Here is a 54,742-nt window from a genome sequence, read left to right as displayed (position 1 = left end):
TTTTACATGAGCGACGTTAATTTCACTTAAGTCGACAATTTTATCTTTAAGAATTGTCACTTCTTCTTCCATTGCTCCGATAATACCTATCATTTCTTTTTACACCTCTTTTATAAAGTCCTAGCATTGGTATTTTATCACATTTTAAAAGTCATCACGATAGAGATAAATCATTTCTCAAATAGGAGGTCGGGACAAAAGTGTTTAGGATTTGAGCAGAACCGAACGATGAGCAAAATTGTTTCTCAAATTTTGTCGAATTGTGAGTGTTACTGCCGAAAATCCTGCTTTTGGGACGCCGTTAATCGGTTTCCCAGAGCATAAAATATAAAGTTCCCAGTCTCTTCATTTTCACAAAAAAATACTCCACACCATAAAGATGTGAAGTATGTATATTATTAACCTTTCCAAAGGCTAGCTAAATCTTGTAGTGAAAAAATTCCTGTGATAATTGTTACGATAACTGCAACAATACCAAATACAAGCATCCAAGTAGGATGTTTGTAATCACCAACGATTGATTTCTTACGACTTGCGATTAAAATGGCACCTAAAGTAATTGGTAAAATCCAACCGTTAATTGCGCCTGCAATAATTAATAAGCTCACGGGCTTGCCAATAAATAAGAAAATCAATGTTGAAATGACGATAAATACAATTACAATTAAATTATTTTTATTGAATAAAGACTTATGAAGCGTCTTTAAAAATGTTGCACTTGTGTAAGCTGAACCAATCACTGAAGACATTGCGGCAGCAAAAATAACTACACCGAAAATATTCTTACCAATTGGTCCTATTGCATGTTCAAATACTGATGCTGGTGGATTATCTGAACTTAATGTCACACCAGTCACGACTACACCTAACACTGCTAAGAAAAGTAAAGTTCTCATAATACCAGTTGTCAAAATACCAGCAATAGCAGAACGATTGACGAATGGTAAAAATTCTTTCCCTTTCATGCCTGAATCGAGTAGTCTGTGTGCACCTGCAAATGTAATATAACCACCTACAGTTCCACCTACTAAAGTAATAATTGGTAAAATTAATTTAATAGGATGTTCTGGAGCAAAAGTATGAACTAATGCATCACCATACGGAGGGTTAGAAACAACCATAACATACGCAACGACTAAAATCATCACGACCCCTAAAATCATAGATACAACGTCCATAATCTTTTGACCACTTTTACTTATAAAAATTAAAATTGAGAAAATAGCAGTAATCGCTGCGCCCCATTTGATATCCAAGCCAAACATTGCGTTTAGACCTAGACCTGCACCTGCAATATTACCTATATTAAATGCTAATCCACCAAATGCAATTAAAATGGAAATAATGGTTCCAAGACCTGGAACAACTTTATTTGAAACTTCCTGTCCGCGTAACCCAGTAACTACAAGTACGCGCCAAATATTAATTTGAGCCCCTATATCAATTAATATTGAAATTAAAATTGCAAATGCGAAACTCGCATAAAATTCTGCAGTAAATACGGCTGTTTGGGTAAGGAAAGCAGGGCCGATTGCTGAAGTGGCCATTAAAAATACTGAACCGTATAATAAACGTCTATGACTTTTATTAAATTTGAATTCTTTTTTTGTCTGATTCGTGTCTTGCTTAGTACTTTGTTTTAAATTTTCTCCCATCGCTGGTACCCCCTATAAGGATTGAATATCAATGCCTTCTTTCGTTAATTTTTTTCTAATTTGAGTTACAAACTCTAGTGCGTGTTCGCCATCACCGTGTACACAAATGGTATCTGCTTTTAAGTCTATTTCTTTGCCATTTTTACTAATGACTTTGTTTTCGGTTACCATTTTTAATACTTGTTGTAGTGCTTCATCTGTATTGCTAATCGTTGCATCTGACTCTTTTCGGCTTACAAGTTGTCCGTCATCTTCGTAACGTCTATCTGCGAAAACTTCTGAAGCCACTTTTAAACCAACTGCTTCAGCTTCAGTAATTAATAACGTATTAGATAAACCTACAAATACAAGTTCTGAATCAAAATCGTAGACCGCTTGTGCAATGGCATGTGCGATTTTAGAATCTCTTGCACCCATTTGATAAAGTGCGCCATGAGGTTTCACGTGATTTATTTTCACACCATGAACCTTGCAAAAGCCATTTAGAGCGCCTAATTGGTAAATAACTAAATTATAGATTTCTTTTGGAGCAATATCCATTGTTCGGCGTCCAAATCCTTGTAAATCTGGTAATCCTGGGTGTGCGCCTATACCAATATTATTTTCCTTTGCGAGTTGAATCGTTTCGTTCATTACATTTTCATCACCAGCGTGAAATCCACAAGCAATATTTGCTGATGTAATTAAAGGAATAATATCCTTATCTCCGCCAAATGAATAATTACCAAAAGCTTCACCTAAATCACAATTCAAATCAATTTGCATTATAGTTCCACCCCTTTAATAATTTGGTGTTTCTCTAAAAATTTAATATCTACATCTCTTGCATCGCCCTCAGCATACAATGGATAACTTAATACTGCATATAAGAAATCCGCTGTAGTTGTAAATCCTTCGATAACCATCTCATCTAGAGCCACTTTTAATTTATTAATTGCTGTTTGTCTATTTGAGTCTTTTACAATGACTTTAGCAACTAAAGAATCATAATACGGTGAGACCTGATATCCAGAATATAATAAAGAATCAACTCGAATATTAAAACCTTGTGGTAAATGTAATTTTTTTACTTTACCAGGCGTAGGTTGAAATTTCTTTTCAGGATTTTCCGCATTAATACGTGCTTCAATAACGTGACCATTAAAGACAATGTCTTCTTGTTGGAATGGTAATTCATCATGTTGCAATAAGTAAAGTTGAGCTTGTAATAAATCTCTATCAGCACGCATTTCAGTAACGGTATGTTCAACTTGTATACGCGCGTTCATTTCTATGAAATAGTGTGCGTCTTCCGTAACTAGAAATTCAATGGTTCCTGCGCTTCGATAATTTGATGCTCTAGCTACTTTAACAGCATCGTTACATATTTGTGCTCTTCTTTCTTCAGATAGAGCAGAACATGGTGATTCTTCAATAAGTTTTTGATTTTTACGTTGAACTGAACAATCACGTTCACCTAAATGGACATAATTATCTTTTCCATCACCAATGACTTGAACTTCAACGTGTTTCGCAACTGGTATAAAAGCTTCTACATAGACACGATCATCGTTAAAATATTTTTGTCCTTCACTTTTAGCTTCTTTTAAAGATTTCTCCAACTGTTCCGGTTCTTTAACGATTCGAATACCTTTACCGCCGCCCCCACTAGCAGCTTTAAGAACGACGGGATAACCTATATCTTCAGCGAGTTCTTTAATTTCTTCAACATTTTGAACTTCATCAGTTGAACCAGGAATGACTGGGACACCAGCTGCATCTACGGTTTGACGTGCTGTGATTTTATCTCCCATCAATTCCATCGTTTTCTTGTTCGGTCCGATAAAGTGGATGTCATTATCTTCAACAGCTTCTGCAAACGTAGTTGATTCAGATAAGAAACCATAACCAGGATGAATCGCATTCGCACCAGTCACTTCTGCAGCGGAAATAATGCGATCAATATTTAAATAACTATCTAGAGGGTTAGCTTCGCCGATACATATGGCTTGATCTGCTAAACTTACGTGTAGACTATCTTCATCGCCTTTCGCATAGATAGCAACAGTTTCAATCTTCATTTCTCTGCACGCTCGGATAATCCTTACGGCAATTTCCCCTCTGTTTGCAATCAAACAACGATACATAAGTTCATACCCCCTTACTTCACTTTAACTAGTACTTGATCATATTCGACATTTGTACCATGTTCAACTACGATTTCAGAAACCTCTCCACTTACATCACTTGTTACTTCGTTCATTACTTTCATTGCTTCGATGTAACCAATCACATCACCTTCATTAACTTGGTCGCCCACTTTAATTTGAGGATCAGTTAATTCTTTACTGTCTTGTAAAAAGAATGTACCTACCATTGTAGATTTGATTTCTTTAGCATCTGATGATGATTGACTTTCAGCTTGTGAGGGTGATGTTTGTGCGTTTGTATTTTCACCAGATTGTACACTAGATGTTTGAGGTACAGCTTGTGTAGCAGTACCTTCAGTAAAATCAAGTTCGATTTCGTTTTCAAAATCTTTATATTTAAATTTTTTAACATCATTTGATTTTACTAGATTTATAATTTCTTCAATTCTATCTAAATTCATTTTTAATTATCCTCCTTGATAAGTGATGCTAATTTTTTAGAAGTAGCTCTCACATTATCTAAATTAAATAGTGGTTGTTCTGTAACATTTTTAATTAATTCTTCAAAAGTCTGCTCGAATTCTTGTAATTGTTGTGTTGCTTCTTCTACTGATATCCATTCAAAGTGGATTGTTTCACCAGGTTTAAGTTGCGCTAACTTTTTCAAATCGAGCTGTGTCACAGTAGCAATTTTAGTGTATCCGCCTACAGTTTGTTTATCATTTAAGAGAATGATAGGATTACCGTCATTAGGAACTTGAATACTTCCCAAAGCAACAGGTTCAGAAATGATATCAGCTGTCTCCTTAGGAGCGACAGATGGCCCATTTAATCTGTATCCCATACGATCAGATTGGTCAGAAATTTTAAATTCTGATTCAACAAATGTCGTTACTGCTTCTTCTGAAAATGAATTAAACTGTGGGCCTTTAATCACATGAATGACATTATCTTCTGGTAAGGCTTGATAATCTACAGCTTTACCTAAATTTTCTTTAAAATATTCATTGGATTGAGTAGGAATAACATCATCTTTTTTAAGCGCACGACCTTGAAAACCACCTAGTCCACTTCTCGTATGTGTAGAGTAACTATCAGCAATTTTCTCTATGTTTAATGGATTACCAAAAACAAGATAGCCTCTTGCGCCCTCACTAATCTGGCCGATTTCCAACACATCATTTTGTTTTACCTCATAAACGGCTTGAGTGTCTATAGGTTTGTCATTTAATTTTGCGTTTGATGTGCCACCAATAATAGTAAACGTGTTATCACTTAAAAAGTGTATTTTAGGTCCTATTACTGTATATTCAATTGCTGGACCTTCGTTGCCAATAAGTGTTTGTGCGACTTTCAAACTGTATTGGTCTAGTGCACCAGCTCCTGAAAAACCTAAATCCTGATAACCTATTCGTCCTTCGTCTTGAATTGTTGTAAATAAGCCAGGTTGTAATATTTTAATACTCATCTTGATATGTCACCCACTTATCTATATCAAAATTTCCATTACGGATGTCGTCAGAAAGTTGATCGTATTCTTCTTGATCGATTTCATAAAACTGAATGTAATCACCGGCCTCATACATGGTCATGGGTTCTCGATTTAAATCAAAAACTTTTAATGGTGTCCGTCCAATGATTTGCCATCCACCAGGAGAGTCCATAGGATAAAGACCTGTTTGATTGTTGGCAATGCCTACTGATCCAGCTTCAATTTTAAGTCTTGGTTCTGAACGTCTAGGTGTATGCAATTTCTTATCTAGTCCTCCTAGATATGGAAAGCCAGGCATAAAGCCTAGCATGTATATGAGATACGGTTGCTGAGTATGTATTTGTACAACTTCTTTCTCAGATAATTGATTATGTTCTGCAACTTCTTCTAAATCAGGACCATAATCATTTCCATAAAGTACAGGTATTTTAATAATACGTTGATGACTTTGATGTCCATCATCTTTATTTTGTAAACGGTTAAGTTCTAAATTTTCTAACAATTCATTTCCTTTGATTTTTGTATTATCAAAATAAATAAGAATTGCTCGATAAGATGGAATAATTTCAGTTATTTCAGGATGTGATTGTTCTTTTATGTATTCGACTGTTGCTCGAACTTGCTCATATGTTTGTTCACTTATTTCATTATTGAAATATATCATTACAGTTTGTTCGTTGATTAATTGTGTTTCCAACTTTAAAATCCCTCCCCTTTGTAATTTTTAAGGATTTATTTGCTGTAACTATTTAATTGTATCATTGCATTAGAAGATTTGCTTAATAATTAATTCAAATAGTTTGTAATAACCAATAATAATTTGAATTAAAGCATTTTTACTTTGCCAAAATATTGCATCTTCATATCAAAAAAATTACTAATTTTTATTTAATCATACATATTATTTTTTGTCATCGCATATATGCTTAATGACAAAAGTATTTTATCCTATCATTTTTTAAATAAACTTCTTTACATTTACGAAAGTACCTTTTAAGATAAAATTCCATCAATAATACTATAAAAAATGAGCGAAGACATGAAAGTTCATTCTTAAGAATCGATATCATGTCCCCGCTCTAATAATAAGGGTAATTGATATTGAAATAAGTTAATCTCAATACAATTTGTATTAAATTTTCTTATCTATATACTGTTCATTATTTAATATCAACGATTTTAACGTTGATTTCTCCACCATTTGGTAGTGGCACGCGTACTTCATCATTTAAACCTTTACCGATAAGCGCATTTGCCATTGGAGATTCATTAGAAATTTTACCTTTAAAGGCATCTGCTTCAGCAGAACCTACAATTTGGTAACTTTCTTCTTCATCGCCTGGGAGCTCGATGAAAGTAACCGTTTTACCAATTTGAACAACATTGTTATCACCGTTATCTTCAATGATAAGGGCATTTCTAATCATGTGCTCAATACGTTGGATATCTTGTTCGATGAAACCTTGTTCGTCTTTAGCTGCATCATACTCAGAGTTCTCTGATAAGTCGCCGAAAGAACGAGCAACTTTAATTTTTTCTACTACTTCAGGTCTTTTAACTGTCTTTAATTCTTCTAATTCTTGTTCAAGTTGTTCATAACCCTCTTGAGTCATTGGATATTGTTTTTGGTTTTCCATAATGTCATCTTCCTTTACTATTAAGTTACTATTTTTTGCTAACGAGTGATTGAATTTTTGTAGTCATAATATCGATTGCGACCTTATTACTTCCACCTTCAGGAATAATAATATCTGCATGTTTCTTCGTTGGTTCGATAAATTGTTCATGCATAGGTCTGACCACATTTAAATATTGATTAATGACAGATTCCATAGATCGACCTCGCTCTTTCGTATCACGAGTTAATCTACGTAAAATTCTTAAATCTGCATCTGTATCAACATAAATTTTTACATCCATCATATCTCGTAAAGTTTTGTTTTCTAAAGCAAAGATACCTTCTACGATAATAACATCTTTTGGTTCAAATGCAATCGTTTCCTTACTTCGTGTATGATTTGCATAATCATAAGTAGGTACTTCTACTGCTATACCATTTCGTAAATCTTTAAGATTCTGAATAAGTAAATCATTATCGAATGCAAATGGATGATCATAGTTCGTCTCAAGTCTTTCTTCAAAAGTTAAATGAGACTGGTCTTTATAATAGTAATCTTGGGCTAAAAGTGCAACACTATGCCCTTCTAATTCCTTCATGATTTCATTTGTGACCGTTGTTTTGCCGGAACCAGAACCGCCAGCAATACCTATAATAGTAGTTTGATTCATACTAGCCGATTTCCTTTCTCATCATGTTATTTGCATAAATAGGTTGATCGACTTTAATTTGAACAATTTGTAATGGGTGTCTAGCAGCATCTAAACTATTACCTTCCTCATCATAAATTGCTTCAACAACTTGTTTAAAACTTTCAATTTCTGGACCGAAAAATTCTATTTCTTGGCCTGGTTTAAAGTGATTTCGTTGTTGAATTGTCGCTAGTTGAGTTTGTTCGTCATAATCAAGTACAAGTCCACAGAAGTCGTATGCTGATTTCTTAGATTGTGCTTCACCAAACATTTGCTCTTCATATCCTGGCGTACCTTGGAAGAATGCTGGAGCGGTATCACGGTTCGCACATTTTTCTAGTTCTTTGAGCCACTCTGGTTTAATTTTGAAGTTTTGTGGATCTTCCGCATATGCATCTATAACTTTACGATACACTGAAACGACTGTTGCAATGTAATGGATAGATTTCATTCGACCTTCGATTTTTAAAGAATCGATGCCAAGTTCCATCATTTGTGGGATAGATTCTATTAATTTTAAATCTTTAGGACTCATAGCAAATGGAATCACGTCGCCATCTTCATAATACAAATCAAGTTCACCGTCATCATCCACTTGTAGCAAATCATAATCCCAACGACAACTTTGACAACAACCGCCACGGTTTGAATCACGCGCTGTCATATGGTTACTTAATGTGCAACGACCTGAATATGCTATACACATTGCTCCATGAATGAAAGCTTCTATCTCAATATCAACTTTCTCTTTCATCTCTTTCATTTCCATTGCGCCTGTTTCTCGGGCTAATACGACACGGTCTAGCCCTTCTTCTTTCCAAAATTCAACTGCCTTGTAGTTTGAAAGTGATTGTTGTGTTGATAGATGAATTTCTAAACGGGGTGCGACTTCTTTACATGTTTCAATAATAAGTGGATCAGCAACAATAATTCCAGTTGCGCCAGTAGCATCTAATTCACGTAGATAATCTTCTAAACCGTCAATATTCTCATCATGTGCAATTATATTGGTAGTCACGTAAATTTAGCACCATAACGGTTCGCAAAAGCCACACCTTCTGCAATTTCTTCCATAGTGAAATTATCTGCATTTGAGCGTAAACCGTACTCTTGACCACCTAGAAATACTGCGTCAGCACCATAGTGTACAGCAATTTTAAGTTTCTCTAAGTTACCAGCTGGTGCGAGTAATTCCGGCTTTTTCATTTTGGTTTTTGAACTTGATTGAACTTCTTCTAAAGTTTTCATTTGTAATGATAAGCCTCCCTAATATACCGTTTGCTTATATAAGAAACCTTCGTCAAATGGGCGATGTTCAGGTTGAATCTCCTCAATAGGATCAACTAACATGAATTTTTCATCGTCATAAGCTTCTGGATCTTCGTTATATAAATCAATAGCTTCTCTATATTGTTCTGTAACCACATTGATATACGCTTCACTTTGTAAAACACCATCAATTTTAAACGCATCAATACCTGCTTCAAAGAATGGTTCTAATTCTTCAATTAAGCATATATCATTTGGAGACATAATGTGCGTACCATTATAATCCTCGAATACAGGATATTTATTGTCGCGTTCTTCATCATATAGTAGTAAATCATTCTGCGATTCATTACGTTGAATTTTCATCTGTCTATCTTGAAAAGTATAATAATTACCTAAAAGCATGCGTTTAGATTGGAACATACATGTCATTCCATGCACTTGTACTTCTATTTCAACATTGGCATTTTCTTTAATATTGATGATTTCATCTAAACTCAATTCTCTAGCGAGTACCGCTCTTGATGCGCCCTTCTTACCCCAATAATTACATTGGAAATAGTTAGTCACAAGTGTTTCAGCATCCCAATGAAGAGGGATCGGATGAGCTTGCTTTTTAACAAACATCACGACAGCAGGGTCTCCAAATATAATTCGATCTACACCTATGTCATGTAAAAATTGTATGTAGTCTTCTAAAGCATCCAAATGATAATTATGGAAAAGCCCATTAACAGCAGCGTAAACTTTCTTATTGTGATGATGTGCGAGTTGAACCGCTTCTTTCATCATCTCTCGATTAAATTCTCCCGGAAGTCTTAAACCAAATTTTTGTTCACCAATAACAAATGCGTCTGCACCTTTCTCTATTAGTGTTTCCATATGAGTTATTGACTTAGGAGTAACTAATAATTCAACCATAGTCATTCTCCTTTAATTGATATTGCCAAACCATCGTCCATATTTAAAAAGTTCGTCGTATATCCTGGTTGATCCATTAACCATTGATTATATTGTTGTACCTTTTTGACCATTTGTCGTACATTTCTTGACCGTACGATATCAATATTTGAAACAAATCCATGATATAACACATTGTCTGTTACTACGAGCCCACCTTTTTTTAATAAAGGCGTGTATAACTCGAAAAATTTTTTTGATTGTGCTTTTGCAGCATCAATAAATATCATATCATATAGTCTATCACTAACACTGTCATACATTTCGAGTGCATCACCTTCAATCAATCTAATTTGTTCTTCATAATGATATTCTTGAAAATGATGTCTCGCTTGTGCCAGCATATCTTCGTTGCGTTCAATGGTAGTGACCTCTATATCACTAGCCACTGAAGCAAATTGCATAGAACTATAACCGATAGCTGTACCGATTTCTAAAATTTGTTTAGTATGATTCATACGAATTAATTGTTTAATCATATCTAAAGTGAGTTTGTCTACAATCGGAACTTGATTGTCTTCAGCGTAAGATCTTAAATTCTCAATATTTGTATCTAATCTTTGATGTAATTGAGTTAAATAATCTTGGTTTAAATCCATTTAAAATAACTTCCTTTACAGTGATGACTACAATGATTTGTAGACATAAAATAAATCAGTCGAACATTGATTATATCTTAATCAATAAGTATGACTGATTTCTAGAATGGTGCTTCTATATCTTTCATATTAGAAGTAAATAATCGTTTCATAGAAATTAACTTTACATATTTTACCATAAATTGCTCATAAATATAAGAGATAAATAAGTATTAAGGGAGTAAGACAAAAATATCATTCAGCTAGAATTATTTTCGTTGACCTATCGATTCAAGGATGACGTATTGAATATAAAAATAGCAGTAAGAGAATTTCAAATTGAAACCATCTTACTGCTATCATTTTCAGGGGATAATCTCCCCAGCTGTGCTACCATTTAAATCAATTATTCATTGATTTCTGTATTCACTACCTCTTCGATCATATCCCATTCCTCATCTGTTTCGATCGGTACTAATTTACCGCCATCTCCAGATTCGTCAGGTTCGTTAATCATTGGTACAAGTTCAATCATATCGTCTTCGTCTGATTGTGCACCTTCTTCAGCTAATACAACATATTCTTTTTTGAATTCAGGATGATAAAATTCTAACATTTTACGATATAAAACTTCATTGCCATCTTCATCGAATAAAGTTAATAATTCTTCCTCGTTGTTAATGTTTAAATCAGAATCATGATTGTGTTCATGGTTATGGTTATGTTCAGTCATTTTTTATATCTCCTTTATTGGATAGAGTCTAAATAGCCTTGTAATATAAACACAGCTGCCATTTTATCTATTACTTTTTTACGTTTTTGTCTAGAAACATCCGCTTCTAAAAGCGATCGTTCAGCAGCCATTGTGCTTAATCGTTCATCCCACATAATTATTTCTATGGATGGTAAGGCTTCTTGAAGCTTCTCCTTGTATTGTAACGAAGCCTCACCACGAAATCCAATAGAATTATTCATATTCTTTGGTAAACCGATGACGACGGTGCCTACTTGGTTATCTTGAATAATTTCTACTAACTTTTCTATACCTAATTCATTTTGTTCTTCGTTGATTCGGAGTGTGTCTAAACCTTGGGCAGTCCATCCCATTAGGTCACTTATAGCAATGCCAACAGTTTTGCTTCCCACGTCTAAGCCAATAATTTTATGTTTTAACATATTTATTGGTCAGACTCTTTTAAATAATAAGAGACAAGCTCTTCCATAATGACATCTCTATCAATATGGCGAATTTGGTTTCTTGCTTCATTTTGGCGTGGAATGTAAGCCGGATCGCCAGAAAGCAAATAACCTACTATTTGATTCACGGCATTATATCCTCTTTCTTCCAATGTACGGTGTACATTTTTAAGTACTGCTTTGACATCTTCTTTCGGAATTTCTTCATAGTCAAATTTCATTGTTTTATCAAAATTTTCCATACGTGACACTCCTTTTTATGCGTATTATCATTCATTATAATTCTACAATATTATGAAATTAAGTTATAGATTTTTAATATAATCTTTAATAAAGCGTAATGCTTCTGTTATCTTCTCAGGTTGAGTGCCGCCACCTTGAGCCATATCAGGGCGGCCGCCACCTTTTCCTCCTACTATTGGTGCCATATTTTTAATTAAGTCGCCAGCTTTAACTTGATCAGTTAATGACTTAGGCACAGTTGCGATGATTGACACTTTACCATCAACATTACTTGCTAATACGATAATCGCATCTTGTAATTTAGATTTGAAATCATCCATCGTTGAGCGAATTGCTTTTGCATTAGGAACGTCTACTTCAGTTGCTAACACTTTTAAATCATTGATAGTTTCTACTTGGTCCTCGATATTACCCATTTTAAGAGAAGTAATTTCTTTATTACGTTGTTCTAGTTGTTTTAGTAAGTTCTTCTCTTCTTCTTGTAACTGAGTAATCTTGCCAACAACTTGATCATCTGATTTAACTTTAACATTATTTTTAATTGTATTGAATTTAGATTGTATGTCTTCAAGGTATAAGAATGCTGATTTGCCAGTAAGTGCTTCAATACGTCTTACGCCTGCGCCAGTACCAGACTCACTTACTATTTTGAAAAGGCCTATTTCAGAGGTATTGTTTACATGTATACCTCCACATAATTCAATTGAAAATGGTGCCATGTTAACTACACGTACGATGTCGCCATATTTTTCTCCAAATAAAGCCATTGCACCCATTGATTTCGCTTCATCAATGCCCATTTCTTGTATGCGCACATCTATGCCTCTCCAAATTTCTTCATTCACTCTTCGTTCAACTTGATCAATTTCTTCTTGAGACATTGGACCAAAGTGTGAAAAGTCAAAACGTAATCGGTCAGCTTCTACTAATGAACCTGCTTGGTTGACATGATCTCCTAATACTTCTTTCAATGCTTGATGTAATAAGTGTGTGGCACTATGGTTCTTCTGAATAGCGCGACGTTCATCTTTATTGACACTTGCATCTACTTCTGCGCCAACTGTAGCTTGTCCAAATTGTACTGTACCTTTGTGAAGATTTTGTCCATTAGGTGCTTTAGTCACTTCAGTAACTGCAATTTCAAAATTCTCATTTCCAACCGTACCTTCATCAGCAACTTGACCACCGCTTACCGCATAGAACGGCGTTTCTTTTAAAATAAAATAAACTGTTTCACCCGCTTCAGCTGATTCAACTTCTTCACCATTGTAATTGAGATGTGTGATAGTTGATTGATAATCAGTTGTTTCGTATCCGACGAATGTACTGTCATCTGTAATGTTTTTAAGCACTTCACTTTGAATTTGCATTGATTGAGAATTTTGACGTGCTTGTCTTGCACGATCTCTTTGTTGTTGCATTTCATTTTCAAATGTAGCCATATCAACAGTTAATCCTTCTTGAGTGGCTAATTCTTCAGTTAATTCAACTGGGAAGCCATACGTATCATATAATTTGAAAGCATCTTCACCTTTAATCTCATGATTATCTTTCTTAGCTTTCTCGATGAATTGATTTAAAATCGCTAAGCCTTCTTCAAGCGTTTCATGGAATCGTTCTTCCTCAGATTTAATTACGCGTTTAATGAAATCCGCTTTTTCTTTTACATTTGGATAATATGGTTCCATAATCTCAGCTACAATATCTACGAGTTTATACATGAATGGTTCATTAATACCTAATGACTGGCTAAATCTTACGGCACGACGTAATAAACGACGTAATACGTAACCTCGACCTTCATTTGCAGGTAATGCACCATCTGCAATCGCAAAGGCAATCGTTCTAATATGATCAGCGATTACTTTAAATGCAACATCTTGTTCATCGACTTCTAAGTATTTTTTACCTGAAATGTTTTCTACTTCGTTAATGATCGGCATAAATAGGTCAGTTTCGTAATTTGTTCTTACATTTTGTGAGATTGAAGCCATACGTTCTAATCCCATGCCGGTATCAATATTTTTATTTGGAAGTGGTGTATACGTATGATCTTTATTATGGTTAAATTCACTAAATACTAAATTCCATACTTCTAAATATCTTTCGTTTTCTCCGCCTGGATACATCTCTTCTTCTGGATCGTTTTGACCATAAGCTTCGCCACGATCATAGAAGATTTCAGTATTCGGTCCTGAAGGTCCTTCACCTATATCCCAGAAGTTCCCTTCAATTCGAATAATACGACTTTCTTCTAATCCGATATCTTCATTCCAAATTTTATATGCACCTGTATCTTCAGGATGAATCGTTACATATAATTTTTCAGGTTCCATACCCATCCATTTATCACTAGTTAAGAATTCCCATGCAAATTCTATCGCTTCTTGTTTAAAGTAATCTCCAATTGAGAAGTTCCCTAACATTTCAAAGAAAGTATGGTGACGTGCTGTGAAACCTACATTTTCAATGTCATTCGTACGAATTGCTTTTTGAGAATTGACGATTCTTGGTTTTCTTGGAGTTTCACGTCCATCAAAGTATTTCTTTAAGGTTGCCACACCTGAATTAATCCATAGTAATGAATCATCATCAATAGGTACTAATGGTGCAGAAGGTTCGACCATGTGACCTTTTTCAACGAAGAAATCTAAATATTTTTGTCTAATTTCACTTGCTTTTAAATTTTTCATTTAAAAAACACTCCCTTTTGGAATTTAGTATTTTGAAAAATAAAAGTATCAATTCAAAACGTAAATGTAGTACATCAATGAAAATAAAAACGTTCATCCACAAAGGGACGAACGTTCTCGCGGTACCACCCTAGTTATAAGGAATTTCGACAACATCAATCACTTAATAAAATGATGTGTATAATCGAATTACTTATCACTTATAGTTACGTATTCAAACTAACATAAAGTAGCGTTCAGTAACTTAGATTGCACTTCTCACCAACCAGTGCATCTCTATCAATCTCAAAGTCACTTACTCATCTCTATGTGAACTTAAGTATATTTTATTTATTTTCGTTAAGAATGTCAACGCTCTGCAAAGTCGTAAGGTGTCATTTCTCCCATATTTATCATAGGGTCTATTTTAAATATCGTCGATTCACTTAATATTATATCTTTTTGAGATTCATCTATGATCGCTTGTTCTTGTTCGTCCAACGTTTCATTGTTGATGGTTTTATTTTCAGTAGTTAAAATGTCAGCTGATTCATTATCAACTTGATGATTACCAAAATAAGAGGTAAGCAAGCCATTTAATTGTGTTAAACGTTCTTGGCCTTTCGTGTTCAAGCCAATTTCAAATGCTTGGGGATCACCCAGTAACACAAGTGATTGCTTGGCACGCGTCAAACCTGTGTATAGAATTGGACGCTGTAACATTCGGAAATATTGTTTAACAATAGGCATAATAACAATTGGGAATTCAGAACCTTGCGATTTATGAATAGATGTACAATATGCGTGCGTTAATTCTAGCAAATCTTGTCGTGTGAACGTAATTTCGTTTCCTTCAAAATCCACGACTAAGACATCTTTATTTAGAGCATTCTCTTTTGCCCAGAAAATGCCTACAATTACACCTATATCTCCGTTGAAAATATTATCGTTCGGTCGATTCACTAATTGAAGTACTTTATCGCCTTTTCTAAAAACAACATCACCAAATTCAATTTCACGACTATCATCCTTTTTAGGATTTAAAATCGATTGTAATACTTGGTTAAGGCGTTTAATACCAGCATTCCCTTTATACATTGGCGCAAGGACTTGGATATCACTCATATTATAACCTTTACTCACTGCACTCTGAACGACTTTATCTACGACATCAGGTATCTGGTCAGAGGTGCAATTAATAAAACTACGGTCGTGAAACCGTTGGGTAATATCAATGGGCTCACCCATCTTCATACGATGGGCTAAATCAATAATACTTGAGCCATCTTGTTGACGGTATACCTCTGTTAAATTGACACGGGGGATTGTTTTAGAATCAATAAGATCTTTGAATACTTGCCCAGGACCAACTGAAGGAAGCTGATCTTCATCTCCAACAAATATGATTTGTGCATCTAATGGAACTGCGCTTAAAAATTGATGGAAAAGCCACGTATCAACCATAGACATTTCATCTATAATGATTAATCGTGCATTAATTTCATTGTCTAAAATATCTTCAGGTTGTGTCTCTTGATTCCATCCAATAAGTCTATGAATCGTCATCGCTTCAAGACCTGTCGATTCTTGAAGTCGTTTGGACGCACGTCCGGTTGGAGCAGCTAATACCACAGGGTAATCGTCTTCATTATAATCGTCATAATCTAAGGATAAACCATGAATTTCTGCATAGAGTTCAACAATCCCTTTGATAACAGTCGTTTTACCGGTACCTGGACCACCCGTTAGAAGCATTACTTTCGAATTCATTGCTGTTTCAAGTGCTTCTTTTTGTGATGCGGCATAATTGACTTTATTGTACGATTCTATTTCTCCAATATGCATTTGGAGATCAGATTGTTCGATTTCTTTTAATTTTGTTGTGTTTGTCTTAATTCGATATAAATTTTGGACACTTTTCAGTTCGGAATAATATAAGCTTGGTATGGATACTTGTTGATCACTCAGAATTAATTTTTTCTCTTCAGAAAGTTGCAATATCATTTCTTCAAGTGTTTCTCTAGCTATAGTTACATCAGTACTATCGTTTAACATCTCTTGTGTCGTATCAATGACATATGAATTAGGAAGATAAGTGTGCCCCTGTTTGATACATTCTTCTTCAAGTATATATAACAAACCCGCTTTCAAACGTTCAGGTGAATTTGCAGCAATACCAATATTACGTGCAAGTTGGTCAGCTTTATTAAACCCGATTCCTTTAATATCATAAACGAGTTGATAAGGATTTTCGTCCAAAATTTTAAGCGTATCACTCATATAGAATTGATAGATTGCCATCGACAGTTTTGGGCCAAAACCTAAATCATGTAATCGAATCATAATTTTCTCAGATTCTTGATTTGCACTAATTTGTTCAGCAATTTGCTGTTGCTTTTTCTTAGGCAAACTCGGCACCTTTTGCAAAATTTCAGGATGATTTAATATATCATTAATTGCGTTCTCTCCTAGTGCATTAACGATATTCTGTGCCGTTTTTTTACCTATGCCTTTAAATAAATCACTAGATAAATAACTCACAATGGCATCTTTTGTTTGAGGCAATTCCTTTTCAAAGGTTTCAGCTTTTAATTGTTTACCATACCGTGGATGCTCTACAACTTGCCCTTTAAAGGTGTACACGTCTCCTTCAACTACATTTGGAAGAAACCCTACAACTGTTGGCATACTATCAAATGATTCATTTGTTTCAATAGTGTCTACTTTAAGAACTGTATAGAAGTTATCATTATTTTGAAATAATATAGCATCTACTGTGCCTTTGATCATTGAATAATCAAATAGTGTAGGGTCAGACATGTTACTCCTCCTCTTTCATTGTTTTAAAGGTTTTTAATGCGTGTTGACTTAATAAATGTTGGTCATCAATGGCAACGGCTTGTTCAAAATAAGCAATTGCTTCATCTATATCTTCATTCTTCATATAACTTGCTAAGCCAAGATTATAAATGGCGTCAACATGTTTAGCATCGATATTTAACACGTGTTTCAATTGGTTAATTGCTTGGTCGAACATTTCAAGATGACATAAAGTTAAGCCAAATTGGAATTGAATTTCCGCGTCATTATTTTCATCTTTCTCTGCTGCTGTCATTAAGAAAGGTAACGCCTCTTTAAAGGCTTCTAATTGATTAAATGACATACCAATCATGTAATTACAATCTACTACTGTCGTTACGTTATTCTTCAGTGCTGTTTGATATAATTTAATCGCTTCTTTATAGCGTCCTTCATTGTAATACACATTAGCTAGGTTATAATAGACAGCTCCATTTGACGGATCAATCGTTATTGCCTTTTGGAAGAATCGTTCTGCTTTTTCTATTTCTCCTGCGTCTGATAAGACAATTCCTGCATTAATATAATTTTCAACCGCATCAGGATTTTCTTCGATATTTTCAAATAATGCTTTTAAAGCATCCTCAAGCTGTCCATTCTTTATGTATTGATAAATTGTATTCTGCTCATGCATTCTCCGTACCTCATTTCTAAATGATTATAACATGTTTTAAAATGAAAAACCGTTAACCCAAAGATAAAAATCTTGTGAATTAACGGTATTCATACTTTAAACTACATAACTTAATTGACCTTCATTCTTATATACATCATCGATAGTTGCGCCACCTAAACAAACTTCTCCATTATAAAATACGACTGCTTGTCCTGGTGTGATTGCACGTACAGGTTGATCAAATGTAACGCGTATTGAATTTTCATTTTCACGTTGCACAAACACTTTCGTGTCCTTTTGACGATAACGGAATTTCGCAGTACATTCGAATCCTTGTTCTAAATTAATTTCGTCTTCATTAACAAATGAATAATCTGATGCTACAAGATAATCACTATATAACGCATCATGATGGAATCCTTGTTCAACATAAAGCACATTGTCATCTAAGTTTTTACCAACAACAAACCACGGATCGCCGTCACCGCCAATACCTAGTCCATGACGTTGTCCAATGGTATAGTACATTAAACCACTATGTTGCCCCATCTTTTTACCATCTAGCGTTACCATATCTCCTGATTGCGCAGGTAAATATTGAGATAAGAATTCTTTAAAGTTTCTTTCTCCTATGAAACAAATACCCGTAGAATCTTTCTTTTTAGCTGTTGCTAAATCTTGTTCTTCAGCAATTCGACGTACTTCACTTTTTTCAATATCACCAATTGGGAACATAACTTTGGATAGTTGTTCTTGAGACAATTGATTCAAGAAATAAGTTTGATCTTTATTATTATCTACGCCTCGCAACATTTCAACATGTCCATCTTCGTGACGACGAATGCGTGCATAATGGCCTGTTGCTACATAATCAGCGCCTAATTTCAATGCATGTTCTAGGAATGCTTTGAATTTAATTTCTTTATTACACATCACATCTGGATTTGGTGTTCGACCTTTTTTATATTCATCTAAGAAATATGTGAAGACTTTATCCCAATATTCTTCTTCAAAATTAACAGCATAATAAGGTATGCCAATTTGGTTACATACAGCGATGACATCGTTGTAATCTTCAGTTGCAGTACATACACCATTTTCGTCTGTGTCGTCCCAATTCTTCATGAAAATTCCAATAACATCGTAACCTTGTTCTTTTAAAAGATAGGCCGTTACTGAGCTATCAACGCCACCTGACATACCGACAACTACTCGTATATCTTCATTAGACACTATGATTCCTCCTTAAATTTATGATAAATTTTATGAATTTCAGCTACTATATATTTAATTTGTTGTTCAGTCATTTCTTCATTAAAGCTAAATCTCACAGAATGTTTCGCACGTTCTTCATCTTCGAACATTGCAGCAAGTACATGTGATGGTGTTGTTGACCCAGCTGTACATGCAGAACCAGAAGAGACATAAACATTTGCTAAATCTAGTAATGTTAACATTGTTTCCACATCTATAAATGGGAAATAGAGATTTAAAATATGCCCTGTTGAATCTGTCATTGAACCATTCAATTCGAATGGAATGGCACGTTCTTGTAAACTCACTAAGAATAATTCCTTTAGATTCATCAAATGAACATTGTTCGCATCTCGATTCTCCACGGCTAATTCTAAAGCTTTAGTAAGGCCTACAATTTGAGGTACATTTTCTGTACCTGCGCGACGTTTAGTCTCTTGTTCTCCGCCTAACTGATTAAATTCTATTGGCGTGTTTTCTTTAACTAGTAAGATACCGGCACCTTTAGGTCCACCAAATTTATGACCTGTGATACTCATAGTGTCTATTTTAAAGTCATGAAAGTCTATATCTAAATGTCCGATTGCTTGCACTGCGTCAACATGGATTAACGCATTAGAATCGGCAATAATATCTTCAATATCATACATATTTTGTACTGTTCCAATTTCATTATTTACAAACATAATAGACACTAAAATCGTTTTATCAGTAATCGTATCGCGTAATTGATCTAAATCAACAGCCCCTGTATCATCAACATCTAAATACGTTACGTCATAACCTTCACGTTCAAGTTGTTCAAATACATGTAACACAGAATGATGTTCAATTTTAGAAGTAATGATATGATTTCCTAACTGTTCATTGGCTTTAACTAATCCTTTGATTGCAGTATTATTTGATTCCGTTGCGCCACTTGTAAAAATCACTTCACTCGGTTTAGCACCTACTAATTGCGCGACTTTACGACGCGACTGGTCTAGATATTTTCTAGCATCTCTACCTATTAAGTGAATAGAAGATGGATTACCATAATGATTCTTATAAATTTCCATCATTGCATCAACGACTTCAGGTTTCACTGGTGTGGTCGCGGCATAATCTGCATAAACTTCCATGTATAGACACTCCTCGTCAATTTATCAATGTTCCTATAATAGCACCAATCATTGCTTTTTTCTACCATTCTGTTTTTGTAAGTATGGTTATAATTTAGAATTATTTTAACATTTATTTAGGTATCTTTTCGATGTATGATTCTTTGCTAAATTCATTTTTGAAAATAATCATTATCTATGCATGAGCATATAAATATTGTGATTAAGATCTGACTGTTATACTTCAATTATTAAAATGACATGAAAGGAAGCTAAAAAATGAAAGATATTAAATTATCAGCTTTAAATCTTGTACCAATTAGAGAAGGTCAAAATGATCAAGATGCAATCAATGATATGGTTAATTTAGCGCAAGGTTTAGATGATTTAGGGTATGAACGCTATTGGATTGCTGAACATCATAATGCACCAAACTTAGTTAGCTCCGCTACAGCGTTACTGATTCAACATACTTTAGAACATACTAAAAATATTAAAGTTGGTTCTGGAGGAATTATGCTTCCTAACCATGCCCCACTAATTGTAGCTGAACAATTTGGTACGATGGAGACAATGTTCCCTCGTCGTGTCGATTTAGGATTAGGACGTGCGCCTGGTACGGATATGATGACTGCAAGCGCATTGAGACGAGATCAACATCATGGTGTATATCAATTTCCAGAAGAAGTAGAACAATTAGAGAAATATTTCGGACCTGGCAACCAACAAGCGTATGTACGAGCGTATCCAGCAGTTGGTAAGAACGTTCCTCTTTATATATTAGGTTCATCAACAGATTCTGCTCATCTAGCTGCGCGAAAAGGTTTACCTTATGTATTTGCTGGACACTTCGCCCCTCAACAAATGAAAGAAGCCATTCAAATCTACAAAGAATTATTTGAACCGTCTGATGTTTTAAGTGAGCCTTATGTGATTGTTTGTTTAAACGTCATCGTTTCAGATACAGATGAACATGCAGAATACTTAGCAAGTACAATGGCACAAATTATGGTAAGTATTACTCGAGGAAGAATGCAAGCGGTCCAACCACCTACTGATGATTTAAAAGGATTACTTACGCCGAGAGAATATGAGTTAGCTCAACAACGTTTTGCTGGTTCACTCATAGGTTCAGAAACATCTGTGAAAGAACAGCTTGAAAACTTTATTAGTGAATATGGAGAAATAGATGAATTGATGGCTATTAGTTATATATATGACCAAGATAAGCAATTAGAATCATATCAACGTTTGCAAAATGCTTTAAAATCATAATTATGTATATAAAAAAGGAAGGGCGTTTGCCCTTCCTTTTTGTATTAATGATTAAGTGACTTATTTGTCGTCTTTATCTTCTTTGTCGTCGTTGTCTCCGCCACCAGTATATTCATTAATTTTATCTTTAGCTTTGTTCACTTGCTCGTTATCGCTATCCTTAAATTTTTCTGCTGCTTCTTTTGCTTTATCCATGAAACTCATAAATAATAGCTCCTTTCGAATTTTGAAAAATTATTTTTTTAAATTATCAATGAAGTCATTGGCTTTATCTTTGGCATTTTCAACGAATTCTTTCGCTTTGCCAGAAGTTTTATCCTCTTGACCTTCACTTTCAAGTTCTTCGTTGTTGGTAGCATTTCCGATTGTCTCTTTGATGTTACCTTTAGCTTGTTCAAATTTACTTTCATCTGCCATATTAACTACCTCCTCGATGTATTATTTGTAATACCACTTGAAAAAGAAGATAAACATATGAAAATAAATTTTTTAAAATTAAAGGATATCGTAATAAAATTAATATCAATACACTGAAACGAAACTGATGAAACCTTTAGATATAGAACATATATCCATCTAAATCTTCATCAGTTTCTTTATAGTCAGCAAGATATTTTAAAGTTGTGTTATCTAAAACATCTCTTACAGCATCTCTCATTCTTAACCATAATTGTTTCTGTGCAGGTGGCTCAGATTCAATACTTTCTACAAATGTGATTGGACCTTCAAGTAAGCGAATAATGTCGCCTGCTGTGATTTCTTCAGCTGGTACTCTAAGTTGATAACCACCTTTAGCACCACGCACACTTCGAATTAATCCAGCATTTCTTAAAGGGCCGACTAATTGTTCAAGATATAAATCACTTAATTTATTTTCTTCAGCAATAGACTTCAAAGATACACAATCTTGACCTTCTCTTTTCGCAAGAGAAATCATAAGTGTTAGTCCATATCTCCCTTTTGTTGATATTTTCATTGTATAACCTCACTTAATTCGAATTATATATATTCCCATTCTATCATTTTTTGCGTTAAGATAATATTAGAAAGGTGTGACAAATGTGAGTACAGAACCTTTAGCGTCTCGAATGAGACCTATGAATATAGATGAAATTATTTCTCAACAGCATCTTGTTGGGCCAAAAGGCATTATTAGAAGGATGGTTGATACTAAACGATTATCATCAATGATATTTTATGGACCACCTGGAATTGGAAAAACGAGTATAGCCAAAGCGATATCTGGAAGTACTCAATTCAAATTTAGACAACTTAATGCTGTTACAAATACAAAAAAAGACATGCAAATGGTTGTCGAAGAAGCAAAAATGTCAGGACAGGTCATTCTACTCCTTGATGAAATTCATCGTTTAGATAAAGCTAAACAAGATTTTCTTTTACCTCACTTAGAAAATGGCAAAATTGTATTGATTGGTGCGACAACCTCTAATCCTTATCATGCAATTAATCCAGCTATACGTTCTCGGGCACAAATTTTTGAACTCTATCCATTAGATGATCATGACGTGAGAATTGCACTTGATCGTGCGATTGATGATAGTGACCGTGGACTCAAAAGCTATCATCCAGTTGTAGATGAAGATGCTATGGAATACTTTTCAACTCAAAGCCAAGGCGATGTTAGAAGTGCTTTGAATGCATTAGAACTAGCTGTACTTAGTGCTGATGAAGAAAATAATCAACGACATATCACTTTAGATGATGCTAAAGATTGTTTACAAAAAGGCGCATTCGTTAGCGATAAAGATGGAGATATGCACTATGATGTGATGAGTGCCTTTCAAAAATCTATTAGAGGAAGCGATGTTAATGCAGCTTTACACTATTTAGCACGATTAATTGAAGCTGGCGACTTACCTACAATTGTAAGACGTTTATTAGTGATTAGTTATGAAGATGTAGGACTCGCATCACCTAGTGCAGGACAACGTACCTTAGCAGCAATTCAATCTGCAGAACGATTAGGTTTCCCGGAGGCACGAATTCCTCTAAGTCAAGCTGTCATCGAGCTTTGTCTATCACCTAAATCAAATTCAGGCATTACTGCGATTGATAGCGCTCTGAGTGATATACGAAAAGGTTTAGTCGGTCAAATACCAGACTATTTGAAAGATGGTCATTATTCTGGTGCTAAAGAATTGGGAAGAGCCATTGGTTATAAGTATCCTCATAATTATGAAAATGGCCACGTCGTGCAACAATATTTACCGGATAAGCTAAAAAATAGAATTTATTATGAACCTAAAACCACGTCAAAAAGTGAACAGCAATTTAAAGCTGTTTATGAAAATTTATTGAACAAAAAATAAGAGTTAGCTTTATTTCACATAAAAGATATTCTGATTTAAGTGATTGTATCTGTTTAACAGTACTTATTTCGGAATATCTGTTTTGAAAGTTAAAGCTAACTCATTTTATATTTATTGCCCTTTATCTTTAATACGTCTCACAGGAATATCTTTAAGAATGTCATTAATGACATAACTCGCACAGATAAGCCCTACAACACTTGGCACAAACGCATTAGAAGATGGTGGTATTTGTCCTTTTCTATTGATTGCATTTTTATCCCCGACTGTTTCTTTAACGTCTTCACGTATAACGATAGGACTCTCATCTGAAAAGACAACCTTAACACCTTTACGAATACCTTGTCGTTTTAAACGATTTCTAATCACTTTAGCCATTGGATCTGTGTGTGTCTTAGAGATATCAGCAATTTCAAAACGCGTCGGATCTGTTTTATTAGCGGCACCCATACTTGAAATCATATTAATACCACGTTCTAGGCATTCTTTCATTAAATGTACTTTATAAATAATTGTATCACTTGCATCAATAAAGTAATCAATATCGTAATTATTAAAGATTTCTTCGTACGTTTCTTCTGTATAAAACATATGTAATGGTGTGACTTTACATTCTGGATTGATCAATTTGATACGTTCTTCCATCAACGTCACTTTACTTTGACCAATCGTTGTAGTTAATGCATGAATTTGTCTGTTTACATTTGTGATATCTACATCATCTTTATCGATGAGTATAATATGACCAATATTAGTTCTTGCAAGTGCTTCAGCGGCAAAAGACCCCACGCCGCCTACTCCTAAGACAGCTACTGTTTTATTTCTTAATAAGTCCAAACCTTCTTGACCAATTGCCAATTCATTTCTGGAAAATTGATGTTTCATTGTTTACTCCTTTATAAAACTTAACTTTATTATGAGCTCATTTTATTATGTATATGGTTCATTGTAAAAATTCACATAAAAATACGCAAGACCGAAGTCTTGCGTACCGATAGAGTCCGTAGGTGCCGTAGTTGTAAAAAGCTTGATCATTCGGCCTGCTATATACAGGTGGGTGCCCTGTTTCTCGTTTTGCAAGTCCTCCTATAGAGGCGTGTGCGCTGCGAGAAAACCTATTGGGCTCCCTGATCAAAGAGTGTTAGGCCCAAATAAAAAGCAAACTTACGAACACCACAGATGACTATCTTATGAAAATATCATACCACAAAATCGTGGATAAAGATATTTTTTAAACTTATACTATCTGACATTTCTTAGCGAAATGTTTTTGGTGGGGCCCCTTGTCCCGACTTCCATGGCCGGAAACTTTTCTTTCGAAAAGTTCTATGTCGGGGCCCTAGTGTCTGATTCTTAGTGATAGTTCTTGGAGTTGTTTGTCTGAGACTTGGCCTGGTGCGTCTGTGAGTAGGCATGTTGCTGATGCTGTTTTAGGGAATGCGATTGTGTCTCTTAGGTTTGTTCTGTTTGTGAGTAGCATCACAAGTCTATCTAATCCTAGTGCAATACCGCCATGTGGTGGTGCACCATATTTAAATGCATCAAGTAAGAAACCGAATTGTTCTTGTGCTTGTTCAGCTGAAAAGCCTAAGACTTCAAACATTTTTTGTTGTAATTCACCATCGTGAATTCTGATTGAACCGCCTCCAAGCTCATAACCGTTTAATACAATATCATAAGCATTTGCTTGAGCATTTTCAGGTTCTGAATCTAACTTAGCTATATCCTCTTGTTTAGGTGATGTGAATGGATGGTGAGCAGCAACATAACGTTTCGCATCTTCATCATATTCAAGAAGTGGCCAATCTGTAACCCATAAGAAGTTTAATTTAGATTCATCAATAAGTCCTAGTTCTTTAGCAAGTTTGATACGTAATGCGCCTAAACTTTGCGCAACTACACTTGGTTTGTCAGCAACAAACATCACTAAGTCACCTGGTTTAGCACCTGTAAGTTCTTTAAGTGTTTCAACGTTTGCATCTTCGAAGAAACGAGCAATTGGACCACTTAATCCATCTTCAACGACTTTAACCCACGCTAAACCTTTAGCACCGTAGATATTAACGAATTCAGTTAGTGCATCCATGTCTTTACGTGTATATTTGTCAGCAGCGTCTTCAGCTACAATTGCCTTAATTTCGCCGTCATTTTCGACAGTATCTTTAAAGACTTTGAAATCCATGTCTTTACCTAATTGAGATACGTTGATAAGTTCCATATCAAACGTGTATCAGGTTTATCTGAACCATAACGATCCATTGCTTCAGCATATGTCATACGTGGAAACGGAGCTGGAACATCAATGCCTTTAACGTCCTTAACCACTTTACGTAACATTTCTTCGCCCATTGAAATGACATCTTCTTGATCAACAAAGCTCATTTCAATATCAACTTGTGTAAATTCAGGTTGGCGGTCTGCACGTAAATCTTCATCACGGAAACATTTAACAATTTGATAATATTTATCGAATCCACTAATCATTAAGAGTTGTTTAAACAATTGTGGTGATTGTGGTAATGCGTAAAATTCACCTTCATGTACACGAGATGGTACGAGATAATCACGTGCGCCTTCAGGTGTAGATTTAGTTAATACTGGTGTTTCAATATCGAAGAAGCCATTGTCATCTAAGTATTGACGTATTGAACGTGTTGTTTGATGTCTCATTTTGAAAGTTTGCGCTAATTCTTGACGACGTAAATCTAAGTATCTATATTTTAAACGGATATTTTCATCTACATTCACGTTTTCTTCGTTAATTGCAAATGGTGGTGTCTCTGATTTGTTAATAATTTCAATATTTGAAACTTGTACTTCGACTTGTCCTGTTTTAATTTTAGGGTTAACCGTTTCAGCGTCACGTTTTGTAACAACACCTTCAACTTCAACTACATATTCAGAACGTACAGTTTCTGCAACTTTTAAAGCTTCTTCTGAAAAGTCTGGATTAAAAACAATTTGAACAATACCTTCACGGTCTCTTAAATCTACGAAAATCAAACCACCTAGGTCACGTCGATTGTGTACCCAACCTTTTAAAGTAACCTTTTCATTTAATAATTCTTCTGTGACTAAACCACAATATGTTGTTCTCTTACTCAAAGTAATACTCCCTTTCTACTCTTTAAAATAGTCAACTAATTGATCTAATTGTACTTTTTCTGACTCACCAGAAGCCATATGCTTAATATCAATAGAATTGTTTTCAAGCTCTTGATCACCAATCACTATCGTGTACTTCGCATTCAATCTATCTGCTTGTTTCATTTGGCCCTTAATTTTTCTATTAAGATAATCTTTATCGGCTTTCACACCGTTCTTACGTAATTCATTTAATAATTTAACCGCATAACGATCAGCTTCTTCACCCATCGTTACGATAAATAAATCGAATTCTGATTCAATATCTAATTCGATGTCTTCCTCTTCAAGTGCAAGTAATAGACGTTCGATACTCAATGCAAAACCTATTCCAGTTTCACTTGGTCCATCTAACAATTGTAAGAGGCCATTATAACGTCCGCCTCCACAAAGTGTCGTAATCGCACCATCGTAATTTGGATTATCCATCATTACTTCGAAAGCTGTATGCGTATAATAATCTAGTCCACGCACTAAATTAGGATCTTCTACATAAGGAATGTTCAAGTCATCTAAGTGTTGTTTAACTTGTTCAAAGTAAGCTTTAGAATCATCATTAAGATAATCAGTGATGCGAGGTGCATTCTTAATTGCTTCTTTATCTCTATCAACTTTACAATCTAAAATTCTCATTGGATTAGTGTGTAAGCGTGATTGACAGTCTGAACAGAATGTATCTATGACTGGCTCAAAGTGCTCAATTAATGCTTCGTTGTATTCTTTACGAGATTCGCTATCCCCAATACTATTAATAACAAGCTTTAAGTGTTTCAATCCGAATGATTGATAAATGTGCATAACCATTGCTAACACTTCGGCATCTATAGATGGGTTTTCTGCACCAATTGCTTCTACGCCAAATTGATTAAATTGACGATAACGTCCCTTTTGTTTGCGTTCATATCTAAACATCGGCCCATTATAATACAATTTAACTGGCTGATTCGGTTGCCCTTGCATTTTATGTTCGATATATGAACGAACGACTGCAGCCGTACCTTCTGGACGTAACGTTAAACTTCGGTCACCTTTATCTTGGAATGTGTACATTTCTTTTTGTACAACATCTGTTGAATCACCAACACCTCTAGCGAATAGTTCAGTACTTTCAAATATAGGTGTTCGAATTTCTTTATAATTGTATATTTCCATGAGTTCGTCTAATTTATTCTCAATGTAACGCCATTTTACAGAATCTTCTGGTAGGATATCTTGCGTACCTCTTGGAATCTTTATCATATCGTCCTCTCCTTTGTCGCTAATAATCATTGAATAGGTCTGTGTTACGACTAAGATGATAACTTTCCATTATTTTTAAAAATAAAAAACCCTTGCATAGTTAAAAACTATACAAGGGACGTATTAACCGTGTTGCCACCCTAATTGATCAAACGCTAGAATCGCGTTGACCCACTCAAAACGCTTAACGTGCGTCACCCGACATTAGTTTCCTAAAGTACCTCTTCTTGTGTTCAAAGATTTAAACTACTCAGTACAATCTTTCAGCCACGGATTGTATTTCTGCGCAATGATATGCTACCAATTTCATTTAAACTTTCAAGAATATTAATGGTTTTATTTATAAAGTTCATCAATAATGATAACGAGTTTTATTTTAATTTGCAAGTTCTATGATGAGAAATATTGCTTAAGTCCATCTACTACAGCTCGTTCCACGACCTGTCTATGTAGTTGATCATTAATCATTGCTTCATCAGTAGGATTACTTATATATCCGAGTTCTAATAGTACAGCTGGTACATCAGTTTGTCGAAGAACTTGATAATTTTGTTGTCGCGCGCCTCTATTAGTAAGTAAGGCTTTTTTCTGGATATTAGAATTTAAAGTTTGAGCGAGCGATTCTTGATTATCTTGTAACCAATAAACGGTTGCACCATTGGCATTAGAGGAATCTAAAGAGTCATTATGTATGCTAATAAATGCATCACCTTTAATATTTCTATCATCAAGGGATACATATTTATCTGAGGTACGCGTCATTTTGACTTTGGCACCTTCTTTAACTAATAATTTTTTGAGTTCTTTCGCAGTTTTTAATGTGTAATTTTTCTCTAAACTTTTAGTAGGGGTATTACTTGATGCGCCCTGGTCACTACCACCATGACCAGGATCAAGTACAATTGTTTTACCTTTGAGAGGATTAGAAGCATTTGAATTATCGGCTTGAATATTCAAATTCGTATGCCAGCCGGCAACCCAGCCTTTTTCAGTTCCAGCACGATTTTGAACCTCAATCCATTTACCTTTTTTATCAACTTTTTTGAAGCTGTCGCCTTTTTCTATTTTATAAATCACAGGGTATGCAGCATTAGGCCCTGTTCTTAATTCGGCATTTTCAGTAATCGTAATTTGACCCGAATCCTCATCACTATGATTAAGAAACATAAATAGTAAGATAAGGAATAGAATAAACGCTATAACTACAACAAGTGTAAGTCGATTTTTTAGACCGTGACGCGTTAACCATTCATCTATCTTCTTCATAGAATTTTTCCATCCTGAGCTTCATAAATAATGGTAACTGGCCCATCATTATTAATTTCTACATTCATATGTGTGCCAAATTCACCTGTTTTCACTGTTAAACCATAAGATTCTAATTCCTCATTCAATTTTTCATATAGTTGCTTTGCTTCGTCAGGACTTTTAGAATTTGAAAATCCAGGGCGATTACCTTTCTTTACATCAGCATACAAAGTAAATTGTGATACTGATAAAATTTCACCTTCAACTTGTTGAATATTGAGATTTAATTTGTCATTTTCGTCCTCAAATAATCGAGCATTAGCAATTTTTTTAGCAATCATTTTGGCATCTTCTTCAGTAGAGTCTTTACCTACTCCCACGAGTAGACAATATCCTTTTTCAATTTCATTATCGGTCGCATTATTTGTTACTCTTGCATGTTTAACTCTTTGTACAATTATCTTCATTTCTTTTGCACCTCTAGTTCCAAACTCTCGATACTGTATATACGTCACCTAGTTGTTTAATTTTCTCAACGACGCGAAAAACATCGTTCACATTTTTTACCATCACACTAATGTTTATCACAGCATTTTTATCTACGTCAGAACGACCTGAAACTTTGATTAAACTTCCTGCTGTTGAATTTACAGCTTGCAATACTTCATTAAGTAACCCATTTCTATCATATGCGGTCACTTCTAAATCAACTTGATAACGTTGAGTTGAATCCTTTGATTTAACCCATTCTACAGAGATTAATCGATCTGTCTCATTCTTTATATTTGGACAATCTGTACGATGAACTTTAATACCATGACCTTTGGTGATATATCCTACAATATCATCACCAGGTATAGGATTACAACATTTTGACAACTTGATAAGTACGTTTTCTAATCCTTCTACATAAACACCACTATCGGTAATGATATCTTCTTTAATAGGCACAGATTTTGTGACTTCTTGAGCTTCATTTAAAGCTTTCTGTTTATCAAGAATTCTCTGTCTTTCAGTAAGTTTATTAACGATTTGTGCAGACGTTACACCACCAAAACCTACTGCTGCGAATAAATCTTCATCATTTGCAAAATGGTATTTATCATTTACAACTTCTAAATTCTTTTCGGTTAAAACATCTTCGACACGGAAACCTTGTTCTTTAATTTCTGCCTCGACCATGAATTTACCTTTTTCAATATTTGAAGATCGATCTTGTTTTTTAAAGAAACTTTTGATTTTACTCTTAGCACTTGATGATTTAACAATTTTCAACCAATCTCTGCTCGGGCCATAAGAGTGTTTACTTGTGCGAATTTCTATAATATCCCCTGTTTGAAGTACATAATCAATAGGCACAATCTTGCCATTAACCTTAGCGCCAATCATTTTATTGCCTACCTCACTATGAATAGCATAAGCAAAGTCAATCGGTACTGCACCATAAGGTAATTCAATCACATCACTTGCTGGCGTAAAGGCATAAACTTTGTCACTTTGTAAATCATACTTTAATGACTCCATAAACTCTTGTGCATCAGTAGTCGTATGATCTGTTTCGGCTAATTCTTTTAACCAATTTAATTTGTTTTGGAAGTCTTGCGTCTTCTCGTTAACTGTTTTACCTTCTTTGTAAGCCCAGTGTGCTGCCACACCGTGTTCAGCAATTTCATGCATTTCGTAGGTTCTAATTTGTATTTCGAGAGGATCTCCATTTGGTCCAACGACAGTAGTATGAAGGGATTGGTACATATTTTGTTTAGGCATAGCAATGTAGTCTTTAAAGCGACCTGGCATTGGTTTCCATAAAGTATGAACAAGTCCAAGTATGGCGTAGCAATCATTTATCGAATTCACAATAACGCGAATGGCTAACAAATCAAATATTTGGTCAAATTGTTTTTTCTGTTTCATCATTTTGCGATAAATACTATAAATGTGTTTAGGTCTACCACTTATTTCTCCAGAAAGTTTCATTTTATCCATTTCTGCTTCGATTTTGCTGATTGCATTAGCAATATAAGCTTCTCGTTCACTTCGCTTTTTCTTCATTAAGTTAACGATGCGGAAATATTGAACGCTATCGATATATCTAAGTGCCGTATCTTCAAGTTCCCATTTAATTGTGTTAATCCCTAATCTATGTGCGAGTGGCGCATAGATTTCAAGTGTTTCTTTTGAAATTCTAACTTGTTTCTCTCTCGGCATCGCTTTTAAAGTTCTCATATTATGAAGTCTGTCCGCTAATTTGACTAATATAACTCGAACATCTTTAGCGATAGCGATAAATAATTTACGATGATTTTCAGCTTGTTGTTCTTCTTTAGAACGGTACTTCACCTTTTTAAGTTTAGTTACGCCATCTACAATTCTAGCGACTTCTTCGTTAAACATGCTTTTTACATCTTCAAATGTATAAGGAGTATCTTCTATTACATCATGTAAGAAGCCTGCTACAATGGTAGGTCCATCAAGTCTCATTTCAGTTAATATCCCTGCAACTTGAATAGGATGCATGATATAAGGTAAACCATTTTTTCGAAACTGGCCTTGATGGGCTTCGTAAGCAATATGATAACTTTTCAGCACATACTCATATTCGCTTGCCGATAAATATGATTTTGCTTTATGAAGAACCTCATCCGCACTGTATGGATATTCGTTGTTCAATATAAGACACCCCACTCAAATTTATTACTTTTAAATTCCTTATGTTTACAGAGGCTGAGACATAATTAATTGTCTCAGCTTTCCTTAACATATTGGCAGTAGATGTCTGAATTGAAAGTGCGCTTATATCAAGCTTCTTTCAATCCTAGCCATCCTTGCCGGGGTGGGACAACGAAAATAATTTTGCTAAATTATATTTCTGTCCCACTCCCTTGTTTGTTTTAATTGAATTTATTTCGCGAAAATTTAAATCTTTTATATTTGTAAAATTCTGATTACAGAAAATTTATACCCTTGTTATATCAATATATAATTACTTATATTTAATTTACTCTATATTATCCCCTAACTTAAATAAGGTAGCTCGCTTTTATCTAAATAATAGTTCTATGATACTACAATTTTTTAAATAAATAAACGTTGTTGAACCAGAAGTAATACATCATCCTTGATTTAGTAGCAATGATACGTTGGTGATTTCGATTTTTCAAAATAAAAAAGTTATACCTTGTATTAACTGCATATTAACACAAGATATAACTAAAATTATGACTTTATTCTATTCATCATAAGAAATAAGGCTCATGACGTCGTAATCTTTAATTTTTTCAATACCATGGAGATATTTTAATTCAATAATAAATGCGATACCAACGACAATTCCGCCTAACTTCTCTACAAGTTTAATCGCCGCTTCAATTGTACCTCCAGTAGCGAGTAAGTCATCAGTGATTAACACGCGTTGACCTGGTTTAATCGCATCCTTATGCATCGTTAAAATATTAGTGCCATATTCTAAACTATATTCGTAACGGATAACTTCTCGAGGTAGCTTACCTTCTTTACGAACAGGAGCAAATCCAATGCCCATTGAATAAGCAACAGGACATCCAATAATAAATCCTCTAGCTTCCGGTCCAACAACCACGTCTACTTCTTTTTCTCTCGCATATTCAACGATTTGGTCAGTCGCATATCCATATGCTTTACCATTATCCATAATCGTTGTAATATCTTTAAAGCTCACACCCGGTTTTGGCCAATCTTCAACTTCTGAAACATATTGTTTTAAATCCATTAAATTTCCTCCTATAAATTAACTTAACTGAGATTTTATCCATTCTTTAATATTTGAAAAGTCATCATACAATAATCGTTTTTCAACTTCCATTCGTGACTGTCTCAATTGATAAATATGACTTGATTCTATAGCTTGCTTACTTGGCTGGCTATTAATTTTAATAATTCCTTGATCATCATAAATAAATTCTAAATCTTTGAATACTTTAAGCATAAATTTAAGTAATTCAGGCTTAACTTTTAAATATTCACATAACATCATACCCTCTTCAACGAGGTTTGTTTCCTTTTTATTAATTAATGCTTTATAACAATTTTTGAAAAGATCTTTGCTTGGCATACCTTCAAAATAGATTGACTGCTCGTGTTGTAAGACAAGATAAAGTTGAGATAATTGTAATTGATTTAATGTTTGCTTAATTTCATCCATCGTATTTGGCAAATCTCTAAATACGACTTTATCATAATTTGTCGAAATATCCTCACCATAATGATAATGATGATTTGTTGTTTTTTCTTTTCTAGGATGAATGACATAGGCAGTATTCACATCATCTTCTGAAAATTGATAATGCTTACGTTTACTACGATAGTCTAAAATCTGTAGTGTTTCCATAGCTATATCTTGAATAATAAGCTGTGGCGATTGATTGCCATTCCATTCATTGATTTGTAATTGTCCTATTAAGTTAACAGGTTGCCCTATTTCTAATTCATTTGCAAGGTGTCCATTACTCCAATAGAGTGCTGCGATTTGATTTTCACCGAGTGATAATTTCAAATGTTTCCCATCTTGGCCTATCGCTTTGATAGACTGTACATTTAAATCTTTGAGTTCAAATGTTGGGCTATTAAAATCTGTACCAAATGGACGTAGTCTTTGAATGTCTCGAATATTTTTAACAGAAATTTCTCTTTCATCAAGTAAAACATCAACATGCTTTCTTGGTTCTAATGATGTCGTTTCAGCAAGTTGACGCATCCAGTCATTTAATCCTTTGCGCAGTTCATCGATATTCTCAATATCCATAGTCATTCCAGCAGCCATATGATGACCACCAAATTTTGAAATTAAATCTTGGTGTGCATTTAAAATCTCGAACATAGATACTTGATCTATCGAACGCGCAGACCCTTTGGCATGATTTTGTTCTAAATCAATGTTTAGTATCAGCGTGGGTAAAGCGTATGTTTCGACAACTTTAGAAGCCACAATACCTAATACACCCTCATGCCAATTCTCTTTCGCTAATAATAAGAATAAATGTCCTTGTTGAACTTGTTCTTCAGCTAATGCTAATGCTTCTTCAGTAATCTCAGAAACGATGTCTTTTCTTTCTTGATTAAAATGTTCGACTTGTTCAGCTAAAAATTCTGCTTCTTCTATCTCTTCTGACATTAATAATTCAGCAGCAAGCGACGCATCTTCTAAACGTCCTACAGCATTTAATCTCGGTCCGATGATAAAACCAATCGTTTCTTCGTTGATATTATCGTTATATCCAGCCTGCTTTAATATGGCTTGAATAGACACAGGTGCATTGTTATTAAGTATATTTAGACCTTGTTTAACGATAGAACGATTCTCATCAGTGAGGGATACTAAGTCTGCAATAGTCCCTATAGCTGCTAGCGCTAGAAATTGTTGAGGTGGATGACTTATTAAAGCTTGTGCAAGTTTGTACACCACTCCAGCACCACATAAATATTGAAAAGGATAACTAAACTCAGGATGCATGGGATGTACAATCGCATAAGCTTCAGGTAAAGTGCGACCTATTTCGTGATGGTCGGTCACAATCACATCTACCCCTAAGTCTTGCACCATTTTTATCTCTTCGTGCCCTTGGATACCATTATCAACAGTGATGATAAGTGACGTGCCCTCTTCATATGCATTTTGAAAAGCAAGTGCGTTTGGACCATATCCTTCACTAAAGCGGTTAGGAATATACCATCCTACTTGCGCGCCTAATTGACTCAGCGTATTAACAAGTATAGTGGTTGAAGTCACACCATCAGCATCATAATCACCATATACTAAAATACGCTCACTTTTATCAATAGCTAAATTAATACGATCTACTGCTTTTTGCATATCACTGAGCGCCCAAGGATCATGATTAATGATTTTATCTTGTAGTACATCTTGAATCATTTCTTCTTGTACTAAATTTTTACTCTCTAAAACCTTTTTGACTATCGGAGAAAGTTTGAGTTCCTTTGCAAGTTCTTCTGTTATGTATTCAGTTGGTTCAGCTAAATCCCAATTATATTTAGGTTTAATCATAACAATCGTCCTCATTTCCAAAAGTCATTATACCGAAATTTAAATAAAATAAAAAGTACAACCCGTTGTGGTTTGAAAATTTACATAAAAAAACTGCCAATAAAGCGATGTGCTCTATTGGCAGATAAATTGGGAATTATACTAATATTTTTTCGTCGTTAGATTTCTTCTCTTTGTATACTTTTAGCTTATGATTTGGAGATTTTTTCAATTGACGTTTTTTCATGATGCCCCATAAAGGCACAGCTATGAATACAGATGAGAATACACCTGAGATTAAACCAATTAATAATGCTAATGAGAAGTTAAAGATTGTTGGCGCACCAAAAATGAGGATTGCCACAACTACAACAACTACAGTTAACACTGTATTAATTGATCTTGTCATTGTTTGTCTAATTGAGCGATTGACCATATCGTCAATTTGTTCAGGACTTGTAATGACTTTAAGTTTGTGTAAGTTCTCCCTTACTCGGTCAAATGTAACAATCGTATCATTGATTGAATAACCTACAATCGTTAAGACAGCAGCGATAAATGTAAGGTCGACTTCAATTCTGAATAAGCTAAATACCGCAACGATAATAAAAACATCATGTAATAAGGCAAGTACAGCAGATAAGCCCATTCGCCATTCGAAGCGTAATGATACATAAATAATGATACCTAATGACGCTAATATAAGTGCAGTAATTGCGTTTTTGGCTAATTCCTGACCAATTAATGGAGATACGGTATTGATTTGAGGTGTATCGCCAAATTCAGATTTGATTTTATCACTCAATTTATTATCTTCAGCACGTGATAAATCTTTTTTGAATTGTACTGTAGCTCCTTTATTGCTGCTACCATTAATTTGAATTTGATCTGGTTCTAAACCTACATCTTTAACAGCTTTTTCAACTTTAGTTTGTGTTAAAGGTTGTTTCGCATTAATATCAGCTCTTGTACCAGATGAGAAATCGATACCTAAGTTAAGTTTAAAGACTGCTAAAATAACTAAACCAACTACGACGATTAATATACTTAATGCGATAAGCGGTTTCGCTAACTTAACAAAGTTCCATTTTTCAAATGAGGTCTTAAGATCATGAACATCTTTACCATCGTTCATATCATGACGGTCTTTCTTCTTAACACCGAATAACCAGTATTGTTTCTTGAAGAAATTAGATGATACTAATAAATTTAAAAGACCACGAGATAAGAAGACGGCAGTGACAAATATCATCAAGATACCTAGTAAGAGCATTGTTGCGAAACCTTTAACTGAGCTTTCACCGAAGAAGAATAATACTGCTGCGGCGATAACTGTTGTAAGGTTGGAGTCAAAGATAGTTAAGAATGAACTCTTATTAGCTTTAGAATAAGCTTGTTTAAGCGTTCGTCCTATTCTAAGTTCGTCTTTTATCCGTTCGTACATAATAATATTAGCATCTACAGCCATACCTACACCTAGAACTAACGCAGCGAGTCCTGGCAACGTAAGTACACCTGAAATAAAGTTAAACGCTACTAATGTTAAGTAGATATATGTAGTTAGAGCGATAATCGCTACTAAACCAGGTAATCTATAGAATCCTAACATGAATAAATAAATAATTGCGACACCAATAAATGACGCGAATATTGTTTTATTGAGTGCATCTTGACCGAACTGTGCACCTACAGAATTTGAATAAATTTCTTTAAGATCTACAGGTAATGAACCAGCATTCAATAGCTCAGAAATTTGCTTAGCTTCTTTTACACCTTTTTTACCATTGAATCCACCAGAAATTTCAACACTGTCTGAATTAATAGGTTGATCTACATTTGCTGCTGAGACATATTTAGGTTCTTTACCTTCTTGCTGTTTTTTAGCCTCTTTTTTGTAGCTATCACCTTTTTTGAAATCCATCCAAACGACCATTACATTGTCACGTTTTTTTGAAATCTTTTCAGTGACTTTTTTAAATTTATCTTTACTTTTAACTTTAAATGTAACAGTTGGTTGATTTGTTTCTTGTTTAAATTCTTGTTTTGCTGAACCTTGTTTAATATCTGAACCAGACATAAGAACATGGTCTTCTGCATCCCTAATTGTTAAATTGGCTTGCGTTGATAACATTTTTCGTGCTTGTGCTTGGTCTTTAATACCCGCTAATTGAACACGAATACGATTAGGGTCTTCAATTTGAATTTTAGGCTCTGAAACACCTAAGACGTTAACACGACTTTCAAGTGTTTGAGATGTAGCTTGAAGTGCTTTCTTATCTATCTTCTCACCTTTATGTAAAGGATCAACTTGGAAAAGTACTTCGAAACCACCTTGCAAATCAAGTCCTAAATTAACATTTTTAACTACATTCTTATACGTTAGTCCCATTCCAGCAAACAATAGAACTACGAGGAGTATGAATGCAACTAATCTACTACTTTTCTTCACATGAACACCTCATTATTTACTTATGTATTTAGAATACTCGATGAATAAATTATCATGCAAGTTAAAATGATATTACGTTCACTTTAACGACCTATCTATATTAACATACTACACTTAATAGTGAAATTGTTGGCTAAAAGAATGGAGTTTTGTCATTAAAACATCATAATTAAATGAAAAAAAGGAACTCAATAACTTGAGTTCCAACTTTGTCAAAATGACTTATGTTTTATGAAGGATCTACTTGTTTAATGGCTGGTTTCTCGAAAGTCATTTCCGTACCATGACCATTTACTGTGATCACAACTGTAGTTTCATCTACAGATTTAACAGTTCCTTTAATACCACCGATTGTAGTAACCTTTTGACCTGATTCTACACGGCTAATCATTTCACGATGTGCTTTAGCACGCTTTTGTTGTGGTCTAATTAAAAAGAACCACATAACTGCCAATAATAGAATCGGCAAAATTAATGATGCAAATTGGCCCATTGTTAATTCTCCTCTTTAAAAGTTTTTAGGGTTTTCTACATTTAATCCATACTGTTCAAAGAACTCGTCTTTGAAATCTAAAAGACGGTCTTCTCGAATGGCTTGTCTTATATCTTCCATTAATTTTAGCAGAAAATGTAAATTATGAATAGTAGTAAGACGGATACCAAAAGTCTCTTCCGCTTTGATTAAATGTCTGATATAGGCTCTTGAATAATTGCGACATGTATAACAATCACAATGTTCATCTAAAGGTCCTAAATCATCAGCATATTTCGCATTTTTGATCACTACACGTCCATTAGACGTCATACATGTACCGTTTCTAGCGATTCTAGTAGGCAAAACGCAATCAAACATATCCATACCTCTGATACTACATTCTATAAGTGCATCAGGTGAACCAACGCCCATAAGGTATCTTGGTTTGTCTTTAGGCATAAATTGCTCTGTATGTTCAACCATTTCATACATAACTGGTTTAGGCTCCCCTACAGATAAACCACCAATGGCATATCCAGGAAAGTCAAGATCAACAAGTTCTCTCGCACTTTGTTCACGTAAATCTTTATATTCTCCGCCTTGAATAATACCAAATAAAGCTTGGTCTTCAGGACGTTGATGTGCCTTTAAACATCTTTCAGCCCATCGTGTTGTTCTTTCAATTGAATTTTTCACATAATCGTATTCAGAAGGCATTGGCGGGCATTCATCAAATGCCATCATGATATCTGAACCTAGATCATTTTGAATTTGCATTGATTTCTCAGGACTAAGAAATAGTTTTGACCCATTCGTATGGTGTCTAAATTCTACACCTTCTTCAGATATTTTACGTAAATTGCTTAAACTGAAAACTTGAAATCCACCAGAATCAGTTAGTATCGGACCGTCCCAATTCATGAATTGATGCAGTCCCCCAGCACGCTTGATGATATCATTTCCAGGTTGCAACCACAAATGATATGTGTTTCCTAAAATAATTTTTGCTTCAATCTCTCTTAATTCCTCAGGACTCATTGTTTTAACAGTAGCTTTCGTACCAACAGGCATAAACATTGGTGTTTCAAAAGAACCATGTGGTGTATGTACGATACCTAATCTTGCTCCTGATTGTTTACATGTTTTTATATGCTCATAAGTTACTGCAGGCATATGTTAAACCTCACATTCTATTAAATAATTAACATTGCATCTCCAAAACTAAAGAATCTATATTTCATTTCAACTGCTGTTTGATATGCGTTTAAAATATTATCTCTCGTACTGAAAGCAGAGACTAACATGACTAATGTAGATTTCGGTAAATGGAAATTAGTAATTAAACCGTCAATTGCTTTATATTCAAATCCCGGGTAAATAAAGATATCAGTCCATCCACTTTTCTCAACAAATTGCTCATGGTCACGTCGTATTGTTTCTAAAGTACGAGTAGAAGTAGTTCCTACAGAAATGATTCTCTTTCCATTCGCTCTTGTCTGATTCAATAATTCTGCAGTTTCACTCGTCATTTGATAATATTCACTATGCATTTCATGATCGTCAATATTATCTACACTAACTGGACGGAAAGTGCCTAAACCTACATGCAAGGTAATAAATGTTATATTTACCCCTTTAGCTTTAATTTGATCAAGTAACGCTTCCGTGAAATGAAGTCCTGCAGTCGGAGCAGCAGCTGATCCACTCTCTTTAGCATAAACTGTTTGATAACGGTCTGGATCATCTAAACGCTCTTTGATATATGGTGGAAGTGGCATTTCACCTAGCTCATCTAAACGTTCCTGTAATATACCCTCATAATGTAAACGCATAATACGTCCACCCTGCTCTAATTCTTTAACGCATTCAGCAACAATCTTACCATCACCAAAACTTAAACGATTCCCAACTTTAATTCTTTTAGCTGGTTTTAGCAAAACTTCCCAATCGTTACCTTCGATTTGAGTGAGCATTAGCATTTCAACTTTGGCGCCGGTCTCTTCTTTTAAACCGAAGAGACGTGCCGGCATCACACGTGTATCGTTTAGAACTAACGTATCACCAGGATTCAAATAATCTATAACATCCTTAAAATGAAGGTGAGCCATTTCACCAGTTTCTCTTTGAAGCACAAGCAAACGACTCTGGTCTCTATTTTTTAAGGGTGTTTGAGCAATTAAAGATTCTGGCAAATGATAGTCAAATTCTTCAATATTCAACTTATTTCCTCTTTTCATCTATGTTTTTAAAATGCTCGTAAGCGAATGCCGTAGCTTTTCTACCACGTGGCGTTCTCTCTAAAAAGCCTTTTTGAATTAAAAACGGTTCATAAACGTCTTCAATTGTAATACGTTCTTCACCTATAGATACAGCAATCGTATCCAAGCCTACAGGGCCACCATTATATTGGTTGATAATACAATTCATCATTTTGTGGTCTATGTAATCCAAACCTTCTTGATCAACTTGTAATAATTGTAATGCCCTTTTGGTTGTTTCAATATAGATTTGATCATCTTCATTCACTTGTTGGAAATCTCTCACACGTTTTAATAATCTATTTGCAACCCTCGGTGTACCTCGTGAACGACGTGCTAATTCTAGGGCACTTTCTTCATCAATTCCTGTATCAAGTACTTCAGCAGTACGTGTGATAATTTCTTTTAGTTCATTTTCATTATAATATTCAAGTCTTAAATGAACACCAAATCTATCTCTAAGCGGACCAGTTAAACTACCAGCTCTCGTCGTCGCTCCAACAAGAGTAAATGGTGGTAAATCAATTCTGATACTTCTTGCTTCATCACCTTTACCTATGATGATATCTAGGAAAAAGTCTTCCATCGCAGGATAGAGTACTTCTTCTACAACACTACTAAGACGATGGATCTCATCAATAAATAATACATCGCCTGGTTGTAATCCAGATAAAATAGCTGCTAAATCGCCTGGTCTCTCTAAAGATGGACCAGAAATCGTTCTTATATTCACTTCCATCTCATTAGCAATAATATTGGAAAGTGTCGTTTTACCTAGTCCAGGAGGACCAAATAATAGAACGTGATCGAGTGGTTCTTCTCTTAATTTAGCAGCTTTTATAAATACTTCTAGATTACTTTTAATAGAGGATTGACCGATATATTGTTTAAGTTTTGTAGGCCTTAATGACAATTCAAAAGCCGAGTCTTCATCATGAAATTCTTGATCGACCATTCTTTTATCCATATACGTTTCCCCCATTAAATCATTATTATTTATATTAAGATATTAAGGTTTGTAAACCAAGTTTGACTGCTTCATCCACTGAAGTAATACTTTGCTTGTTTAGCACCTTTTCCACTTTAGAAAGTTCGCGTTTAGAATAACCCAGTGCTTCTAATGCAAGCATTGCTTCTTTAACGATTTGACTTTGTTCAGTTGAATTTAAATCAACTTGAAGTAGTGTGTCACTGTTTTCTTCATTAATCGTTACCTTACCTTTTAAATCTAACACAATTTGTCTGGCGGTTTTCTTACCAATTCCTGGGAATTGTGTGAGATATGCATCATTTTCATTCTCTATTGCTTGTTTAACTTCATTTGGAGTACTAGCAGCTAAGATTGCTAAGGCTGATTTAGGCCCTATACCTGTTACCTTAATTAAACTAAGAAACATGTCTTTTTCTTCTTCGCTAATAAAGCCATAAAGCAATTGTGCATCTTCTCTAACTATCAGTGATGTATATATTTGTACTTCTTTATCTAAATATTTTTGAAAACGATAAGAATTCGGTGTCTGTATTTCATAACCTATTCCAGCTGTTTCTACAACAACGTGGGTTGGAAATAGCTGAGATAAGGTCCCTTTTACATATGCATACATGTTAGCACTCCTTACATACTCATACTTATTAATTCTACTTTTGAAACATGTTCTATCTTTCTCAGTGCATTAACCACATCATCAACTGATAAATGAGAAGATTGCGCATTCAGTGATAACGTAATCGTTGCTTTATCTTCCATTGGAACACTTTGATGTATTGTTAGAACAGATAATTGTAATTGAGAGATTGTGTTCAACACTTGTGCTAACATTCCAACGATATCATTCACATACAATATTAATGTAAACTCTCTATGGTCGAGCATCTTTTCATCAACTGGAAAGATTGTCTCTCTATATTTATAAAAGGCACTACGTGACAAATCGTATTGTTTTACAGCGTCATAAATGGACAACTTAGGATCGTTTTTCAAAGCATCTTTTACTTTTAAAGTTTTAACCACAGATTCAGGTAATACATCTTCTCTAATTAAATAAAACTTTTTATAATCTTTATTGTCCAAAGTTTACACTCCTATTCGACGAATTCAAACTCTCCACCTAGAATTCTTACGATATCACCGTTGCTACATCCTCTTTCTCTAAGTGCATCGTCAATTCCCATAGAACGCATTTGTCTGGCAAATCGACGAACAGCAGGGTCGCTATTAAAGTCTGTCATCTTGAACATTCTTTCTATAGCATTTCCGCTTACAACATATGCACCATCGTCATCTCTAGTAATCGTAAATGCATCTTGAGAAGGTGTATGTTTGTATAGTACACGATTGACACCTACATTTTCATCTTCTTCAACTGAGAAGTCAATATCTTTAACTTCCTCTAGTTTATCTGCAATGAGATATAATAATTGGTCTATGTTATCACGCGTAACCGTTGATACTGGAATGATAGTCACGTCATCTTCTATTTCTTCTTTGAAAAGTTCTAAGTTTTCTTCAGCTTCAGGTATATCCATTTTATTCGCGACAACAATTTGCGGACGGTCTTCGAGACGTTGTTTATAATTCACTAATTCTTGATTAATTACTTTATAGTCTTCGATAGGATCTCTACCTTCAGAACCGCTCATATCAATCATGTGAACAATCACTTTCGTACGTTCCACGTGTCTTAAGAATTGATGTCCTAAACCTACACCCTCTGAAGCGCCTTCGATAAGACCTGGTAAATCGGCCATAACAAAACTTCTTTGATCTGGTGTGGAAACAACACCTAAATTAGGTTTAATAGTAGTAAAGTGGTAAGCACCAATCTTAGGCTTCGCTTTAGAAACGATAGATAATAACGTTGATTTACCTACACTTGGGAAACCAACTAGGCCTACATCTGCAAGTAATTTAAGCTCTAAGGTAACATCTAGCTCTTCGCCCGGTTCACCATTTTCACTAAAGTCTGGGGCAGGATTTCTTGGAGTTGCAAATCTTGAATTCCCACGTCCGCCTCGTCCTCCGCGAGCTACAACTGCTCTTTGACCATCTTCAACTAAATCGGCTAATACTTCTTCAGTATCTACACTTTTAATGATTGTGCCAGGAGGTACTTTTAGCACTAAATCTTCGGCATTTTTACCATGCATGTTACTGCTTTGTCCATTTTCACCTTTTTTAGCTTTGAAATGACGTTGATATCTAAAGGCTAAGAGAGTTCTTAGACCTTCATCCACTTCAAATACGACAGAGGCACCTTTACCACCATCGCCACCTGCAGGTCCACCAAAAGGGACGTATTTTTCTCTTCTATAAGCTGTGATTCCGTTTCCTCCGTCACCAGCTTTAAGAGATATTTTAACTTGATCGACGAACATATATCTCACCTCTTTTGCTCTGCAATTTTCATCTTTATAATTATATCATTATCACTATTTTTAGAAAAATCATATTTAAATATGATGTCGTTTTAAACAAAAATAAAACACCAGAAGCATTCACTTCTGGTGTTAACTAGACAAAATTATTCAGCTACTGCGTATACAGAAACTTGTTTTTTGTCGCGACCTTTGCGTTCAAATTTAACAACGCCGTCGATTTTAGCGAATAATGTATCATCGCCACCACGACCTACATTTTCACCAGGGTAGATTTTAGTACCACGTTGGCGATAAAGAATTGAACCACCTGATACGTATTGACCGTCAGCACGTTTAGCACCTAAACGTTTAGATTCAGAGTCACGTCCGTTTTTTGTAGAACTTACCCCTTTTTTAGATGCGAAGAACTGTAAGTTTAATTTTAACATCGGGATACACCTCACTTATAATTTAATCTGATATTCTCATTATATTCTTCTTCAATCGTTTGTAAAGAAACTAACATCGCTTGAAGAATTAATTGCGCTTCTTTGTTATTAGTATCAACACTTCTTATATGAAAATGACCACCATCATCGTCGTAATCGATATCAGGCTTTTCAGATGTCAATCCCATAATTGCGTTTACACTACCAAATAAAACAGCTGAGGCTCCAGCACAGACAATGTCATGACCATATTCACCATGATCAGCATGGCCATCCATGATCACATCTGTCACTTTGCCTTCATCATCAATTGTAATATCAACAGTAATCATAAAATTATGCGTTAATTTTATCGATTGTTAATTTAGTATATGGTTGACGATGGCCTTTTTTACGTTTAGAGTCTTTACGACGTTTGTAAGTGAAGACAGTGATTTTCTTACCGCGACCTTGTTTATTAACAGTAGCAGTAACAGAAGCACCTTCAACAGTTGGCGCACCAACTTTAACTGAATCGCCACCTACAAATAATACTTTATCAAAAGTGAATGAGTCGCCTTCATTTACGTCTAATTTTTCAACGAAGATTTCTTGACCTTCTTCTACTTTGATTTGTTTTCCACCTGTTTCAATAATAGCAAACATACTTTGCACCTCCTATAATATAAGTCACGCCATATACAGGTGACGTCAGCTCAAGTTAAATATAAACTTTATGCTTCATTGTTCTTAAACCTGTATTTGAGCGGTTGTATGTAGCCTGAAACTACTCAACTATTGAATCTTACCATCGCTTAGCTTTACTGTCAATTGTGTTTTGTACTTTTTTAGTAAATTTAATAATAATTGGAAATAAGATCAATAGTAATATGAAATTAAGTAACAGTGTTGGAACAAGTCTGAATAAAATAAATTCAATAAAGTTAAATTGAATAAATCCAATGACACCGTATATCGCAACAACATATATTTTTTGTATTTTTGTACTTAAGAGTACGATACCAAATAGCATCGAATAGTCTCTATAAAATACTTTAAAGAATTTATCTATAAGTACGACAAGAATGATATAGCCAAACATGTATAAGCCATAAATGCTTCCAAAATATAAGTCAGTAATGATACCAAAGAATATAGCAAGTATAAGTGCTACACCGAATCCTCTGTACACTGTCATAATTAAAATATACATCAGCGTTAGATGAGGCACAAAAATGATATCAATTTTACCAAAATGCAAAGGGATTACTAATCCAATCGCTGTATCAATATAGAATAATAAAATTCCAATAAGAAAATAGTAAAGGGTACGCATTAGTTACCCCCACTTTCATCATCAGGAATCGTGTTCACATCACGTTTTGCTACATATACATGGTTTAAGTCGGCTAAATCTGCGCCAGTTTTAACTCTAACTTCTTTAGCAAGACCATATTGGTCATTCTCTACTTCAGTTACTTCACCTATGTAAAGATCACTTGGTAATTGATCCGCTAAACCACTTGTAACAACCTTATCTCCTTTTTTCACACTATCTTTATTATTGATGTCACTGATGACTAACTCTTCATTTTTAGCATCATAATGATCAATTAAACCAAAAACATTCTTAGAACCATGTTGTACATTCACTGAAAGTTTACCTGCACGTGTGTTAGTAGAAATCAAATCCACTTGCGATGAAAATTGATTTACCTTCGTCACTCTTCCTACTAAACCTTCTGAAGTCATAACAGCCATATTGTTCTTAATGCCTGACTTAGACCCTTTATCTATCACAATAGTATTCATCCATTGATCTGGGTTTCTAGCAATGACCGTTGTAGAAATAGGTTCATACTTTGATAAATCCTTCACATCAAGTTCTTTTTTATATTTTTTATTTTCTGTCTCTAATTTCTGATTCTCCGCTTCAAGTTGTTTGATTTTATTTTTATCTTGTTTCGATCCATCTTTATTAAAGATATTTCCAATAGCTCCAGTTACAAAATGAATCGGATAACTTACAGCTCTTTGCCCCAAAGAAACCGAGTCGCCGACATATTGTTCTGGAGGTGATTGAGTTTGAGAACGAATGGATAAACCTATTAACGCTATAAAAACGATAATCGCACATAAAACAACAACAAGCTTGTTATTTTTAAAAAAGTTAAGCACCCAGAACACCTCTATAATACTAAATTTATTATCCTTTTATATTTTATATTACTCACCTCTTTAAATAAAGCACTAACTCATTATTAAAGATAAATTTTACGAATGATTTAGTTGAGCGTTGTTATTTAGTGAGTTAAACCTGTATATATATAATAAAAAAACTACCAACAGTTACGTTAGTAGTTAGTTAAAATTAATTTTAAATTTTTATCAGAGCCAGACAAGCTTGTAATTATTTACTCTCATCTTCATTAGAATCTTTATTTTCTTTCTTTTCGTCTTCGCTGTACAACGTTTCTTCTTTTCTCCAACGAGCAAAAAGATTTTGCGCTTTTGCTTGTTCGTTTGCTTGTTTTTCTTTTGATTGTTCAGCCATTCGAGATCACACCAACCTTTACTCTATTTATCTATATTCAAAGGTTAACTTATTTAAAATCACATTTCAAATTCATAGTTTATGAGATTTAATTGTATGCATCGGCTGGTTTTAGTTCTATATGTTGCCCTAGTTTATTTAAGTCTTGTTGCATTTCAAATTCAGTTTTGTAAACTCTTATAGAATCAGATCCAAATTTGTAGATAATGAATTCATCGTCTCTTTGCCCTGCAAGATATTTGTCATTATATCCCATTCTACCTATACCGGAAACAGACATAAATTCTCTTTTATCTATCATATTAAAAACATTTTTTATCTGACTTGAAGGTACATTGTTAATAATATCATTTTCTTTTAATGAATAACGCTTACCATTTTGAGGCTCTCCCGAGGATGAACCATTTGGATTTTGTGTGTCATTTAAATTTTGTTGGACATTATTCGAAGTATCACTTAGTGGATTCCATTCTTGATCTCTAAGGAAAGGGGCGTATTTAAGTGCTATATAGATAATGGCTATAATTGCTAGCACTGCAACGATGTTCTTTACTATACTGAAAATAAATCTCATATTTGCCCTCCTTAACATATTAAATTAAGTATAATTTAATTATGGCATTTTAGCATCAGACTAAGGAAGTAGGATTTTTATATCTATGGACTGATGTCATTGCTATTTGTATACATTATAATACATAATATGGAATGTACACATAATAAGGAGGTACAACATGTTGAGCATTTTAACAATCATACTCATCGTATTATTAGTCATACTGCTATTTAGAGTAGGTTTGTCTATTTTACGATTCTTAATATCTGCTGGTATTGTTTTATTATGTATATATTTAGGTTACCAAGGCGTGATTTGGTTACTTGATCATTTTCAAAATTTATCAGGTTTTATTCATTAGTCAATAAGTTAGCTATTCATTTTATGTATGTTTGGGTTGTATACTCAAATTTCATATTTGGTTTAGCTAACTTTTTTATTTTTACATGGATAAAATAAACAATCGAAAGGACGATATTAAATTGAATTATCTTCAAAATAGCCCGCTTCTACTAAACTCGTAAATTTATTATCTCCTATAATAATATGATCTAACAATTCGATACCTAAGATAGCTCCACATTCTTTTAAACGTAATGTTGTAGTTATGTCCTCTCTTGATGGAGTCACATCACCAGATGGATGATTATGTACAACAATCATTGCATTTGAAGATTCTCTTATTGCTATATTAAATACCTCTCTTGGATGGATAATCGAACTATTGAGTGTACCTTTATATATCCACGATTGTTTAATAACAATATTTTTCGAATTAAGTAATAACACTACGAAATGTTCTTGCTCCAAATCTTTCATTTTAGACATCATTAATTCAGCTACATCTCCAGGGCTTGTAATTTTCACTTTATCAATCGTACTCGTTGCATTTAATCTTTCCCCTAACTCAAAAGCAGCTTTCAACGTGATTGCTTTATATAATCCTATACCTTTTATTCTTAACAAATCATTGATTGACAGTTTTTTTAATTCACGAATTGAATGATGGTTCTTAATTAATTCATTCGCTATATCAATACTTAAGAAACCTTTTCTTCCTGTGTTGATAAGAATAGCTAACAATTCAACATTCGAAAGACTTTGAGCACCAAAATTCATCAACCGTTCTCTAGGTTTTTCTGACACTGCCATTTCATTAATTTTCAATAAGAATCGCCTCCTAAAAATTGATTTATTTCTTGATAAAAAAGTGCGTTAGTTACAAAGGAAAGAAATATAAAAGGGATAAGTGGAATATATTTAATATCTTTTTTAATAAACAATTTAAAAAGAATCACGACTAATCCGCCTATTATAAAAGTGAAGATAAACAAATAAAAAGAGAGTTTCAACGGTAAGAACAATGCAAGCATATTAAAGATAATAATATCGCCATATCCAATAAGTTTATACATAAATAGATATAATGTATGGGTTATAGTAAATACAATTAAAAAATTCCAAAAATAAATATGTGAAAACAAACATGTGATAATGATATAGATGCATACGAGTCTTAAATCGACTGTCATTGAATGCATATCGTAGAGAGACATTGTAAGTAAGAATAGAAAAGTGGTTAGAAAAAGTACAAAATGAATATTTGTATTTGTCATCGAATAAAGGAATATCGGAATAACAGACAGAACTTCACCTATAAAGTAGTATATTTGTAATTTTTGTCGACAACAACGTGAACGACCATTTAACGTAATAAAACTGATAATCGGCAATAAATCATAAGGTTTAATTATTTCACCACAGTAATCACATCTAGACCTTGTATAAAAGTATCTCAAACTGAGAAAACCTTTATGACTAAATTGATATAAAAAGCTGAAAATCACACTACATGAATATGCAAGTAGAACCATATATCATCCTCCTTAAATTTATTATAAGTATTTTCAACTCAATGTAAATAACTTGTATTTCTCTAAAATTCCGTTAACAAAATAGAGAAATTTCCTATTTAAAATCATTTAAGTTTTTGCACTTTAAACACAACAAAAGAGCAAAACAAGGAAGTATAACAACCTGTTTTGCTCTTTTAGTTAATTAATTAAATTTTGTTTTAGCTTTTACTTCACTGATAAAGTATAAACTTCCAGTAATGATTAAGCCTTCACCTTGATAATTTTCTATAAATTGAACGTAGTCATCTACAAGTTCTATATTTTCAAAATTAATTTCTTCAGCAATTTCTTCTTTAGTTAACGCTTTTGGAAAGTCAAAGTCGGCAATATAAAATCTTGATGCAATATCACTTAGATTACTCATCATACTATTGATAGGCTTCCCTTTAATTGCAGAAAAAAGTACATCAATTTTATCTCGGCCATAATAATGTTTAATTGTGTCTATTAGCGCTTCTACACTTTCATTATTATGCGCACCATCAATAACCATAAGTGGATGTTCTTTAACTTGTTCAATACGACCTGTCCAATTTACAGATTCAATACCATCAATCATTTTATTAAAGTCAAGATCAATCATATGCGCTTCATTAAGTTCTATAAGTGCTGTAATAGCTAACGAAGCATTCTCTTTTTGATGTTCTCCAAGCATATTTAAAAGAATCGTCTCTAGCTCATAATCCTTATATCGATAAGTAAATTCATCATCTTGTGAAATAATCGTTATTTCTCGATCTAGTTCAATAGGTTTCGCATTTTGCTCTAAAGCATAGTCCCTAACATATTTTAAAGCATCATCATTTTTAACTGCATATATAATCGGTGTATTAGGCTTAATAATAGCTGCTTTATCTTTGGCTATATCTAAATAAGTCGTACCCAGAATATCAGTGTGATCAAGTCCAATGCTAGTTAAAATAGATAAAATAGGTTTAAATACATTCGTGGAATCGTGTTTAATTCCTAACCCTGCTTCAATAATAACGAAATCAACTGGATGAATCTCTCCAAAGTATAAGAACATCATCGTTGTAATAATTTCGAATTCCGTAGCGCCACCTAATTCAGTTTCAGTTTCTAAGGCTTCGCTTACAGGTTTGACGCGTTCAACAAGTTGAACAAGTTCGTCATTTGTAATTGGTGTTCCATTCAAGCTAATGCGCTCATTAAAACTTTCGATAAATGGTGAAGTAAAGGTACCTACTTCATAGCCATTTTCCACTAAAGCAGTTCTCAGATAAGCTACCGTAGACCCCTTACCATTCGTGCCACCAACATGAATACCTCTAATCTTATCTTGAGGATTATTAAATTGTTCTAACATCCATTCCATACGCTTGACACCAGGTTTAATACCAAATTTCGTTCTTTCATGTATCCAATACAAGCTGTCTAGGTAATTCATGATCATACTCCTATGCTTTTAATTGTTCAATTCGTGATTTAACACCATCATATTTTTCTTGATAATGTTGTTGTTTTTCTTTCTCTTCATTTATAACTTTTTCCGGAGCTTTATTTACAAAGTTCTCATTTGAAAGTTTTTTATCTACTCTATCTAATTCACTTTGAAGTTTATCTAGTTCTTTCTCCAAACGTGCGATTTCTTTTTCCATATCAATTAGACCTTCAAGTGGTAGAACGACTTTACCAGCTACGACCACTGAAGTCATTGCCTTTTCAGGAATATCAATTTCTGTATCAATGATTAACTCACTAGGATTACAGAATTTGTGTAAATAACTCGCATTCTCTTTAAGCGTTTGTTTAACATTCTCATCCTTAGTTTGAATTAAAATTGGTATCGATTTAGAAAGTGGCGTATTCACTTCAACTCTTGATTGACGAACTGATTTGATGATTTCAACAAGTTGTTGCATTGTTTGTTTACTTTCGTCAAATATAAATTCTTGCTTAACAGTCGGCCAACTTGCATTGACAATTGTTTCACCTTCGTGAGGTAAACTTTGCCAAATTGTTTCAGTAACAAATGGCATAAATGGATGCAACATTTTCATAATTTTATCGAGTACATAACTTAATACTGAACGTGTTGTTTGTTTTTGAGTTTCATCATCACCATTCATTGGTATCTTACTCATTTCAATATACCAATCGCAGAATTCATCCCAAATAAAGTTATAAAGTGCACGTCCTACTTCGCCAAATTCATATTTGTCACTTAACTCTGTTACTGTTTTAATTGTTTCATTTAATCTTGTTAAAATCCACTTATCCGCTAAAGATAATTCACCTGATAAATCGATATCTTCTACTTTAAAGTCTTCGCCGATATTCATTAAGCTAAAACGCGCTGCATTCCATATTTTATTGATAAAGTTCCAAACAGATTCTACTTTTTCAGTTGAATAACGTAAATCATGACCTGGAGATGAACCTGTAGCTAAGAAATATCTTAAACTATCCGCACCATATTCATCAATTACATCCATAGGATCAACGCCATTCCCTAAAGACTTACTCATTTTACGTCCGTCTTCAGCTCTTACTAATCCATGAAGTAACACATCATTAAATGGTCTTCTATCTGTAAATTCTAATCCTTGGAATATCATTCTAGCTACCCAGAAGAAGATAATGTCATAACCAGTTACTAACGCATTCGTAGGATAATAACGTTTAAAGTCTTCTGAGTCCGTATCAGGCCAACCTAATGTAGAGAATGGCCATAACGCACTTGAAAACCACGTATCCAATACGTCTTCGTCTTGAACCCAATTTTCGATATCTTTTGGTGCTTCTTCACCAACATAAATTTCATTCGTTTCTTTATGATACCATGCTGGAATTTGGTGTCCCCACCATAACTGACGAGAAATCGTCCAGTCTCTGATTTCTTCCATCCAACGTTTGAACGTATTTTCAAAGCGTCCTGGGAAGAAATCGATTCTATCATCAGTTTTTTGATTATCTAGTGCTCTTTGCGCTAATGGTTTCATTTTAACGAACCATTGTGTTGATAAATAAGGCTCTACAATCGCACCTGTTCTCTCTGAATGACCCACAGAATGAGTATGTTCCTCAATTTTAATCACTAAATCTTGTGCTTTCAAATCTTCAACAAGTTGTTTACGGCAATCGAAGCGATCCATACCTTCGTATTTTCCAGCTTTATCGTTCATTTTACCGTATTCATCCATCACGATAATATTTTCCAAATCGTGACGTTGACCAATTTCAAAGTCATTTGGATCATGTGCTGGAGTGACTTTCATTGCACCAGAACCGAATTCGATATCAACATATTCGTCTGCAAGAATAGGCAACTCTCTACCTACTATAGGTAGAATTACCTTTTTGCCAATAACGTCTTTATAACGTTCATCATTAGGATTGACGACAATGGCTGTATCTCCAAGCATTGTTTCCGGACGTGTTGTCGCAATTTCAATATACCCTTCGCCATCTGCAAATGGATATTTAAAATGATAAAATGCACCCTGAACGTCCTCATGGATAACTTCTATATCAGATAACGCTGTTCTTGCTTGAGGATCCCAGTTAATGATTCTTTCACCGCGATAGATAATACCTTTATTATATAAATCGACAAACACTTTTCGAACAGCCTTACTTAATCCTTCATCTAAAGTAAAACGCTCTCTACTATAATCTAAACCTAGACCAAGCTTAGCCCATTGTTGTCTAATAAATGACGCATATTCTTCTTTCCAATCCCATGCTTGTTCTAAGAACTTATCTCGTCCAAGGTCATGTCTAGAAATACCTTGTTCGTTTAGTTTTGCTTCAACTTTAGCTTGTGTTGCAATACCAGCATGATCCATACCAGGAAGATATAAAGTGTCATAACCTTGCATACGTTTCATACGTGTAATAATATCTTGTAACGTTGTATCCCATGCATGTCCTAAATGCAACTTCCCAGTTACATTGGGTGGTGGAATCACAATCGTATATGTATCTTTCGATTTATCTTCTGACGGTTTAAAATAACCATTTTTTACCCATTCTTCATAACGACCCGCTTCAACTTCTCTTGGATCGTATTTCGGTTTCATTTCCATAAAAAATCCTCCTAATAAATTAAAAACACCCACCCTATAAAAATAGGACGGATGTTCCGTGGTACCACCTATATTCAAGAAGAATTACATTCTCAATTTGTTACATGTAATGTCTTCAAGCACTTAAGTATTAGATTAACGCTCAAACACGCTTTCACCTACTATATATATGTTCAGTGAAAGTTATTAACGGGCTACCTTCAATTCAAACCACTTACATATTTCCACCAAATATATGCTCTCTATAAAATGATTAGAATTTACTCTTCCCTAACATTATATTCATTTACTCACTTATAGTATAATGGATATATCAATAAGTCAATGTATTGGAGGTAAAATTTATGAATGAGTGTGCCTTTAGTACAAAGGATGAAACATACTTAGAATATCACGATAAATTTTGGGGGCAACCATTATACGATAGTAAGGAATTGTTTAAACTGATTGCTTTAGAGTCACAACATGCAGGTTTATCATGGCTAACTATTTTAAAGAAAAAAGATGCATACGAAGAAGCTTTTTATAACTTTGATCCTGAAAAGGTTGCTCAAATGACGAGCAAAGATATCGACCGATTAATGGAATTTCCTAACATCGTTCATAACAGAAAGAAGCTAGAAGCAATTGTGAGTCAAGCTCAAGGTTATTTAAAAATCGAACAAGATTATAATAGTTTTAGTGATTTCTTGTGGTCATATGTAAACAATAAGCCTATTGATATGGGATATAAAAAGCCAAGTGATCGAATAACAGTTGATGAACGCGCAACACAACTTTCGAAAGATCTTAAGAAATACGGTTTTAAATTTTTAGGTCCAGTGACTGTCTTTTCTTTTTTAGAGGCTGCTGGCTTATACGATTCACATTTAGAAGGTTGTCCAGTCAAACCTTCACATGCATAAAATTAAAAAGAGGTCGGGACAAAAGCGTTTAGGATTTGAGCAGAACCAAACAATGAGCAAAATTGTTTCTCGAATTTTGTCGAATTGTGAGTTTTACTGCCGAAAATCCTGCTTTTGGGACACCGTTAATCGGTTTCCCAGAGTATAAACGATAAGGTTTCCCGCCTCTTTTACTTTTCATTATATCTTGCTCTGTATTTTAAGAA

The 54,742-nt window shown here is 34.3% G+C and carries 51 protein-coding genes, 1 other RNA gene, 3 pseudogenes and 2 other annotated features; of the genes and pseudogenes, 4 read left to right on the top strand and 51 right to left on the bottom strand.

All coding sequences use genetic code 11. The features are described 5' to 3' along the window. The 20 genes and pseudogenes from HMPREF3264_RS12610 to HMPREF3264_RS04295 form a co-directional block, all read right to left on the bottom strand. A pseudogene (locus tag HMPREF3264_RS12610) lies at positions 1-93 on the bottom strand (5'-methylthioadenosine/S-adenosylhomocysteine nucleosidase); the annotation flags it as partial. A 305-nt stretch (positions 94-398) separates the two neighbouring features. Then, positions 399-1,655: an NRAMP family divalent metal transporter gene (locus tag HMPREF3264_RS04385; protein ID WP_002443200.1), complete on the bottom strand. Its 1,257-nt coding sequence runs from the start codon at positions 1,653-1,655 to the stop codon at positions 399-401. A gap of 12 nt (positions 1,656-1,667) precedes the next feature. Further along, positions 1,668-2,420: a 5-oxoprolinase subunit PxpA gene (pxpA, locus tag HMPREF3264_RS04380; RefSeq protein WP_070872056.1), complete on the bottom strand. Its 753-nt coding sequence runs from the start codon at positions 2,418-2,420 to the stop codon at positions 1,668-1,670. Continuing rightward, a complete protein-coding gene (locus HMPREF3264_RS04375; protein WP_070872054.1) occupies positions 2,420-3,781 on the bottom strand; it encodes an acetyl-CoA carboxylase biotin carboxylase subunit in 1,362 nt (453 codons plus the stop codon). Before HMPREF3264_RS04375 ends, pxpA begins: the two co-directional genes overlap by 1 nt. Positions 3,782-3,795: 14 nt before the next feature. After that, positions 3,796-4,245, bottom strand: coding sequence for an acetyl-CoA carboxylase biotin carboxyl carrier protein (locus tag HMPREF3264_RS04370; protein WP_070872052.1), 450 nt, complete (start codon positions 4,243-4,245; stop codon positions 3,796-3,798). A gap of 2 nt (positions 4,246-4,247) precedes the next feature. Continuing rightward, entirely contained in the window at positions 4,248-5,252 is a 1,005-nt protein-coding gene (locus HMPREF3264_RS04365; RefSeq protein ID WP_070872050.1) for a 5-oxoprolinase subunit C family protein, read from the bottom strand. Next, positions 5,242-5,973, bottom strand: a complete 732-nt coding sequence (gene pxpB, locus HMPREF3264_RS04360) for a 5-oxoprolinase subunit PxpB (RefSeq protein ID WP_070872048.1) — start codon at positions 5,971-5,973, stop codon at positions 5,242-5,244. Before pxpB ends, HMPREF3264_RS04365 begins: the two co-directional genes overlap by 11 nt. Before the next feature lie 463 nt (positions 5,974-6,436). Continuing rightward, positions 6,437-6,913: a transcription elongation factor GreA gene (gene greA, locus HMPREF3264_RS04355; RefSeq protein ID WP_002443210.1), complete on the bottom strand. Its 477-nt coding sequence runs from the start codon at positions 6,911-6,913 to the stop codon at positions 6,437-6,439. Between the two features lie 28 nt (positions 6,914-6,941). Then, positions 6,942-7,565, bottom strand: coding sequence for a uridine kinase (gene udk / locus HMPREF3264_RS04350; protein ID WP_002443212.1), 624 nt, complete (start codon positions 7,563-7,565; stop codon positions 6,942-6,944). Between the two features lies 1 nt (position 7,566). Further along, a pseudogene (locus tag HMPREF3264_RS04345) lies at positions 7,567-8,834 on the bottom strand (U32 family peptidase). A gap of 18 nt (positions 8,835-8,852) precedes the next feature. Further along, a complete protein-coding gene (locus HMPREF3264_RS04340) occupies positions 8,853-9,776 on the bottom strand; it encodes a peptidase U32 family protein (RefSeq protein WP_070872047.1) in 924 nt (307 codons plus the stop codon). 2 nt (positions 9,777-9,778) lie between these two features. Next, entirely contained in the window at positions 9,779-10,414 is a 636-nt protein-coding gene (locus HMPREF3264_RS04335) for an O-methyltransferase (RefSeq protein WP_070872045.1), read from the bottom strand. A 385-nt stretch (positions 10,415-10,799) separates the two neighbouring features. Beyond that, positions 10,800-11,126, bottom strand: a complete 327-nt coding sequence (locus HMPREF3264_RS04330; RefSeq protein ID WP_002443216.1) for a DUF1292 domain-containing protein — start codon at positions 11,124-11,126, stop codon at positions 10,800-10,802. A gap of 14 nt (positions 11,127-11,140) precedes the next feature. Next, a complete protein-coding gene (gene ruvX / locus HMPREF3264_RS04325; protein ID WP_002443217.1) occupies positions 11,141-11,569 on the bottom strand; it encodes a Holliday junction resolvase RuvX in 429 nt (142 codons plus the stop codon). A 2-nt stretch (positions 11,570-11,571) separates the two neighbouring features. Beyond that, entirely contained in the window at positions 11,572-11,832 is a 261-nt protein-coding gene (locus tag HMPREF3264_RS04320) for an IreB family regulatory phosphoprotein (protein WP_002443220.1), read from the bottom strand. Positions 11,833-11,895: 63 nt separating this feature from the next. Next, positions 11,896-14,526 carry an alanine--tRNA ligase gene (gene alaS, locus HMPREF3264_RS04315; protein WP_070872043.1) on the bottom strand — a complete coding sequence of 877 codons (2,631 nt, stop codon included), beginning with the start codon at positions 14,524-14,526 and terminating at the stop codon, positions 11,896-11,898. A 348-nt stretch (positions 14,527-14,874) separates the two neighbouring features. After that, positions 14,875-17,325, bottom strand: a complete 2,451-nt coding sequence (locus HMPREF3264_RS04310; RefSeq protein WP_070872041.1) for an SF1B family DNA helicase RecD2 — start codon at positions 17,323-17,325, stop codon at positions 14,875-14,877. 1 nt (position 17,326) lies between these two features. Beyond that, positions 17,327-17,998: a tetratricopeptide repeat protein gene (locus tag HMPREF3264_RS04305; protein WP_070872039.1), complete on the bottom strand. Its 672-nt coding sequence runs from the start codon at positions 17,996-17,998 to the stop codon at positions 17,327-17,329. Positions 17,999-18,094: 96 nt separating this feature from the next. After that, a complete protein-coding gene (gene mnmA / locus HMPREF3264_RS04300; RefSeq protein WP_070872037.1) occupies positions 18,095-19,213 on the bottom strand; it encodes a tRNA 2-thiouridine(34) synthase MnmA in 1,119 nt (372 codons plus the stop codon). Beyond that, a complete protein-coding gene (locus HMPREF3264_RS04295) occupies positions 19,213-20,355 on the bottom strand; it encodes a cysteine desulfurase family protein (protein ID WP_070872035.1) in 1,143 nt (380 codons plus the stop codon). Before HMPREF3264_RS04295 ends, mnmA begins: the two co-directional genes overlap by 1 nt. Before the next feature lie 258 nt (positions 20,356-20,613). Here HMPREF3264_RS04295 and HMPREF3264_RS04290 point away from each other — a divergent pair, with 258 nt between their 5' ends. Then, positions 20,614-21,609 (top strand): LLM class flavin-dependent oxidoreductase, encoded by a 996-nt coding sequence (locus tag HMPREF3264_RS04290; RefSeq protein WP_070872032.1) that lies wholly within the window; start codon positions 20,614-20,616, stop codon positions 21,607-21,609. A gap of 60 nt (positions 21,610-21,669) precedes the next feature. Here HMPREF3264_RS04290 and HMPREF3264_RS12605 read toward each other — a convergent pair whose 3' ends face one another. The 3 genes from HMPREF3264_RS12605 to cymR form a co-directional block, all read right to left on the bottom strand. Beyond that, a complete protein-coding gene (locus HMPREF3264_RS12605; protein WP_002443232.1) occupies positions 21,670-21,813 on the bottom strand; it encodes an SAS049 family protein in 144 nt (47 codons plus the stop codon). Between the two features lie 30 nt (positions 21,814-21,843). After that, complete coding sequence (locus HMPREF3264_RS04285) at positions 21,844-22,026, bottom strand: CsbD family protein (RefSeq protein ID WP_070830997.1); 183 nt, start codon at positions 22,024-22,026, stop codon at positions 21,844-21,846. Between the two features lie 136 nt (positions 22,027-22,162). After that, entirely contained in the window at positions 22,163-22,585 is a 423-nt protein-coding gene (cymR, locus tag HMPREF3264_RS04280) for a cysteine metabolism transcriptional regulator CymR (protein WP_070872031.1), read from the bottom strand. Positions 22,586-22,670: 85 nt separating this feature from the next. Between cymR and HMPREF3264_RS04275 the strand changes: the two genes are divergently transcribed. After that, positions 22,671-23,939 carry a replication-associated recombination protein A gene (locus HMPREF3264_RS04275; RefSeq protein ID WP_002443239.1) on the top strand — a complete coding sequence of 423 codons (1,269 nt, stop codon included), beginning with the start codon at positions 22,671-22,673 and terminating at the stop codon, positions 23,937-23,939. A gap of 111 nt (positions 23,940-24,050) precedes the next feature. On the opposite strand, the gene HMPREF3264_RS04270 is transcribed toward HMPREF3264_RS04275, so the two are convergent. The 24 genes and pseudogenes from HMPREF3264_RS04270 to HMPREF3264_RS04160 all read right to left on the bottom strand — a co-directional run bounded on the left by HMPREF3264_RS04270 (position 24,051) and on the right by HMPREF3264_RS04160 (position 47,684). Then, a complete protein-coding gene (locus HMPREF3264_RS04270) occupies positions 24,051-24,824 on the bottom strand; it encodes a tRNA threonylcarbamoyladenosine dehydratase (protein WP_002443242.1) in 774 nt (257 codons plus the stop codon). A 109-nt stretch (positions 24,825-24,933) separates the two neighbouring features. After that, positions 24,934-25,124, bottom strand: a non-coding RNA gene (gene ssrS, locus HMPREF3264_RS04265) — 6S RNA. Positions 25,125-25,278: 154 nt separating this feature from the next. Then, positions 25,279-27,044: pseudogene (gene aspS, locus HMPREF3264_RS04260) on the bottom strand (aspartate--tRNA ligase). Positions 27,045-27,059: 15 nt separating this feature from the next. Continuing rightward, positions 27,060-28,322 (bottom strand): histidine--tRNA ligase, encoded by a 1,263-nt coding sequence (hisS, locus tag HMPREF3264_RS04255; RefSeq protein WP_070872029.1) that lies wholly within the window; start codon positions 28,320-28,322, stop codon positions 27,060-27,062. Between the two features lie 390 nt (positions 28,323-28,712). Further along, positions 28,713-29,588, bottom strand: coding sequence for an N-acetylmuramoyl-L-alanine amidase family protein (locus HMPREF3264_RS04250; RefSeq protein ID WP_044466737.1), 876 nt, complete (start codon positions 29,586-29,588; stop codon positions 28,713-28,715). After that, on the bottom strand, positions 29,585-30,037 hold the full coding sequence (gene dtd, locus HMPREF3264_RS04245) for a D-aminoacyl-tRNA deacylase (RefSeq protein WP_070872028.1): 453 nt from the start codon (positions 30,035-30,037) through the stop codon (positions 29,585-29,587). Before dtd ends, HMPREF3264_RS04250 begins: the two co-directional genes overlap by 4 nt. Before the next feature lie 13 nt (positions 30,038-30,050). Next, positions 30,051-32,240: a RelA/SpoT family protein gene (locus HMPREF3264_RS04240; protein WP_037541489.1), complete on the bottom strand. Its 2,190-nt coding sequence runs from the start codon at positions 32,238-32,240 to the stop codon at positions 30,051-30,053. 559 nt (positions 32,241-32,799) lie between these two features. Beyond that, complete coding sequence (locus HMPREF3264_RS04235) at positions 32,800-33,318, bottom strand: adenine phosphoribosyltransferase (protein WP_002443255.1); 519 nt, start codon at positions 33,316-33,318, stop codon at positions 32,800-32,802. 18 nt (positions 33,319-33,336) lie between these two features. Next, complete coding sequence (gene recJ, locus HMPREF3264_RS04230; RefSeq protein ID WP_070872027.1) at positions 33,337-35,610, bottom strand: single-stranded-DNA-specific exonuclease RecJ; 2,274 nt, start codon at positions 35,608-35,610, stop codon at positions 33,337-33,339. A gap of 136 nt (positions 35,611-35,746) precedes the next feature. Then, complete coding sequence (secDF, locus tag HMPREF3264_RS04225; RefSeq protein ID WP_070872026.1) at positions 35,747-38,038, bottom strand: protein translocase subunit SecDF; 2,292 nt, start codon at positions 38,036-38,038, stop codon at positions 35,747-35,749. Positions 38,039-38,267: 229 nt separating this feature from the next. Then, a complete protein-coding gene (gene yajC, locus HMPREF3264_RS04220; protein WP_002443260.1) occupies positions 38,268-38,531 on the bottom strand; it encodes a preprotein translocase subunit YajC in 264 nt (87 codons plus the stop codon). 15 nt (positions 38,532-38,546) lie between these two features. After that, the gene (gene tgt, locus HMPREF3264_RS04215) at positions 38,547-39,686 is read right to left on the bottom strand and encodes a tRNA guanosine(34) transglycosylase Tgt (protein WP_070872025.1); all 1,140 of its coding nucleotides are present in this window, start codon (positions 39,684-39,686) and stop codon (positions 38,547-38,549) included. 20 nt (positions 39,687-39,706) lie between these two features. After that, the gene (gene queA / locus HMPREF3264_RS04210) at positions 39,707-40,732 is read right to left on the bottom strand and encodes a tRNA preQ1(34) S-adenosylmethionine ribosyltransferase-isomerase QueA (protein ID WP_070872024.1); all 1,026 of its coding nucleotides are present in this window, start codon (positions 40,730-40,732) and stop codon (positions 39,707-39,709) included. A gap of 1 nt (position 40,733) precedes the next feature. Continuing rightward, positions 40,734-41,738, bottom strand: coding sequence for a Holliday junction branch migration DNA helicase RuvB (ruvB, locus tag HMPREF3264_RS04205; protein WP_037541493.1), 1,005 nt, complete (start codon positions 41,736-41,738; stop codon positions 40,734-40,736). A 34-nt stretch (positions 41,739-41,772) separates the two neighbouring features. Then, on the bottom strand, positions 41,773-42,375 hold the full coding sequence (gene ruvA / locus HMPREF3264_RS04200; protein ID WP_070872023.1) for a Holliday junction branch migration protein RuvA: 603 nt from the start codon (positions 42,373-42,375) through the stop codon (positions 41,773-41,775). An 11-nt stretch (positions 42,376-42,386) separates the two neighbouring features. Next, positions 42,387-42,842, bottom strand: coding sequence for an ACT domain-containing protein (locus tag HMPREF3264_RS04195; RefSeq protein ID WP_002443266.1), 456 nt, complete (start codon positions 42,840-42,842; stop codon positions 42,387-42,389). Between the two features lie 11 nt (positions 42,843-42,853). Then, entirely contained in the window at positions 42,854-44,146 is a 1,293-nt protein-coding gene (gene obgE, locus HMPREF3264_RS04190; protein WP_070872022.1) for a GTPase ObgE, read from the bottom strand. Between the two features lie 146 nt (positions 44,147-44,292). After that, complete coding sequence (gene rpmA, locus HMPREF3264_RS04185) at positions 44,293-44,577, bottom strand: 50S ribosomal protein L27 (protein ID WP_001830822.1); 285 nt, start codon at positions 44,575-44,577, stop codon at positions 44,293-44,295. An 11-nt stretch (positions 44,578-44,588) separates the two neighbouring features. Beyond that, a complete protein-coding gene (locus tag HMPREF3264_RS04180) occupies positions 44,589-44,909 on the bottom strand; it encodes a ribosomal-processing cysteine protease Prp (protein ID WP_002443268.1) in 321 nt (106 codons plus the stop codon). Between the two features lie 4 nt (positions 44,910-44,913). Next, positions 44,914-45,222: a 50S ribosomal protein L21 gene (gene rplU / locus HMPREF3264_RS04175; protein WP_002443269.1), complete on the bottom strand. Its 309-nt coding sequence runs from the start codon at positions 45,220-45,222 to the stop codon at positions 44,914-44,916. A 12-nt stretch (positions 45,223-45,234) separates the two neighbouring features. Continuing rightward, positions 45,235-45,338, bottom strand: a sequence feature (ribosomal protein L21 leader region). A 23-nt stretch (positions 45,339-45,361) separates the two neighbouring features. Beyond that, complete coding sequence (gene mreD, locus HMPREF3264_RS04170; protein ID WP_070872021.1) at positions 45,362-45,892, bottom strand: rod shape-determining protein MreD; 531 nt, start codon at positions 45,890-45,892, stop codon at positions 45,362-45,364. After that, on the bottom strand, positions 45,892-46,734 hold the full coding sequence (mreC, locus tag HMPREF3264_RS04165; RefSeq protein WP_070830964.1) for a rod shape-determining protein MreC: 843 nt from the start codon (positions 46,732-46,734) through the stop codon (positions 45,892-45,894). The genes mreD and mreC overlap by 1 nt, the downstream gene beginning before the upstream one ends. A gap of 232 nt (positions 46,735-46,966) precedes the next feature. Beyond that, positions 46,967-47,110 (bottom strand): hypothetical protein, encoded by a 144-nt coding sequence (locus tag HMPREF3264_RS12745; RefSeq protein WP_002443277.1) that lies wholly within the window; start codon positions 47,108-47,110, stop codon positions 46,967-46,969. Between the two features lie 88 nt (positions 47,111-47,198). Beyond that, a complete protein-coding gene (locus HMPREF3264_RS04160; RefSeq protein ID WP_037541496.1) occupies positions 47,199-47,684 on the bottom strand; it encodes a DUF4930 family protein in 486 nt (161 codons plus the stop codon). 163 nt (positions 47,685-47,847) lie between these two features. On the opposite strand from HMPREF3264_RS04160, the gene HMPREF3264_RS04155 reads away from it, so the two are divergent. Beyond that, a complete protein-coding gene (locus HMPREF3264_RS04155; RefSeq protein ID WP_037541562.1) occupies positions 47,848-48,027 on the top strand; it encodes a hypothetical protein in 180 nt (59 codons plus the stop codon). 116 nt (positions 48,028-48,143) lie between these two features. On the opposite strand, the gene radC is transcribed toward HMPREF3264_RS04155, so the two are convergent. The 4 genes from radC to HMPREF3264_RS04135 all read right to left on the bottom strand — a co-directional run bounded on the left by radC (position 48,144) and on the right by HMPREF3264_RS04135 (position 53,631). Further along, positions 48,144-48,833, bottom strand: a complete 690-nt coding sequence (radC, locus tag HMPREF3264_RS04150) for a RadC family protein (protein WP_070872020.1) — start codon at positions 48,831-48,833, stop codon at positions 48,144-48,146. Continuing rightward, entirely contained in the window at positions 48,830-49,540 is a 711-nt protein-coding gene (locus HMPREF3264_RS04145) for a prepilin peptidase (RefSeq protein ID WP_070872019.1), read from the bottom strand. The genes radC and HMPREF3264_RS04145 overlap by 4 nt, the downstream gene beginning before the upstream one ends. 184 nt (positions 49,541-49,724) lie before the next feature. Next, positions 49,725-50,990, bottom strand: a complete 1,266-nt coding sequence (locus HMPREF3264_RS04140) for a bifunctional folylpolyglutamate synthase/dihydrofolate synthase (RefSeq protein ID WP_070872018.1) — start codon at positions 50,988-50,990, stop codon at positions 49,725-49,727. Positions 50,991-51,000: 10 nt separating this feature from the next. Then, positions 51,001-53,631, bottom strand: coding sequence for a valine--tRNA ligase (locus HMPREF3264_RS04135; protein WP_070872017.1), 2,631 nt, complete (start codon positions 53,629-53,631; stop codon positions 51,001-51,003). Positions 53,632-53,671: 40 nt separating this feature from the next. Further along, positions 53,672-53,917: a binding site (T-box leader), on the bottom strand. A 58-nt stretch (positions 53,918-53,975) separates the two neighbouring features. Here HMPREF3264_RS04135 and HMPREF3264_RS04130 point away from each other — a divergent pair. Beyond that, positions 53,976-54,536: a DNA-3-methyladenine glycosylase I gene (locus HMPREF3264_RS04130; protein ID WP_070872016.1), complete on the top strand. Its 561-nt coding sequence runs from the start codon at positions 53,976-53,978 to the stop codon at positions 54,534-54,536. Positions 54,537-54,742 lie beyond the last annotated feature (206 nt).

The sequence above is a fragment of the Staphylococcus sp. HMSC62A08 genome (genome assembly GCF_001839105.1).
Lineage (GTDB): Bacteria > Bacillota > Bacilli > Staphylococcales > Staphylococcaceae > Staphylococcus > Staphylococcus caprae.
The sequence above is the reverse complement of the archived record's forward strand: the minus strand, read 5'-3'. Positions and strand labels throughout refer to the sequence as shown.

Excerpts from the sequence above, each read along its gene's own strand:
- HMPREF3264_RS04385 (WP_002443200.1), bottom strand. The coding sequence starts at position 1,655 with ATGGGAGAAAATTTAAAACAAAGTACTAAGCAAGACACGAATCAGACA.
- pxpA (WP_070872056.1), bottom strand. The coding sequence starts at position 2,420 with ATGCAAATTGATTTGAATTGTGATTTAGGTGAAGCTTTTGGTAATTAT.
- HMPREF3264_RS04375 (WP_070872054.1), bottom strand. The coding sequence starts at position 3,781 with ATGTATCGTTGTTTGATTGCAAACAGAGGGGAAATTGCCGTAAGGATT.
- HMPREF3264_RS04370 (WP_070872052.1), bottom strand. The coding sequence starts at position 4,245 with ATGAATTTAGATAGAATTGAAGAAATTATAAATCTAGTAAAATCAAAT.
- HMPREF3264_RS04365 (WP_070872050.1), bottom strand. The coding sequence starts at position 5,252 with ATGAGTATTAAAATATTACAACCTGGCTTATTTACAACAATTCAAGAC.
- greA (WP_002443210.1), bottom strand. The coding sequence starts at position 6,913 with ATGGAAAACCAAAAACAATATCCAATGACTCAAGAGGGTTATGAACAA.
- udk (WP_002443212.1), bottom strand. The coding sequence starts at position 7,565 with ATGAATCAAACTACTATTATAGGTATTGCTGGCGGTTCTGGTTCCGGC.
- HMPREF3264_RS04340 (WP_070872047.1), bottom strand. The coding sequence starts at position 9,776 with ATGGTTGAATTATTAGTTACTCCTAAGTCAATAACTCATATGGAAACA.
- HMPREF3264_RS04335 (WP_070872045.1), bottom strand. The coding sequence starts at position 10,414 with ATGGATTTAAACCAAGATTATTTAACTCAATTACATCAAAGATTAGAT.
- HMPREF3264_RS04330 (WP_002443216.1), bottom strand. The coding sequence starts at position 11,126 with ATGACTGAACATAACCATAACCATGAACACAATCATGATTCTGATTTA.
- ruvX (WP_002443217.1), bottom strand. The coding sequence starts at position 11,569 with ATGTTAAAACATAAAATTATTGGCTTAGACGTGGGAAGCAAAACTGTT.
- HMPREF3264_RS04320 (WP_002443220.1), bottom strand. The coding sequence starts at position 11,832 with ATGGAAAATTTTGATAAAACAATGAAATTTGACTATGAAGAAATTCCG.
- alaS (WP_070872043.1), bottom strand. The coding sequence starts at position 14,526 with ATGAAAAATTTAAAAGCAAGTGAAATTAGACAAAAATATTTAGATTTC.
- HMPREF3264_RS04310 (WP_070872041.1), bottom strand. The coding sequence starts at position 17,325 with ATGTCTGACCCTACACTATTTGATTATTCAATGATCAAAGGCACAGTA.
- HMPREF3264_RS04305 (WP_070872039.1), bottom strand. The coding sequence starts at position 17,998 with ATGCATGAGCAGAATACAATTTATCAATACATAAAGAATGGACAGCTT.
- HMPREF3264_RS04295 (WP_070872035.1), bottom strand. The coding sequence starts at position 20,355 with ATGGAAGTTTATGCAGATTATGCCGCGACCACACCAGTGAAACCTGAA.
- HMPREF3264_RS04290 (WP_070872032.1), top strand. The coding sequence starts at position 20,614 with ATGAAAGATATTAAATTATCAGCTTTAAATCTTGTACCAATTAGAGAA.
- HMPREF3264_RS12605 (WP_002443232.1), bottom strand. The coding sequence starts at position 21,813 with ATGAGTTTCATGGATAAAGCAAAAGAAGCAGCAGAAAAATTTAAGGAT.
- HMPREF3264_RS04285 (WP_070830997.1), bottom strand. The coding sequence starts at position 22,026 with ATGGCAGATGAAAGTAAATTTGAACAAGCTAAAGGTAACATCAAAGAG.
- cymR (WP_070872031.1), bottom strand. The coding sequence starts at position 22,585 with ATGAAAATATCAACAAAAGGGAGATATGGACTAACACTTATGATTTCT.
- HMPREF3264_RS04270 (WP_002443242.1), bottom strand. The coding sequence starts at position 24,824 with ATGAAACATCAATTTTCCAGAAATGAATTGGCAATTGGTCAAGAAGGT.
- hisS (WP_070872029.1), bottom strand. The coding sequence starts at position 28,322 with ATGATAAAGATTCCAAGAGGTACGCAAGATATCCTACCAGAAGATTCT.
- HMPREF3264_RS04250 (WP_044466737.1), bottom strand. The coding sequence starts at position 29,588 with ATGAAGAAGATAGATGAATGGTTAACGCGTCACGGTCTAAAAAATCGA.
- dtd (WP_070872028.1), bottom strand. The coding sequence starts at position 30,037 with ATGAAGATAATTGTACAAAGAGTTAAACATGCAAGAGTAACAAATAAT.
- HMPREF3264_RS04235 (WP_002443255.1), bottom strand. The coding sequence starts at position 33,318 with ATGGATTTAAAACAATATGTTTCAGAAGTTGAAGATTGGCCAAAACCG.
- recJ (WP_070872027.1), bottom strand. The coding sequence starts at position 35,610 with ATGATTAAACCTAAATATAATTGGGATTTAGCTGAACCAACTGAATAC.
- yajC (WP_002443260.1), bottom strand. The coding sequence starts at position 38,531 with ATGGGCCAATTTGCATCATTAATTTTGCCGATTCTATTATTGGCAGTT.
- tgt (WP_070872025.1), bottom strand. The coding sequence starts at position 39,686 with ATGCCTGCAGTAACTTATGAGCATATAAAAACATGTAAACAATCAGGA.
- ruvB (WP_037541493.1), bottom strand. The coding sequence starts at position 41,738 with ATGGATAAAAGAATGGTCGATCAAGAATTTCATGATGAAGACTCGGCT.
- ruvA (WP_070872023.1), bottom strand. The coding sequence starts at position 42,375 with ATGTATGCATATGTAAAAGGGACCTTATCTCAGCTATTTCCAACCCAC.
- obgE (WP_070872022.1), bottom strand. The coding sequence starts at position 44,146 with ATGTTCGTCGATCAAGTTAAAATATCTCTTAAAGCTGGTGACGGAGGA.
- rpmA (WP_001830822.1), bottom strand. The coding sequence starts at position 44,577 with ATGTTAAAATTAAACTTACAGTTCTTCGCATCTAAAAAAGGGGTAAGT.
- HMPREF3264_RS04180 (WP_002443268.1), bottom strand. The coding sequence starts at position 44,909 with ATGATTACTGTTGATATTACAATTGATGATGAAGGCAAAGTGACAGAT.
- rplU (WP_002443269.1), bottom strand. The coding sequence starts at position 45,222 with ATGTTTGCTATTATTGAAACAGGTGGAAAACAAATCAAAGTAGAAGAA.
- mreD (WP_070872021.1), bottom strand. The coding sequence starts at position 45,892 with ATGCGTACCCTTTACTATTTTCTTATTGGAATTTTATTATTCTATATT.
- HMPREF3264_RS12745 (WP_002443277.1), bottom strand. The coding sequence starts at position 47,110 with ATGGCTGAACAATCAAAAGAAAAACAAGCAAACGAACAAGCAAAAGCG.
- HMPREF3264_RS04160 (WP_037541496.1), bottom strand. The coding sequence starts at position 47,684 with ATGAGATTTATTTTCAGTATAGTAAAGAACATCGTTGCAGTGCTAGCA.
- HMPREF3264_RS04145 (WP_070872019.1), bottom strand. The coding sequence starts at position 49,540 with ATGGTTCTACTTGCATATTCATGTAGTGTGATTTTCAGCTTTTTATAT.
- HMPREF3264_RS04140 (WP_070872018.1), bottom strand. The coding sequence starts at position 50,990 with ATGAATTACCTAGACAGCTTGTATTGGATACATGAAAGAACGAAATTT.
- HMPREF3264_RS04135 (WP_070872017.1), bottom strand. The coding sequence starts at position 53,631 with ATGGAAATGAAACCGAAATACGATCCAAGAGAAGTTGAAGCGGGTCGT.
- HMPREF3264_RS04130 (WP_070872016.1), top strand. The coding sequence starts at position 53,976 with ATGAATGAGTGTGCCTTTAGTACAAAGGATGAAACATACTTAGAATAT.